The 57,262-nt window shown below is 71.2% G+C and carries 48 protein-coding genes and 1 pseudogene; 29 read left to right on the plus strand and 20 right to left on the minus strand.

Annotated features, from left to right (window positions below; translation table 11 throughout):
• Both AOK17_RS52290 and AOK17_RS18790 read right to left on the minus strand, forming a co-directional pair.
• Positions 1-248, minus strand: a 248-nt coding sequence (locus tag AOK17_RS52290) for an SDR family NAD(P)-dependent oxidoreductase (protein WP_245697223.1), incomplete at its 3' end; no start/stop codon positions are given.
• A gap of 215 nt (positions 249-463) precedes the next feature.
• Positions 464-1,339 carry a helix-turn-helix transcriptional regulator gene (locus AOK17_RS18790; RefSeq protein ID WP_055613654.1) on the minus strand — a complete coding sequence of 292 codons (876 nt, stop codon included), beginning with the start codon at positions 1,337-1,339 and terminating at the stop codon, positions 464-466.
• A 176-nt stretch (positions 1,340-1,515) separates the two neighbouring features.
• Between AOK17_RS18790 and AOK17_RS18795 the strand changes: the two genes are divergently transcribed.
• Both AOK17_RS18795 and AOK17_RS51665 read left to right on the plus strand, forming a co-directional pair.
• Complete coding sequence (locus AOK17_RS18795) at positions 1,516-2,436, plus strand: helix-turn-helix transcriptional regulator (RefSeq protein WP_079053120.1); 921 nt, start codon at positions 1,516-1,518, stop codon at positions 2,434-2,436.
• Positions 2,437-2,446: 10 nt separating this feature from the next.
• Positions 2,447-2,659 carry a hypothetical protein gene (locus AOK17_RS51665; protein ID WP_055613655.1) on the plus strand — a complete coding sequence of 71 codons (213 nt, stop codon included), beginning with the start codon at positions 2,447-2,449 and terminating at the stop codon, positions 2,657-2,659.
• Here the strand turns inward: AOK17_RS51665 and AOK17_RS18805 are convergent.
• On the minus strand, positions 2,652-3,563 hold the full coding sequence (locus AOK17_RS18805; RefSeq protein WP_055613656.1) for an oxygenase MpaB family protein: 912 nt from the start codon (positions 3,561-3,563) through the stop codon (positions 2,652-2,654). The genes AOK17_RS51665 and AOK17_RS18805 overlap by 8 nt on opposite strands.
• 278 nt (positions 3,564-3,841) lie before the next feature.
• Here AOK17_RS18805 and AOK17_RS18810 point away from each other — a divergent pair, with 278 nt between their 5' ends.
• The 3 genes from AOK17_RS18810 to AOK17_RS18820 all read left to right on the plus strand — a co-directional run bounded on the left by AOK17_RS18810 (position 3,842) and on the right by AOK17_RS18820 (position 6,568).
• Complete coding sequence (locus AOK17_RS18810; protein ID WP_055613657.1) at positions 3,842-4,099, plus strand: hypothetical protein; 258 nt, start codon at positions 3,842-3,844, stop codon at positions 4,097-4,099.
• A 248-nt stretch (positions 4,100-4,347) separates the two neighbouring features.
• Entirely contained in the window at positions 4,348-5,277 is a 930-nt protein-coding gene (locus AOK17_RS18815; protein WP_055613658.1) for a LysR family transcriptional regulator, read from the plus strand.
• A 130-nt stretch (positions 5,278-5,407) separates the two neighbouring features.
• Positions 5,408-6,568 (plus strand): NAD-dependent formate dehydrogenase, encoded by a 1,161-nt coding sequence (locus tag AOK17_RS18820; protein ID WP_055613659.1) that lies wholly within the window; start codon positions 5,408-5,410, stop codon positions 6,566-6,568.
• Positions 6,569-6,694: 126 nt separating this feature from the next.
• Here the strand turns inward: AOK17_RS18820 and AOK17_RS18825 are convergent, their stop codons facing one another.
• From AOK17_RS18825 to AOK17_RS18840, 4 genes are all read right to left on the minus strand, one after another.
• Positions 6,695-7,087 carry a TOBE domain-containing protein gene (locus tag AOK17_RS18825; RefSeq protein WP_055613660.1) on the minus strand — a complete coding sequence of 131 codons (393 nt, stop codon included), beginning with the start codon at positions 7,085-7,087 and terminating at the stop codon, positions 6,695-6,697.
• A gap of 18 nt (positions 7,088-7,105) precedes the next feature.
• Positions 7,106-9,502: an ATP-binding cassette domain-containing protein gene (locus AOK17_RS18830; RefSeq protein WP_055613661.1), complete on the minus strand. Its 2,397-nt coding sequence runs from the start codon at positions 9,500-9,502 to the stop codon at positions 7,106-7,108.
• 187 nt (positions 9,503-9,689) lie between these two features.
• A complete protein-coding gene (locus tag AOK17_RS18835; protein WP_055613699.1) occupies positions 9,690-10,205 on the minus strand; it encodes a pyridoxamine 5'-phosphate oxidase family protein in 516 nt (171 codons plus the stop codon).
• 208 nt (positions 10,206-10,413) lie between these two features.
• Positions 10,414-11,466 (minus strand): LacI family DNA-binding transcriptional regulator, encoded by a 1,053-nt coding sequence (locus tag AOK17_RS18840; RefSeq protein WP_055613662.1) that lies wholly within the window; start codon positions 11,464-11,466, stop codon positions 10,414-10,416.
• 246 nt (positions 11,467-11,712) lie between these two features.
• Here AOK17_RS18840 and AOK17_RS18845 point away from each other — a divergent pair, with 246 nt between their 5' ends.
• Entirely contained in the window at positions 11,713-12,495 is a 783-nt protein-coding gene (locus AOK17_RS18845; protein WP_055613663.1) for a TIM barrel protein, read from the plus strand.
• A 100-nt stretch (positions 12,496-12,595) separates the two neighbouring features.
• Positions 12,596-13,633 carry a Gfo/Idh/MocA family oxidoreductase gene (locus AOK17_RS18850; protein WP_055613664.1) on the plus strand — a complete coding sequence of 346 codons (1,038 nt, stop codon included), beginning with the start codon at positions 12,596-12,598 and terminating at the stop codon, positions 13,631-13,633.
• A 30-nt stretch (positions 13,634-13,663) separates the two neighbouring features.
• Here the strand turns inward: AOK17_RS18850 and AOK17_RS18855 are convergent, their stop codons facing one another.
• Positions 13,664-14,035, minus strand: a complete 372-nt coding sequence (locus AOK17_RS18855; protein ID WP_055613665.1) for a DUF952 domain-containing protein — start codon at positions 14,033-14,035, stop codon at positions 13,664-13,666.
• A gap of 235 nt (positions 14,036-14,270) precedes the next feature.
• On the opposite strand from AOK17_RS18855, the gene AOK17_RS18860 reads away from it, so the two are divergent.
• Both AOK17_RS18860 and AOK17_RS18865 read left to right on the plus strand, forming a co-directional pair.
• Positions 14,271-14,693, plus strand: coding sequence for a PPOX class F420-dependent oxidoreductase (locus AOK17_RS18860; RefSeq protein WP_055613666.1), 423 nt, complete (start codon positions 14,271-14,273; stop codon positions 14,691-14,693).
• Between the two features lie 52 nt (positions 14,694-14,745).
• On the plus strand, positions 14,746-15,579 hold the full coding sequence (locus tag AOK17_RS18865) for a DUF429 domain-containing protein (RefSeq protein WP_055613667.1): 834 nt from the start codon (positions 14,746-14,748) through the stop codon (positions 15,577-15,579).
• A gap of 57 nt (positions 15,580-15,636) precedes the next feature.
• Here the strand turns inward: AOK17_RS18865 and AOK17_RS18870 are convergent, their stop codons facing one another.
• Complete coding sequence (locus tag AOK17_RS18870) at positions 15,637-16,923, minus strand: vanadium-dependent haloperoxidase (RefSeq protein WP_063997252.1); 1,287 nt, start codon at positions 16,921-16,923, stop codon at positions 15,637-15,639.
• 752 nt (positions 16,924-17,675) lie between these two features.
• On the opposite strand from AOK17_RS18870, the gene fusA reads away from it, so the two are divergent.
• Positions 17,676-19,817: an elongation factor G gene (fusA, locus tag AOK17_RS18875; RefSeq protein ID WP_055613669.1), complete on the plus strand. Its 2,142-nt coding sequence runs from the start codon at positions 17,676-17,678 to the stop codon at positions 19,815-19,817.
• 64 nt (positions 19,818-19,881) lie between these two features.
• On the opposite strand, the gene AOK17_RS18880 is transcribed toward fusA, so the two are convergent.
• The gene (locus AOK17_RS18880; protein ID WP_055613670.1) at positions 19,882-22,665 is read right to left on the minus strand and encodes a DUF7824 domain-containing protein; all 2,784 of its coding nucleotides are present in this window, start codon (positions 22,663-22,665) and stop codon (positions 19,882-19,884) included.
• Entirely contained in the window at positions 22,662-24,053 is a 1,392-nt protein-coding gene (locus AOK17_RS18885) for an SWIM zinc finger family protein (protein WP_063997253.1), read from the minus strand. The genes AOK17_RS18880 and AOK17_RS18885 overlap by 4 nt, the downstream gene beginning before the upstream one ends.
• Before the next feature lie 540 nt (positions 24,054-24,593).
• Here AOK17_RS18885 and AOK17_RS18890 point away from each other — a divergent pair.
• Together AOK17_RS18890 and AOK17_RS18895 are read left to right on the plus strand one after the other, a co-directional pair.
• Complete coding sequence (locus AOK17_RS18890; protein ID WP_055613671.1) at positions 24,594-26,672, plus strand: bifunctional polysaccharide deacetylase/glycosyltransferase family 2 protein; 2,079 nt, start codon at positions 24,594-24,596, stop codon at positions 26,670-26,672.
• A 29-nt stretch (positions 26,673-26,701) separates the two neighbouring features.
• Positions 26,702-27,913 (plus strand): LCP family protein, encoded by a 1,212-nt coding sequence (locus tag AOK17_RS18895; protein ID WP_055613672.1) that lies wholly within the window; start codon positions 26,702-26,704, stop codon positions 27,911-27,913.
• Between the two features lie 36 nt (positions 27,914-27,949).
• Here AOK17_RS18895 and AOK17_RS18900 read toward each other — a convergent pair whose 3' ends face one another.
• Complete coding sequence (locus AOK17_RS18900; protein WP_055613673.1) at positions 27,950-29,146, minus strand: N(5)-(carboxyethyl)ornithine synthase; 1,197 nt, start codon at positions 29,144-29,146, stop codon at positions 27,950-27,952.
• A gap of 120 nt (positions 29,147-29,266) precedes the next feature.
• Positions 29,267-29,539, minus strand: coding sequence for a hypothetical protein (locus AOK17_RS18905; protein ID WP_055613674.1), 273 nt, complete (start codon positions 29,537-29,539; stop codon positions 29,267-29,269).
• A 488-nt stretch (positions 29,540-30,027) separates the two neighbouring features.
• On the opposite strand from AOK17_RS18905, the gene AOK17_RS18910 reads away from it, so the two are divergent.
• Positions 30,028-30,231, plus strand: coding sequence for a cold-shock protein (locus AOK17_RS18910; RefSeq protein WP_055613675.1), 204 nt, complete (start codon positions 30,028-30,030; stop codon positions 30,229-30,231).
• Between the two features lie 165 nt (positions 30,232-30,396).
• Positions 30,397-31,497 (plus strand): fatty acid desaturase family protein, encoded by a 1,101-nt coding sequence (locus tag AOK17_RS18915; RefSeq protein ID WP_079053123.1) that lies wholly within the window; start codon positions 30,397-30,399, stop codon positions 31,495-31,497.
• Between the two features lie 28 nt (positions 31,498-31,525).
• On the opposite strand, the gene AOK17_RS18920 is transcribed toward AOK17_RS18915, so the two are convergent.
• Positions 31,526-32,104 (minus strand): TetR/AcrR family transcriptional regulator, encoded by a 579-nt coding sequence (locus tag AOK17_RS18920; protein WP_055613676.1) that lies wholly within the window; start codon positions 32,102-32,104, stop codon positions 31,526-31,528.
• Between the two features lie 393 nt (positions 32,105-32,497).
• Here AOK17_RS18920 and AOK17_RS18925 point away from each other — a divergent pair, with 393 nt between their 5' ends.
• The gene (locus tag AOK17_RS18925) at positions 32,498-33,958 is read left to right on the plus strand and encodes an MFS transporter (RefSeq protein ID WP_107102440.1); all 1,461 of its coding nucleotides are present in this window, start codon (positions 32,498-32,500) and stop codon (positions 33,956-33,958) included.
• A 64-nt stretch (positions 33,959-34,022) separates the two neighbouring features.
• Here AOK17_RS18925 and AOK17_RS18930 read toward each other — a convergent pair whose 3' ends face one another.
• Positions 34,023-34,934 carry a helix-turn-helix domain-containing protein gene (locus AOK17_RS18930; protein ID WP_055613702.1) on the minus strand — a complete coding sequence of 304 codons (912 nt, stop codon included), beginning with the start codon at positions 34,932-34,934 and terminating at the stop codon, positions 34,023-34,025.
• A 241-nt stretch (positions 34,935-35,175) separates the two neighbouring features.
• On the opposite strand from AOK17_RS18930, the gene AOK17_RS18935 reads away from it, so the two are divergent.
• Complete coding sequence (locus tag AOK17_RS18935) at positions 35,176-36,054, plus strand: oxidoreductase (RefSeq protein ID WP_055613677.1); 879 nt, start codon at positions 35,176-35,178, stop codon at positions 36,052-36,054.
• Between the two features lie 131 nt (positions 36,055-36,185).
• Here the strand turns inward: AOK17_RS18935 and AOK17_RS18940 are convergent, their stop codons facing one another.
• Entirely contained in the window at positions 36,186-36,971 is a 786-nt protein-coding gene (locus AOK17_RS18940; RefSeq protein ID WP_055613678.1) for a CDP-alcohol phosphatidyltransferase family protein, read from the minus strand.
• 144 nt (positions 36,972-37,115) lie between these two features.
• Here AOK17_RS18940 and AOK17_RS18945 point away from each other — a divergent pair, with 144 nt between their 5' ends.
• The 5 genes and pseudogenes from AOK17_RS18945 to AOK17_RS52295 all read left to right on the plus strand — a co-directional run.
• A complete protein-coding gene (locus AOK17_RS18945; RefSeq protein WP_055613679.1) occupies positions 37,116-38,138 on the plus strand; it encodes a zinc-dependent alcohol dehydrogenase in 1,023 nt (340 codons plus the stop codon).
• Between the two features lie 171 nt (positions 38,139-38,309).
• Positions 38,310-38,708, plus strand: a complete 399-nt coding sequence (locus tag AOK17_RS18950; RefSeq protein WP_055613680.1) for a 6-pyruvoyl trahydropterin synthase family protein — start codon at positions 38,310-38,312, stop codon at positions 38,706-38,708.
• A gap of 23 nt (positions 38,709-38,731) precedes the next feature.
• Complete coding sequence (locus tag AOK17_RS18955; RefSeq protein ID WP_079053126.1) at positions 38,732-39,832, plus strand: glycosyltransferase family 4 protein; 1,101 nt, start codon at positions 38,732-38,734, stop codon at positions 39,830-39,832.
• Positions 39,829-40,911, plus strand: coding sequence for a class I SAM-dependent methyltransferase (locus AOK17_RS18960; protein ID WP_107102441.1), 1,083 nt, complete (start codon positions 39,829-39,831; stop codon positions 40,909-40,911). Before AOK17_RS18955 ends, AOK17_RS18960 begins: the two co-directional genes overlap by 4 nt.
• A 14-nt stretch (positions 40,912-40,925) precedes the next feature.
• Positions 40,926-41,966 (plus strand): annotated as a pseudogene (locus AOK17_RS52295) (lysylphosphatidylglycerol synthase transmembrane domain-containing protein); the annotation flags it as partial.
• Positions 41,967-42,172: 206 nt separating this feature from the next.
• Here AOK17_RS52295 and AOK17_RS48570 read toward each other — a convergent pair.
• Positions 42,173-42,964 (minus strand): creatininase family protein, encoded by a 792-nt coding sequence (locus AOK17_RS48570; protein ID WP_107102442.1) that lies wholly within the window; start codon positions 42,962-42,964, stop codon positions 42,173-42,175.
• A gap of 39 nt (positions 42,965-43,003) precedes the next feature.
• On the opposite strand from AOK17_RS48570, the gene ribA reads away from it, so the two are divergent.
• The 6 genes from ribA to AOK17_RS19000 all read left to right on the plus strand — a co-directional run bounded on the left by ribA (position 43,004) and on the right by AOK17_RS19000 (position 50,367).
• The gene (ribA, locus tag AOK17_RS18975) at positions 43,004-43,663 is read left to right on the plus strand and encodes a GTP cyclohydrolase II (RefSeq protein ID WP_055613684.1); all 660 of its coding nucleotides are present in this window, start codon (positions 43,004-43,006) and stop codon (positions 43,661-43,663) included.
• A 146-nt stretch (positions 43,664-43,809) separates the two neighbouring features.
• Positions 43,810-44,787 carry an ornithine cyclodeaminase family protein gene (locus AOK17_RS18980; protein WP_055613685.1) on the plus strand — a complete coding sequence of 326 codons (978 nt, stop codon included), beginning with the start codon at positions 43,810-43,812 and terminating at the stop codon, positions 44,785-44,787.
• Positions 44,784-45,938 carry an NAD(P)/FAD-dependent oxidoreductase gene (locus tag AOK17_RS18985; protein WP_055613686.1) on the plus strand — a complete coding sequence of 385 codons (1,155 nt, stop codon included), beginning with the start codon at positions 44,784-44,786 and terminating at the stop codon, positions 45,936-45,938. Before AOK17_RS18980 ends, AOK17_RS18985 begins: the two co-directional genes overlap by 4 nt.
• Positions 45,935-46,996: a saccharopine dehydrogenase gene (locus AOK17_RS18990; protein WP_055613687.1), complete on the plus strand. Its 1,062-nt coding sequence runs from the start codon at positions 45,935-45,937 to the stop codon at positions 46,994-46,996. The genes AOK17_RS18985 and AOK17_RS18990 overlap by 4 nt, the downstream gene beginning before the upstream one ends.
• Positions 46,989-48,167 carry a saccharopine dehydrogenase family protein gene (locus AOK17_RS18995; RefSeq protein ID WP_055613688.1) on the plus strand — a complete coding sequence of 393 codons (1,179 nt, stop codon included), beginning with the start codon at positions 46,989-46,991 and terminating at the stop codon, positions 48,165-48,167. The genes AOK17_RS18990 and AOK17_RS18995 overlap by 8 nt, the downstream gene beginning before the upstream one ends.
• 76 nt (positions 48,168-48,243) lie before the next feature.
• Positions 48,244-50,367: a tetratricopeptide repeat protein gene (locus tag AOK17_RS19000; RefSeq protein WP_055613689.1), complete on the plus strand. Its 2,124-nt coding sequence runs from the start codon at positions 48,244-48,246 to the stop codon at positions 50,365-50,367.
• A gap of 1 nt (position 50,368) precedes the next feature.
• On the opposite strand, the gene AOK17_RS19005 is transcribed toward AOK17_RS19000, so the two are convergent.
• Both AOK17_RS19005 and AOK17_RS19010 read right to left on the minus strand, forming a co-directional pair.
• Positions 50,369-51,700 carry a hypothetical protein gene (locus tag AOK17_RS19005; RefSeq protein WP_107102443.1) on the minus strand — a complete coding sequence of 444 codons (1,332 nt, stop codon included), beginning with the start codon at positions 51,698-51,700 and terminating at the stop codon, positions 50,369-50,371.
• Positions 51,701-52,192: 492 nt separating this feature from the next.
• Positions 52,193-53,413, minus strand: coding sequence for a serine hydrolase domain-containing protein (locus AOK17_RS19010; protein WP_055613690.1), 1,221 nt, complete (start codon positions 53,411-53,413; stop codon positions 52,193-52,195).
• A gap of 510 nt (positions 53,414-53,923) precedes the next feature.
• Here AOK17_RS19010 and tgmA point away from each other — a divergent pair.
• Both tgmA and tgmB read left to right on the plus strand, forming a co-directional pair.
• Positions 53,924-54,115: a putative ATP-grasp-modified RiPP gene (gene tgmA / locus AOK17_RS19015; protein WP_033325990.1), complete on the plus strand. Its 192-nt coding sequence runs from the start codon at positions 53,924-53,926 to the stop codon at positions 54,113-54,115.
• Between the two features lie 15 nt (positions 54,116-54,130).
• Positions 54,131-55,120, plus strand: coding sequence for an ATP-grasp ribosomal peptide maturase (tgmB, locus tag AOK17_RS19020; protein ID WP_055613691.1), 990 nt, complete (start codon positions 54,131-54,133; stop codon positions 55,118-55,120).
• A gap of 113 nt (positions 55,121-55,233) precedes the next feature.
• Here tgmB and AOK17_RS19025 read toward each other — a convergent pair whose 3' ends face one another.
• Positions 55,234-57,150, minus strand: coding sequence for a phosphatase PAP2 family protein (locus AOK17_RS19025; protein ID WP_055613692.1), 1,917 nt, complete (start codon positions 57,148-57,150; stop codon positions 55,234-55,236).
• Positions 57,151-57,262: the final 112 nt, after the last annotated feature.

Genomic DNA, 57,262 nt, shown 5'->3' on the forward strand with positions numbered 1-57,262 from the left:
CCGGCGTTGTTCACCAGGACGTCGATGCCGCCGAACCGCTCCACCGCGGCGTCGACCGCCTGCGGGATGCTGTCGTTGTCCGTGACGTCCAGGGCGACCGCGAATACACGGTCGGAATCCTTCAGATCGGCGGGCACACGCTCCGGGTTCCGTACGGCGACCACGACATTGTTACCGCCCGCCAGGGCGGCCCGAGCGATTTCAGCACCGATTCCGCGGGAAGCGCCGGTGACAAACCACGTAGCCATGGGAGAAACCTCTTTCGTCGTTTCCCCTTTTCGGGGATTTCCTGTTGACGTATTCGAGTCTGCCCGTGGGTCATGGCGCGATGAAGGCCGTGCTTTTCCTGGGAGTCCCATACCTAGGAAGACGAGGCGAACGTCCGCGCGAAGCACCGAAGGCCACGCAACGTGCTGCGTGGCCTTCGGTACTTGGCGATGTCGTCGAGAGCCATGCACCCGGCTCAGGTGCCGTGTGCGGGATCCTGCTGGTGAGGTACTTCGGGCGCGCTGATGGAACCCAGCAGGGACAGGCGGTCCGCGGAGGGAGAACCCGGCTCCGCCTGCAGGATGACCAGCTGCTGTCCCGGCGCGCTGCGGATGCTGAGGGCCTCATGCCTCAATTCCAGCTCTCCCACGCCGGAGTGGTACATCTGCTTGACCTCGTACGGCGGGACCCGCGTGTACTCGCGTGCCCACAGGGAGCGGAACTCGCCGCTGCGCACGGACAGTTCACCGACGAGCTCCAGGATGCGGGGATCCTCGGGGGTGCTCGCGGCGGTCTGCTGAAGGTCGGCGACCGCACGGTTCTTGGCCCGTTCCGCGTTCCGGTAGAAGGTCTTCGCCGCGGGGTCCAGGAAGAGCATGCGCAGTACGTTGTCGTGCTGCGCGAAGTCGCCGTAGAGGGCGTCGGCCAGCGCGTTGGTGGCCAGCAGGTCCTGGGCGTGGCCGATGATGAAGGCCGGTGTCCCGGTCCAGCCTTCGATGAGTTGCCGCATGTGCGGGCGGACACGCTCGACGCGGAACGGGGACTTCGTGCGCCGGGTCGTCGGCCGGCCCAGCCGGAAGAGTTCCTTCTTGTCCTCTTCCCCGAGGTGCAATACGCGGGCCATGGCTTCCAGAACCCGCGGCGAGGGGCTGAGTTCACGGCCCTGCTCCAGCCGGCTGTAGTAGCTCAGGCTGACTCCCGCGAGCGCCGCGACCTCGTCGCGCCGCAGTCCGGGCACCCTTCGCCGGCCGGCGCCGGGCAGCCCCGCGTCCGCGGGGGTGAGACGTTCCCGGTGGGAGCGGAGAAACCGACCCAGCCCTTCAACCAGGTCGGGGCGCGTGTCGTTGTCCATGCTTTCGAGGCTAGGCGGAGAACGCCCGGAAATGGTGTGCGGACGGTGGGTGCGTTACACCCAGGATTGCGGGTGCGCTCCACTCTGTGGCTACTCTGCGTGTACGTTCCTGTCGCCCGGCGTCATATTGCGCACTCGGGACTTCTGACCGGCCGGAAACCATCTAGGCTTGCCGCATGAGCAATGGAACACCTTTGGGTGATTTCCTCAGAGCCCGTCGAGAGGCACTCAAGCCGCACGATGTCGGTCTTCCCGAATACGGGCGGCGTCGGGTGCCGGGACTGCGCAGAGAGGAAGTCGCGCTCCTTGCGGGAGTCAGCTCCGACTACTACATCAGGCTGGAACAGGGCCGTGAAAGCAGCCCTTCGGCGCAGGTGGTCGAGGCCGTGGCACTCGCCCTGAAACTGGACGCGGAAGCCGCCGACCACCTCAACCGCCTCTGCCTCACCGCCTCGCAGCGCCCGCGCCACTGGGGCGAGGCGGAGGTCAGCCGGCAACTGTTGCAACTGATGGACGGGTGGGAGCACACCCTGGCCTTCGTGGTCGGCCCGGCCCTCGACATCATGGCGGGCAACTCCCTCGCCACGGCTCTCCACAGCGGGTTCGACCGGTTCGACAACCTCGCCCGCATGGTGTTCGTCGACCCGGCGGGGCGCGAGTTCTACCAGGAATGGGAGCGAGCCGCGCACTCCTGTGTCGCCGAGATCAGGGCCGCCTACGGCCACGATCCCGAATCGGCCCGTATCGCCGAGGTCGTCGCGGAACTGTCGGCCCAGAGCGAGGAGTTCGCCGCGCTCTGGAAGATGCACGAGGTCAAGAGCAAGTCCCAGGAGGGCAAGCACCTCAAGCATCCTGAGGTCGGAGACCTGAACATCAAGTTCGCCGCCTTCACGGTCAATGGGGCCCCGCATCAGCAACTGGTCGTCTACCAGGCCGAACCGGCCAGCCCGACGGCGACCGCCTTCGAGACGCTGAGGGCCATGGCGGTCGAGCCGAAGCAGGCACGGGCCGCCGAGCCGCAACAGGCTCAGGCAGCCGCCCCGAAACACGCCCCCGCAGCCGCCCCCGTGGCCGACCTCGCCGGCAAGGAGCAGTAGCAGCGGGACCTTGAGCCCCACCCTCTGGACCAGGTTCACCGACTCATCGAACCCGGTCCCGACGGCGGACATGGCCGCCACCGTGGTACCCGTCAGGGCGTGGACCGACCCCTCACAGCCCCAACCTTGGCTGTTCCACCACCGCGGAGACGGAACCTTCACCCTGGACGGGCCGACCATCGATCTGAAGGACCGCATGACCAAGTGGCAGTACCTCATGTAGCGCGGGCGGTCCGGTACGGCTCAAGTTCCTTGAGCTGTGCGTTGGTTCGCCGGTTCCGGCGGAGGCGTATCGGAAGCGGTGTGCGGGAGTCCGGCAACAGGCGCTGGGCGCGGAACGCGGATTTCAGGAAGACGCGGACGAGACGCTCGCGGCGGGGGCTGATCCAGCCGACGCGATGGAGCCGGCAGACCCGCTCGCCCGCGAGGTAGCGGGTCAGGTCGCTGCCGAACGACCGTAAGGGGGCGGGGAACCAGCGTTCGGCGAAGAAGTCCATCATTGCGGTCGCCACGCGATGGCCGGACTCCGTCGGCTCGTACGGCCTGGACTCGAACTCGGCGGCGAACGCGGTCATCGCGTCCCAGTTCTCGGGAAACGCCTCGTCGGACAGTGGGCCGGACTCGCGTTCCAGGAGGTGGAAGAGGGCCTGCGCCCATCGGTGCCAGGCGGTCTTCATGGGTTCGCTCGTGCCGGACAGACCCAGCGAGGTCTGGAGGCGGTCGCCGAACGTGGCCAGCAGCACCAGCGGATAGACGAAGTCGTCGGGGTCGTCGAAGTTGCCGGGTAAGTGCGGGGTTCTTCGGGCGACGGCCCGGTGGATGCGGTTCAGCCGTGCGGCGGCCTCGCGGCCCGCCGTACTGGACAGGCCGTCCACCATCCAGGCCATCAGGAAGTCGTTGCCGTCCTGGAAACGCCGGTGGGGTCTCTTCTCCAGCTTCGAGGTGTGGGCCAGCGTGGCGGACCCGAACCCCGGCTGCATCATGCGCATGGTGCCCGGATAGACCATCATCGCCAGGGCGAACTCCGGGACGCGGTGGCCGACATAGAGCGAGACCATCCGCTCCCAGTCGGTCTCCGGGTCCATCCGGGACAACTCGCGGTCCACCCACTTGTATCCGCGGCGCAACGTCGGTTCCCCCTGTCTCCGACCATGCGCTGTGGCGTCCTTGCCGCACGTCCGTCGGCATGGCCCGCAGGACGGCGCATGATCCCCGTGGGGGAGAGGACGCTCCTGCAACTCCCCTCGATACCGCGGTCCGTTGTGACTTGCGCCATACCGCCGACGCCCCGCGAAGCAACCCTTCCAGGTACGCGGTCGTCTTACCCGGCGTCGTGTTCGGAGGATCAGGGTCAGGTTCAGCCTCTGTCCACGTGTACCGGCAACCGACTGAAAGGGCGCAGCCCATGGAGCTCGATCCCAACCTCTGCCTGGACGTTCCGGAGGGGTTCGACGACTCGGATGCCGAGAGCCAGGTGCATCCCATGGCCAGGAAACTGTTCCCCGCCACAACCGCCGCGGAAGCCTTCGGGAAAGCCCAGGAGTGGGTGGGGGAGAACCAGGTCTTCCTGATCGATGTCTCATGGGACTTCGCGTACGACGAGGACGAGCCCTACACCCTGAGCATCTACTTCACCTTCGAGCTGGAACCCGAAGACGCCTGACACTGACGGCAGTCGGCTCAGGAGTGAGCCAGTCCCTCGCAACTGCCCGTACAGCCGCCGGTCCCGCCTTCGACCCCGCCCGCCGGTCATGCTCGCGCGACACACGACACCAGCCGGTACGTGACACCGGCCGGCATGTGACAGCAGCCGACGCAGGGTCGGCTTCCCCGGAGGCTCGCCGCTCGGCCCATGCTGTACGTCGGCACACCGGCACCCGGTCCCGGGGCCCCCTCGCGCGGAGGTCACGCATGCAACTGCGTCAGCTGGAATACCTGGTCGCCCTCGCCCGCGAGCGCCACTTCGCCCGCGCGGCGGCTGCCTGCTACGTCTCCCAGCCCTCGCTGTCCGCCGCGATCCGCCGCCTCGAACACGAACTGCACGTCCCGATCGTGCGGCGGGGGAGACGGTACGAGGGCCTCACCCCGGAGGGCGAGGTGGTCCTGGCCTGGGCGCACCGCATGCTCGCCGAACGCGACGCACTCCGCCAGGAGTTGTCCGCCCTCGGCGACGGCCTCACGGGCACGCTCCGGCTCGGGGTGGTCCCCACGGCGCTGCCCGCCGCCTCCCTGCTGACCACCCCCTTCTGCGACCGTCACCCGCGCGCCCGCGTCAGCATCGAGTCCCTGTCCTCGGTCGACATCACCCACGGACTCGCCGAGTTCGAGCTGGACGCGGCGATGACGTACCTCGACGACGACTCGCTGCGCCGACTGCCGCTGTACGAGGAGCGGTACGTCCTGCTCACCCCCACCGACGGCCCGCTCGGCACCGCCTCCACGGCCCGCTGGGCCCAGGCCGCCGCCCTCCCGCTGTGTCTGCTCGGCCCGCGCATGCGCAACCGCCGCATCATCGACGAGTGCTTCGCGGCCGACGGCGCGAAGGCCGCCCCCGCGATCGAGTCCGACAGCGTGGCAGGGCTGTACGCGCACCTCCCCGGAGGCCGCTGGTCCAGCGTGATCTCGCACGCGTGGCTGCACATGTTCGGCGTACCGGAGGGGATGCGGGTGGTACCGCTGGAGGGGCCCGCCCATGGACCGAGGGTGGGACTGGTGACCGGCCCGGACGACCCTCCCTCCGTACTGGCCGCGGCGCTGGTGGCGGTGGCACGGGAGGCGGGCGTACGCGAGGCGCTGGACGAACGGCTGCGGACGTACCTGGAAACCGCGGATCCGGGCTGATAGCCGTCGGCTATACGGGCATAGCCAAGTTCGCTTTGACCAGCGCATTCGACCCGGAGGATCGTGAATTCCACCTTCCCGCACGGGAGTTGAGTCGAACTCCCGGACCCCGGAGTCGAGGAGCTGCGACATGGCCAAGGTGCTCTGCGTCCTGTACGACGACCCCACCGACGGATACCCGACCTCGTACGCCCGTGACGACCTCCCCGCGATCGACCACTACCCCGGCGGGCAGACCACCCCGACCCCGTCCGAGGTCGACTTCACGCCGGGCCACCTCCTCGGCAGCGTCTCCGGCGAACTCGGCCTGCGCCGCTTCCTGGAGGCCGCCGGGCACACCCTGGTCGTCACCTCCGACAAGGACGGCGACGGCTCGGTCTTCGACCGTGAACTGCCCGACGCGGACGTGGTGATCTCCCAGCCGTTCTGGCCGGCGTACCTGACCCCGGAACGCGTCGCCGCCGCGAAGAACCTCAAGCTGGCGGTCACCGCCGGCATCGGCTCCGACCACGTCGACCTCGACGCGGCCATCGCCCACGGGGTGACGGTCGCGGAGGTGACGTACTGCAACAGCATCAGCGTCGCCGAACACGTGGTGATGATGACGCTGTCCCTCGTCCGCAACTATCTGCCGTCCCACCAGGTGGTGCTCGACGGTGGCTGGAACATCGCCGACTGCGTGGCCCGTTCGTACGACCTGGAGGGCATGCACGTCGGCACGGTGGCCGCCGGGCGCATCGGGCTCGCGGTGCTGCGCCGCCTCGCGCCCTTCGATGTGAAGCTGCACTACACCGACCGTCACCGTCTGCCCGAGGACATCGAGCGGGAGCTGGGCCTGACCTTCCACGAGACGGCCGCCGACATGGTGCCGCACTGCGACGTCGTCACGATCAACGCGCCGCTGCACCCCGAGACGGAAGGGCTGTTCGGCGACAAGCTTCTTGGCCAGATGAAGCGCGGCGCGTATCTCATCAACACCGCGCGGGCGAAGATCACCGACCAGGACGCGGTCGACCGGGCGCTGCGCAGCGGCCAGTTGGCGGGCTACGCGGGCGACGTCTGGTACCCGCAGCCGGCCCCGCCCGACCACCCCTGGCGGACCATGCCGCACCACGGCATGACCCCGCACATCTCCGGCTCGTCCCTCTCCGCCCAGGCCCGCTACGCGGCGGAAACCCGGGAGATCCTGGAGGCCTTCTTCGCCGGCCGCCCGATCCGCGACGAGTACCTGATCGTCGACGGCGGCGCACTGGCGGGAACGGGCGCGCACTCGTACTCGGTCACCAAGTGACCGCGCGCCGGTACTCGGTCACCAAGTGACCGGTCTCCAGGGCGGGATGTGACCGGCCTCCGGGCCGAGTTGTGATCGGCGGAGGCCACCCCCGCTCCCCTCAGGAGCAAAAGTCCCTCGCTCCCTTCAGGCGCGGTCGATGTGCACGTTCGTCGACTTCACCCGGGCGGTGGCCTCCACCCCGACCTCAAGACCCAGCTCCTCCACGGCCTCCCGGGTCAGCAGCGACACCAGCCGGTGCGGACCGGCCTGGATCTCCACCTGGGCCGCGACGTCGCCGAGCTTCACGGCGGTGACGATGCCAGGAAAGGCGTTGCGGACGGAGGTGTACGAGACGTCCTCCTCGCTGCCGCTCTTCGCCAGCTCGACGGAGAAGGCGGCCAGGTCCCGCCCGTCGACGAGGCGCCGCCCGCCCTCGTCCCGGTGCGTGGCCACCCGGCCCGCGTCCGCCCACCGCCGGGCGGTGTCCGGACTGACTCCGAGCAGCCGCGCTGCCTGGCCGATCGTGTAGGACTGCATACGCGTCAAGATAGGCGATCAAGCGCCGACGTACGCCGCCAGGTGTTCGCCGGTGAGGGTGGACCGGGCGGCGACGAGGTCGGCGGGGGTCCCCTCGAACACGATCTTGCCGCCGTCGTGGCCTGCGCCGGGACCGAGGTCGATGATCCAGTCCGCGTGCGCCATGACCGCCTGGTGGTGCTCGATGACGATGACCGACTTTCCGGATTCGACGAGCCGGTCGAGCAGGCCCAGCAGCTGCTCGACGTCGGCGAGGTGGAGGCCGGTGGTCGGTTCGTCCAGGACGTAGACACCGCCCTTGTCGCCCATGTGAGTCGCCAACTTGAGCCGCTGCCGCTCGCCGCCGGACAGCGTGGTGAGCGGCTGGCCGATGGTGAGATAGCCGAGCCCGACGTCGGCGAGCCGCTGCAGGATCCGGTGCGCGGCCGGCGTGGCCGCCTCGCCGCTGCCGAAGAACTCCTCGGCTTCGGTGACCGGCATGGCGAGCACTTCGCTGATGTCGCGCCCGCCGAGGCGGTACTCGAGGACCGACGCGTCGAACCGCTTCCCGCCGCAGTCCTCGCAGGTGGTGGCGGTGCCGGCCATGATCCCCAGGTCGCTGTAGATGACGCCGGCGCCGTTGCAGCTCGGGCAGGCGCCCTCGGAGTTGGCACTGAACAGCGCGGGCTTCACGTCGTTGGCCTTGGCGAACGCCTTGCGGATCGGGTCGAGCAGTCCGGTGTACGTCGCCGGATTGCTGCGCCGCGAGCCGCGGATCGGGCTCTGGTCGACGGACACCACACCTTCCTCGGTGGGGATCGACCCGTGCACGAGCGAGCTCTTGCCGGAGCCCGCGACGCCGGTGATGACGCTGAGCACCCCGAGCGGGATGTCGACGTCGACGCCTTGCAGGTTGTTCGCCGTCGCGCCGCGGATCTCCAGCGCACCGGTGGACTTGCGGACCTCTTCCTTGAGGGAGGCCCGGTCGTCGAGGTGCCGGCCGGTGATGGTGTCGCCGGCCTTCAGCCCTTCGACGGTGCCTTCGAAGCAGACCGTGCCGCCCGCCGTGCCGGCGCCGGGGCCGAGGTCGACGACATGGTCGGCGATCGCGATCACCTCCGGCTTGTGCTCGACGACGAGCACGGTGTTGCCCTTGTCCCGCAGCTGCAGCAGCAGGTTGTTCATCCGCTGGATGTCGTGCGGGTGCAGGCCCGCGGTGGGCTCGTCGAAGACGTACGTGACATCGGTGAGCGAGGAGCCGAGGTGGCGGATCATCTTCACGCGCTGCGCCTCACCGCCGGACAGCGTGCCCGACGCCCGGTCGAGCGAGAGATAGCCGAGACCGATCTGCACGAACGAGTCGAGGGTCTGCTGGAGCGCGGTGAGCAGCGGCGCCACCGACGGCTCCTTGACGCCCCGTACCCACTCGGCCAGGTCCCTGATCTCCATCGCGCAGGCGTCGGCGATGCTCTTCCGGTTGATCTTCGACGACCGGGCCCCCTCGGTCAGCCGCGTGCCGTCGCACTCGGGACAGGTGGCGAAGGTGACCGCCCGCTCCACGAACGCCCGGATGTGGGGCTGCATCGCTTCCTTGTCCTTGGACAGGAACGACTTCTGGATCTTGGGGATCAGGCCCTCGTAGGTGAGGTTGACGCCGTTGACCTTCACCTTGGTCGGCTCGCCGTAGAGGAAGGCCTGCATCTCCTTCTTGGTGAAGCTGCGGATCGGCTTGTCCGGGTCGACGAAGCCGGACTGGGCGTAGACCTGCACGGTCCACTGGCTGTCCGACTTCCAGCCGGGGATGGTGAACGCGCCCTCGGCGAGCGACTTGGAGTCGTCGTAGAGCTGGGTGAGGTCGATGTCGGAGACCTTGCCCCGGCCCTCGCAGCGCGTGCACATGCCGCCGGTGCGGTTGAAGGTCGCCTTCACGGTCTTGGTCTTCTCGGCACCGCGCTCGACGGTGATCCCGCCGCTCGCCCGGACCGAGGCCGTGTTGAAGGAGTACGCGCTGGGCGGCCCGATGTGCGGCTTGCCCAGCCGGCTGAAGAGGATGCGCAGCATCGCGTTGGCGTCGGTGGCGGTGCCGACCGTGGAGCGGGGGTCGCCGCCCATCCGCTGCTGGTCGACGGTGATCGCGGTCGTCAGCCCGTCGAGTACGTCCACCTCCGGCCGCGCCATCGTCGGCATGAAGCCCTGCAGGAAGGCGCTGTACGTCTCGTTGATCAGCCGTTTCGACTCCGCGGCGATCGTGTCGAACACCAGGGAGCTCTTGCCCGAGCCGGAGACACCGGTGAACACCGTCAGCCGCCGCTTGGGGATCTCGATGCTGACGTCCTTGAGATTGTTCTCGCGCGCGCCGTGCACGCGGATCATGTCGTGGCTGTCGGCATCGTGCGTCGCAGGCGACTGCGCGTCCGTCCTCGTGGTCCTGCTCATGGTGTCTCCCTCCGTGGGACGGGCCCGCTCCCGCGGTTCTCCGTCGGCGTCGCCTGGCTCGATCGGTCCGACCGGCTTCGAGCAGCATGTCTGGTTCTACGTTGTCCGCGCCGGTCGCGGCAACGGGACGCCGTCATTCCTGATCGGCGGTGTCGGCCGAGGTGCCCCGGCCCTCGCCCGGCCGAGGTCAGACCGACCAGCGGCCGTCGCGCATCAGCTCACGGTCGTCCAGTTCGTTCACTTCGCGCCAGGCCTGGATGCGGCGCGGAGAGACACGGAACCAGCGGTACGGCGTGGCCAGTGTCCGCGGATCGAATTCGGTGTGCGCGGCGAACCGGTCACCCCGCTCCTTCGGCAGCTCGTCGATCTCCAGGACCTCGACCTCGCCATCGATCATGACCACGTCCCGGGTCGGGCCAAGACCCAGCCGTACGGTCCGGGTGGCGGCCAGGTTCCTGCCGGTGGGGCTCTTCGTGGGCGTGGCCACCAGCAGCGTCTCGCCGTCCCACTCGAAGGACAGCGGTACGAGGTAGGGCGTACCGTCCGCCGAAGCACTCGCCACCCACAGATCGACGTCGTGGGTGAGCCGGTGCTCGGTGTCGCGACGACGCCGGTCGCGGGAGCGGGGGGCGGCGGTCGTCCCGGTCGGCTCCGTCTCGGTGTCCGGCACGGTCGTGACTCCCTGTGCGGCAGAGCCGGTCATGGTCTCTCCTGAGGCGTCCGAGGACGCGTCCGTGTTGTTGCGCGGGGGGAAGCCCGGTTGGGTGGTGAAGCACATGCCCGTCACGCTAGCCGCGGCTCGCGGGCGACGCTTCTCGATTCCTGACCGATGCGTTCACGCACTTCACCGGGCACGACCGGCTCGGTTGCTTCACCTGGTACCTGGTACCTGGTGCGACCGACACGGCCTCTCAGTCACGTACGACCGGCTTGATGCCCTCCGGTGGTGCCGCCGTGGTGCCGCGGGTCACGAGGTGCGGGGCGATGACGGTCTCCGTGCCGGACCGCTTCTCGCCCTCCAGCCGCGCGACGGCCCGGCCGACGGCGAGTTCGGCGAGGCGGGAGGCGTCCTGGCCGACGGTGGTGAGGTCGATGTGGGCGAGGCGGGCGAGGTGGCTGTTGTCGAAGCCGACCACGGAGATCTCGTCGGGAACGGGCACCCGGGCGCGGAGGAACGCGTCGAGTACGCCCGTGGCGCAGCGGTCGTTGAAGGCGAGCACGGCGGTGGGCCGTGGCCGGGCGTCGAGGAGAGCGCGGGCGGCCGTGGCACCGTCCTCCTCGGTCAGGCCGCCGGGCAGGACGCGCGCACGGCCGGCGAGACCGTGGCGGTTCATGGCGGTGCGGTAGCCACGGCGCCGGTCGGCGGCGCCGGGTGCCTTTCCGCCGTCGACATGTGCGATGTCGCGATGCCCGAGGGCCACCAGATGGTCGACGGCCTGGCGCGCACCCTCGTCGTCCGCGGTGCGTACGACGTCCACACCGGCGGCGGGCGGGCGCAGCCGCCGCACCACGGAGACCACCGGCAGCTGCGCCGACAGCTCGGCCAGCCGTGCGGCGGGGGCCTGCGGACCGAGCAGGATCAGGGCCTCGCAGCGGTCGCCGAGCAGTGTCTCCACCGCCTGCCGCTCACTGCGGCTGGGCGCGACGGCGCTGAGGGCGACCTGATAGCCGGCGGATTCGGCCGCCGCGTAGATGCCCTCCACGAGGTCGGTGTGGAAGGGATGCTGGAGACCGAACTGCACCCCGAGCAGACGCGAGCGGTTGCTGCGCAGCAACCGGGCCCGGGAGTCCGGCCGGTAGCCGATCTCCCGTGCCGCCTCCAGCACCCGCTCGCGGGTGGCCGCGCTGGCGCCCTTGGCCTCGCGCATCACGATGGAGACCAGCGCCGTGGACACACCGGCCAGGGCCGCCACGTCGGCGAGGGTCGGCCGCTTTCCGTCCGGGACCGCGGGGGTCGCTGGCACCGCCGGCCTCCCTGGTCGAGGTGTGTGACTCGGTCGAGGGGCGTGCCCCGCCGAGGTGTCTGCTTCCGCCGACGATCGTAGACCAAGGGCGAACGCACTGGTCGGAGAGAACTGCAACGTTCTAGATCCGAGTCGTCCCGGAGCTTGACACGGCGCCTCGGTGGCTGGCGTACTGCTACTCCCGGCCGATTCTAGAACGTTCTAGTCAGTCGTGTCCCCGTGGCGAACGAGAGAGGGCGAACAGCGATGTTCACGTTGGCGGTCTGTGCCGAGATGGTCTTCCGGGACCTGCCGATGCCCGAGCGGGCACGGCGCGTTCACGACGCCGGATTCCAGGTCGAGATCTGGGACTGGACCCGGCACGATCTCGACGCCCTGGCCCGGACCCCGGCCGAGTTCTCCTCGATGACCGGCTACATCCGCGGCAGCCTCACCGACGAGGACGGGGCCGCCGAACTCCTGCGTACCGCCGAGGAGTCGGTCCGGGCGGCCGAGCGGCTGGTCTGCCCCCGGCTGAACCTCCACGGCACCGGCCTGGACGGTGAAGGGCTGCCCGTGGTGCCGGTGACCGGCGAGCCCACCGGGGAGATGTGGATCGCCGCCCACCGCACGCTCACCCGTCTCGCCGAGCTGGGCGAGAGCGCCGGGATCACCTTCACCCTGGAGAACCTCAACACCGCCGTGGACCACCCCGGGGTGCCGTTCGCCAAGGCCGCCGACACCCTGGCACTGGTCGCGGCCGTGGACCGCCCCGGGCTGCGGATGAACCTCGACCTCTACCACGCGCAGATAGGCGAGGGGAACCTCGTCGAACTGGTCCGCCGGGCCCACGGCCTGGGCCTGATCGGCGAGATCCAGGTCGCCGACGTCCCCGGCCGCTGCGAGCCGGGGACGGGGGAGATCAACTACCCGGCCGTCGCGAGCGCCCTGGTGGACCTCGGCTACGAGGGCACCGTCGCCATGGAGGCATGGGCCTCCACCGACAGCGACCTCGCCATGGAGCGGTTCCGCTCGGCCTTCACTCCCTGACGGCGCCGCCTCCACGCGGCACCGCAATTCCACGGCGCCGCATTCCACACGTACCCCTTCCCGCCGGCGACGCCCGCCCGCAGACGTACGGAGAACCCGGATGACCACACCCCAGCCCCTCGCCGTCGGCCTCATCGGTGCCGGACGGATGGGCTCCTTCCACGCCGAGACGCTCGCCCGCCGCCTCCCCGGTGTACGCCTCGCCGCGGTCGCCGACCCGGCGCCGGGCGCCGCGAACCAGCTGGCGGACCGGCTCGCGGACCACGTCGGCTCTCCCACGGCGTACACGGAGATCGGCGAGCTCCTCGCCGACCCGGGGGTCGAGGCGGTGGTGATCTCCACTCCGGCCCGCACCCACGCCGACCTGGTCGTGGCCGCGGCCCGGGCGGGCAAGGCGGTCTACTGCGAGAAGCCCATGGCCGTCACGCTCGCGGAGGCCGACCGGGCCATCGCCGCGGCCCGTGACGCGGGCGTGCCGCTCCAGGTCGGCTTCAACCGCCGCTACGACCCCGGCTTCCGCGCCGCCCACGACAAGATCACCGCCGGCGACATCGGTACGCCCCAACTTCTGCGCTCGCTCACCCGGGACCCCAAGCTGAACGACCCGTCCCGCATCCCGCCGTGGACGATCTTCCTTGAGACCCTCATCCACGACTTCGACACCCTGCGCTTCCTCAACCCGGGCGCCGAACCGGTCGAGGTCTTCGCCTGGGCCGACGCCCTCGTCCGCCCCGACTTCAAGGACAGCGGCCTGCTCGACACCGCCGTGGTCACGATCCGCTTCGACAACGGCGCCCTCGCCACCGCCGAGGCCAACTTCCAGGCCGTGTACGGCTATGACGTGCGCGGCGAGGTGTTCGGCTCCGCAGGAATGCTCACCATGGGCGACATCCGCCGCACCCATCTCACCTCGTACGGCCCGGACGGCGCCGCGGCCGACTGCGTCACCTACGACCAGGACCTGTTCCACGACGCGTACGTAGCCGAACTGGCCGACTTCACCGACAGTGTCCGTACCGGGCGCACCCCCTCGGCCACCGGTGAGGACGCCCGGGCCGCACTGTCGATCGCGCTCGCGGCCGTCCGGTCGGTCACCACCGGCGTGCCCGTCGGCATCGCGGAACTCAAGGGCGAGTAGGGCCGGGTGAGGGCTCGGTGAGCCGACAGTTCACGTCCCTCGGTTCAGGTCCTTCAGGCCCGTCGCCCGGCCCTCCTCGTCCCACTGGATCTCCAGGACGCGTTCGACGGCGTCGCGGTCGAGGGTGCCGAACACGTGAGGGAACAGGACGCCTTCGTCGACCCCCGGCGGCGGAGTGGGATCCGCCGCCTCCCATACGCACCTCGCGGTGAGCCGGCCCTCGTCGAGGAGCAGCGCCAGCAGGGGCCTCGGCGCGTCCCGGTAGAAGGCGTTGACCACGGCGAGGGTGGTCGTCTCGTCGGGGGAGCAGTGGACGAAACCCTCCTCCGCGAGGGAGGCGGGGGCGTACGGCTGGTCGGGACGGGCGGTCCAGTCACCGAGTGTCACGGCGTGGTAGATCATGGGCCGGTTATACAACGACGGGCGGGCGTACGGGCATATCGGAGGCCCCTCCCGACCCGGTTCCGCCACGTGTGCCCCGGGAGGCGTCGGGGGTTCGGCTCCGGGATGTGGCAGCGTGGGTGTGCGCCCCGTGGATCAACCGACGTGCTTCAGGGCCCGGACGCAGTGGCTGGGAGCACGGGGCCGGACACACGGGGCCGTGCAGAACGTGAACCCCCGATGCAGAGGAGAGTCCGTGTCGAAGCCGCCGCTTCCCGAGGCCGTGGTCGCCATGCTGAGGAAGCCCAACCCCGCCGTCATCGCCACCCTCCGCTCCGACGGACAGCCGGTGTCCGCGGCCACCTGGTACCTCTGGGACGACGGACGGGTGCTGGTCAACATGGACGAGGGCCGCAAGCGGCTCGACCACATCCGCAACGACCCGCGGGTCACCCTGACGGTGCTGGACGAGTCCGGCTGGTACACCCATGTGACCCTCATCGGCCGGGTCGCCGAGCTGCGTGACGACGAGGGCCTGGCCGACATCGACCGGCTGTCCACGCAGTACCTGGGCCACGCGTACACGAGCCGGAAACGCCGCCGGGTCAGCGCGTGGATCGAGATCGACCGCTGGCACGGCTGGGGCAGCCACCGGGACAGCAACCAGGCGATGGGCTAGCAGGGGACTGCCGCCCTACGCGACGGGGTCCGATGTCTGGTACCACCGACGCATGGGGATGGAGCGGTTCATCGGCATCGACCTCGCCTGGGGGCACGGCGGCGCGCGCGCCAGGCCCAACGAGACCGGCGTGGCCGCCATCGACGGTCGCGGCAGGGTGATCGACTGCGGCTGGACGCGTGGGGTCGAGGAGACGACGGAGTGGCTTGCGAGGACGGCCGTCGACGGATCGACGCTGGTCTTCGTCGACGCGCCGCTGGTCGTCGACAATCCGGCCGGCCAGCGGCCGTGCGAGCGTGACGTCGGCCGACGGTACGGGCGTTGGAAGGTGAGCGCGAACAGCACCAACCAGGGCTCTCGCCACCAGGCCGGCGTCCTGCTGCGGGAACGGCTGGAGGCGTCGGGCTGGGTCTACGACGACGGCAGGGGCGGGCCCCCGGCCGACGGGCTGGTCATGTCCGAGTGCTATCCGTACACGACCCTGGTCGGCGCCGCGGAGCTGGGCTACGACCAGGAACGCCCCAGGTACAAGCGGCCGGGACGGAAGCCGCCGCAGGGGTGGCGGGCGACGCGGGCGGACACGTGCGACGAGCTGATCGTCCGTCTCTCGGGCCTGGCCGAGGCCGACCCGCCGCTGCTCCTCGCCTCCCACCCGGTCTCCCACCAACTCATGACCGAGCCCTCACCGGAGCGGGACGCCCTCTACAAGCACCGCGAAGACCTCATCGACGCACTCCTCTGCGCCTGGACGGCCGCACTGTGGTCCCGCCACGGCCTGACACGCTGCCAAGTACTGGGATCGGACAGCCCCGCACCGCCCGGCCAGGCGCCCACCATCATCGCGCCGGCCCGCGCGGAACAGCGGCGGGGCGACGGGGCGAACTGACCGGCGAGAAGGGTGGGTTGCTCGCTTGTGCGGGGCGACGACGAGGTCCTCGTATGGTCACCGGCCGACGGGCTGGAAGTAGCGCCCCACCGCCCAACTGGTCACCGCGCGGCCCAGTTGGTTGCCGTCGGACATCGCCTTGCGGAAGTGGAAGCCCAGCCAGATCCGGGCGCTCATCGTCTCCTGGTTCAGCGCCTTCGCGGTGGTGTAGTGCCGGGTCGTGCCGGTGACGGCCGAGTTCACCGTCAGGTCGATGTGCCGCGCCCCGAACAGGTGGCTGAGGCCGGCCGTCGTGGGGCCGGTGAGGCAGGCGTGTCCGCTCGGGTACTCGGGATAGGGCGGGGTCGCGACCAGCGGGCTCCACGCCGGGTCGGGCGTGGTGGCCGGGTTGCCGTCTGTGCCGGCGAGTTGGATCGCCGTGATGGGACGCCAGTAGGCATGGTCGTACTTGCCCCGCCAGCAGGCGATGGCCGTGTCCGCTGCGGTCGCGTTGAGGAGGGCGAACATCCGCGCGCTGTCGTCCAGGTCGAGATGGCGCCGGGTGGCCAGGTCGCGGAACGCGGTCTGGTACTGGCGGGGCACGTTGTCGTTCCAGAACAGGGCGGTCTCGGTCTGCGCGGGCGTGCGTGCACTGCCGGAGGCCGCGCCCATCGCCTTGACCTCGGCGACGTCCTGCGCGTACGCCTTGCTGTTCAGGGCGTCGGGGCCGGGGAGCCGGATCTGGGTCGGCGACTTGAGCAGCAGCGGCCGTACGAATCCGAGCCAGGGCACGGCCATCGGCGCGAACGCCGGCGGCGTCGGACGCCACACTCCGGGCGCGGGAGTCACGTTCAGCGTGACGTCGGCGTTGCGGCCGTCGCCCGTACGCAGCCGTACGAGGGTGGCGGCGGCCGTCTTCCCTGCCCGGATGCCGTATGTCTTGCCGACACCTTCGGGGATCTTCGCGAGCGACGCGGCGTAGTCGGAGCCGAGCGCCTGCGCGGACGCCGGGAAGTAGTGGGTGAGGACCTCGTACGCGGCCGTCGCCGCGGCGGCCTGCGGAGAGGCGTGGCGGTGGGCGCGCGGCTGCTGCGCGTACGGTGCGTATGTGCCGTCGACGGCCGATACCGCGTCGTGCACAGCGATCGAGACGAAGCCCAGGTACAGCTGCCCTACCGGCGGCGGCTGCTGAGCCTCCGCGAAGATCGTCCGCACCGCGACGGCGTTCCACTCCGTGATCACCGCCGGATCCGCGGCGGCCGGGCGTGGAGCCGCCTGCGCGGTGCCCACCAGCGCGGTCGAGGTCGCGACCGCCATCGACGTGGCGAATCCGACGGCCAATCGAAAGAGCGTTCTGGCAGCCATGATGCCCCCAACCGGAGCCGGTCGGCGGGGCCTTGAGGTGGATCTGCCGCTACGCCATCGGCTCCGTCACGCCAATCTCCTCGCGTCACCGACCCGCGTCAAGGTTCCTTACCGACCGGCGACGGACAGACCCACGACGGTCGAGGAGGCCGTCGGGGACCGGTTCGGTGCGGACGGGCGGTACTTACTGGTCCGGCGCGTCCGGTACCTCCAAGCTTGGTCCCGACACGGGACCTGGATCGAAGGAGCGTGCATGACCAGGTCGGAAAGTGCTCACGGTGCGTCCTGGGTCAGGCCTGCTTCCGGCGTCCGGATCCTGGACCGCGGGGCACGGCGCGAGGCGGAAGGAACGAGGTCGAAAAACCCGATGCCCCGCGCCACCCCGTTCCCTAGACTCGCCCCACAACGCGCGCCGCACACCACCGCGGTGCGCCCCGTGACCATTGAGGGGAGCCCAGCCATGCGTTACCGCACCGCTGTTGTTGTTCCCCCGTCGCGGTACGAGGTGATCCTCGTGTCTTCGGGTGTCCGGTGTCGGCTGCGCGGCCGGGACCGGATTGCCCTGACGAACGCCTGACTTCCGCACGCTCCTCGCCCCGACTCGCCCCGCATGCGCATCCGTTCGCGGTTGCGGCTGCGCGGGTTCGGGCGTGCCCGTAGGGCATGGGTCGTAGGACATGGCCGTGGGTCATGGTCCGTTCGTCCGGGAATTGCGCCGACCCCTTCTGGAACATCCCGAAAGGCCATGGGCCGTGCGTACCGAACCCCACCGAAATCCCGTCAACCCACTCACCGCCGTCCGCAATCTGGGCATCCTCGCCCACGTGGACGCCGGGAAGACCACCGTCACCGAGCGGATCCTGTATGTCACCGGGACCACGCACAAGCGGGGCGAGGTCCACGACGGCACGACCGTCACGGACTTCGACTCGCAGGAGCGGGACCGGGGGATCACCATCTTTGCCGCGGCCGTGAGTTGTGGCTGGGACGGGCATCGGATCAACCTCATCGACACTCCGGGACACGTCGACTTCTCCGACGAGGTCGCGCGTTCGCTGCGGGTGCTCGACGGCGCGATCGCGGTGTTCGACGCCGTCGCGGGGGTCGAGCCGCAGAGCGAGTCCGTGTGGCGGCAGGCCGACCGGTACGGGGTTCCGCGCATCGCCTTCGTCAACAAGCTGGACCGGGCCGGTGCCGACCTCTACGCGGCCGTCGAGTCGATCCGGCAGCGGCTGCATCCGGCCCCGCTGGTCGTGCAGTTGCCGATCGGTGCCGAGGACGGGTTCTGCGGGGTCGTCGATCTGCTGCGTATGCGGGCGTTGGTCTGGGCCGACGGCCTTGACTCGGTCGAGGAGAGGCCCGTACCCGATGCGCTGGTGGACGAGGCCCGTCGGCGGCGTCGGGTGCTGGAGGAGGCTGTCGCCGAACTCCATCCCGGCGCGCTGGAGGAGTTCTGCGCGGAGTCGGTCGTCTCCGCGCGGACCCTCGAAGGCGCCCTGCGCGACCTGACCCGTACCGGTGACGGAGTGGTCGTGCTGTGCGGCTCGGCCTATCGCAACCGGGGCATCGAGCCGCTGCTGGACGCCGTGGTGGCCTACCTGCCCTCGCCGTTGGACGTACCCGCCGTGCGCGGTGTCCGTGACCAGGACGGCGGGGAGGAGGAGCGGGCCGCCGACCCCGCGGCGCCGTTCGCTGCGCTGGCGTTCAAGGTGAACGCCACCGCCACCGGGCGGCTGACCTACCTGCGTGTGTACTCGGGAACGATCCGGAAGGGAGAGGCTGTGACCGTGTGGGACGCCGGCGCGCCGCGCACCGAGCGGATCGGGCGGATCCTGCGGGTCCAGGCCGACCGGCACGACCGGTTGGACCTGGCGGTCGCCGGGGACATCGTCGCGGTGGTCGGGCTGAAGACCGCCCGCGCCGGTGCGACCGTGTGCGCGCCCGGGGCTCCGCTGGTCCTCGAACCGCCGACCACCGCCGAACCGGTCGTCTCGGTGGCGGTCGAGGCCCGTGCCCGCACGGACACGGACCGCCTGGTGTCGGCGTTGACACGGCTGGTCGAGGAGGACCCCTCGCTGGTCGTCCGGACCGACCCCGAGACCGGGCAGACACTGCTGTCCGGCATGGGCGAACTGCATCTGGAGGTGGCGGTGGAGAAGATCCGGCGCGCCCACGGACTGGACGTCCGGGTCGGCCGGCCGAGGGTGGCGTACCGGGAGACGGTCGTACGCGGGGTCACCGGGCACGTTCACCGGCACGTCAAACAGGACGGTGGCGCGGGGCAGTTCGCGCATGTCGTCCTCGACGTGGAGCCGCTGCCGGACTCCTCCCGCATGGCCGGTGACAGTGCGACGGGCTTCGAGTTCCGCTCGGTCGTCGTCGGCGGACGCGTACCGCAGGAGTACGTGCGGTCGGTGGAGGCCGGCTGCCGGGACGCGCTGGGTGAAGGGCCGGTCGGCGGTCATCCGGTGACCGGGCTGCGGGTCGTCCTCACGGATGGCGCGACCCATTCGAAGGACTCTTCGGAGATGGCGTTCCGGACGGCCGGACGGCAGGCGCTCCGGGAGGCACTGCGCGCCTGCGCGATGGTCCTCCTGGAACCGGTGGTCGAGGTCACCGTCACCGTGCCCGAGGACTCCGTGGGCGGAGTGCTCGGCGACCTGGCCGCGCGGCGCGGACGGGTCACCGACTCGACCACGCGCGGGGGAACGGGAGGGGGAGCGGGCACGGCGGTCATCACCGCCACCGTGCCCCTGGCCGAGCTGTTCGGCTACGCGACCCGGCTGCGCAGCCGGACGCAGGGCCGGGGAGTCTTCACCACCCGGCCCACCGGCTACGCCCCGGCTCCGGCCTCGGTGTCCAGCCTGGCGTCCGGCGGGACACAGGCCCGGTAGCCGGAGCTGAGGTCCCGCCCGCAGTGACGGTCCCGCCCGTACGCGGGCGGGACCGTCGTCCCCCTCAGCGCAACGCGTCGCGCAGCAACCTGGCGTTCTTCACCGTCTGGCTCGATCCCTTGCGGTCGGCCACCGCCGTGACCTCGGGGATCTCTCCCTTGGCCCCGCAGCGCGAAGCGCACTCGACGGCGAGGTCGAGCATGGCCGCCGCGCCCCGGACCGGGGTCTCGCCCAGCAGGCCGGGCAGGGCGACTCGGAGTACGGACCACACGGTGGCGTACGCACCTGTCTCGGCGGCGGTCCGCAGGGAGCCGCTCGCCTTGTCCGCGTAGGCCCACCCGTGGTTCAGCAGCGCCTCCAGCTGCCGTCCGAGCAGGTCCGTGTCCAGCTGCTTCCGGGCGGCGAGCACCAGCACGGCGTCCACCACCGCGTCGGTCTCCGTCTGCCAGATCAGTCCGAACGCGAGGGCGAGGTGCACCGAGTAACCCGCCGGGCCGCCGGACTCCACGACGAACGGCAGGTTGCGGGGCCACCCTCGCTGGGACATGCGCGGCTCGAAGTAGTCGCGAGCAATCAACTCCTCGCGGTGATGCGGTAGTTGGGCCACCCAGAAGGGCGCCATCGGGTTGGCCAGCCCCGAGTTGCCGACGTACGGCCCGATCAGGGCCGCGGCGACCTGCGGGAGCGGGGGATCCATGACGACCCCGGGGCGTGCGGGTGTCCACCACCCCTGCGACGCGGGCTTCGGCGGCTTGCAGTGGGGCCACCCCTTCGGCTCCGAGTCCTGGTGTGCCGGGCCGCCCTCGCGCAGCCAGCGCGCCAGCCGCTGTCCGGCGTCGGAGGCGAGCTTCTCCGCCGCGTTCAGCACCTGTTGGTCCGGCGTCGGAGTGACCCGCAGCAGAGCCTGTGCCAGGTCGACGGGCGCGGGGGTGACGCCGAGTTCGTCGAGCGCCGAGATCCGCTCCACCAGTACGGCGGCGTCCAGCGCGCCGGTGGAGAGGGTCGGCACGGCCAGCAGGAACGGCTGGGTGCCGGACTCGATGACGTCCATCGCCTCGGCCAGACGTGACGCGAGCATCGAGCCGGCCAGGGAGCAACTACGGCTCGGGGTGGTCCGGTTGATGTGGACGGCCCGGTGCATCAGGACAGCCCGTCCTCTCGGCTCGTCGCCCCGCACGGCGCGCGCCACGTCGTAGAGGTCGGACTGCACCCAGTCGACGGTGTTCTTCGGCTCCCTGCGCATGACCGGCTTCAGCGCCTCGGCCAGCGCGGTCCGGTCGAGGTGGGCGTGCCGGACCAGCCCGTCCAGCGCGCGCTCGAACGCCACCACGTCCTGATCGTTCGCGACGACCGCCGCGACCTCCTGCGCCACCTCGGCGGCCGTCGCGATGGGGCCCGGCACCGGGCGGGGCTCGGGCACCGCGGGCAGTACGTCGGCATACGGCTGTACGTCGGCGTGCGGCTGCTCGGTGCCGGTGTCCTCGGATGTGCCGAACAGGTTGGCCGCGCCGAGAGGTTCGACCGTGCCGAGCGGTCCGGCCGTGCCGAGCGGTCCGGCCGTGCCGAGCAGTTCGGCCGTGCCGAGCAGTTCGGCGGCTCGCGCGGAGAGCCCCGGGCTGAGTTGTCCGGCCGCCGCCCGCAGCTCCGGCAGCACCGAGTCGTCGGCGGCCTTGAGATGCTTCGCGACCAGCTTGAGCGCCTGCTCCTGGAGCGTCATCTCCCGGTGGCCGAACGTCGTCGCCGCGTCGACCATGGCCCGGCCCGCCCGTGCCGGATCCCGCCGCGCCACCCGGCCGAGCCAACCGAGTTGGGCGCGCACCAGTTTCTTCTCCGGCCGGAGCAGGACCCGTTCGCACGCTTCGCTGAGCAACTCGGGCTCCAGCAGCCCCGCTTCGTCCAGCCCGGTCAGCACTTCCTGGGCGTACGTGGCGACAGGCAACGACCGGTCGAGCAGCGCCAGGTAATCCCTCGCCACGAGCGCCTTCTCGGCCGGTGTGGAGGCCAGGGCCCCCAGGAACACCAGGAAGGGCGCGATCTCCATGCGCGTACCGTCTTCGAGGAGACGCCCGAGAAGATGGTCGACCACGGCGGCGCGTTCGCGGGCCACCCCGGCGTGTTCCGCGGGGGTGAGCGCGAGTGCTTCCAGCGCGACCACCGCCTGCTTTCCGTGCGGCGGATCGCCGACCATGTCCGCGAAGATGTTGTGGATCAGCTCGCCACGGTCCACGACGCCTTGGGCAGCGAGGCCGATGAGCGCTTCCAGTGGCCGTTCCGACGTGTGCCAAGCGAAGACGAGGCGCCCCGGTCGGGCCACGGCAAGCGGGAGGAGCTTCGGAGTGAAGTCGTCCGCGCGCAGCCGCTCCAGGAAGTCGGCACCCGGTGCTCCGCCCAGCACCCGCGGGCGCCGCTCCCAGCCGTCGGCGCGGTCGTACAGCCACGCCAGGACGAACTCGTGCGAGGCCGGCAGCGGACAGCCGGTGTCGCGGACGAGGTGCTCGGTGACCGCGAACACCGCGCCGGCGTTCGTCGCCCGTTCGCCGAGGTGCGCGGCCAACTCGGCTCGCCATGCGACGGGGTACAGGTTCAGGAGGTCCACCGTCCAGGCGTCCATCGTGAAGTACGCGTGCGACCGGATCCAGACCGCCATGGCCTCAGGGGTGACCTGACACCCCAGTCGGGCGGCGCACAGGGCGATCCTCTCCTCCTCCGTGTTCTCACGCCGGGCGATGACCTCGAAGAGGGTTGTCAACTCGGCCGCGCACGCCGCCCGCTGATCAGGCGTCAGCACGCCCAGTTCCCGCACCACTCCGGCGACGTCGCCGGCTTCCACAAGCTCGACCAGCTTCATCGTGCCGCCTTCGTCGTCGTGTCCCTGACCATGCTCACCGCGAGGGTGTGCCTGCACGGGCCGCGTCCGCCCCGGTACTTCGCCCACCACAGGCAGGTGCAGCTCAGTCGTCCCGTGTCGTCGGCGCGGACCACGTGGACGTGATCGCCCTTCCCGACCCGTGCCAGGGAGCCGTCGAGGCGGACCGCTCCCTCCGCGACCAGCGCCCGCGCCCCGCGCAGCCGGGGATTGCGTGCCTCCGCACCGCCCGCCGAGAACGGCAGGTGCCGGTGGAAGTGGGCCTCCTCCGCGAGGTCGTAGCCGATCTGTCCGGAGGTCCCCAGCACCGTCAGCGCGGCGCGCACCCGCTCGGCGGGCAGACCGGCCTGCCTGGACAGCTCGGCCACGTCGATCCTCGGCTCCCAGGCCAGCAGCGCCGAGACCAGGTCCGCATCGTCCGCCGTCGCTCCCGTGGCGAGATCGTGCAGTACGCCGCCCTCGCCGGAGAAGCCCCGAGAGGCGTTCTGGGAGAGCATCAACGTCAGCCGCATTCCAGGTAGTTGGACCTCCCAGACGACGGCGGCCGCATTGGACTCCGCGCCGGACTCCGCGCGGACCGGGGCGTACACCCGCACGGTCGTCGCGTGTCGCAGCACCTGCTGGAGCGCCGGCAGCCGTTCGGGGCCGGGCAGACACACGGCATCCGGCGACGGCCTGCTGGTCGGACGCAGGGTACGGCCGCCCACGGGTACCACCCAGCGCGTCGTACGTGCACTGGACCGGAGAGTGGGGTGTGGCAGTGTCCGCAGGAAGGCGGACGCCTCAGGCGCCGGGATCTCCGCGCGCAGGGTGAAGCCCGCCGCGAGCACCTGGGCCTCGGCGAAGCCGCGTAACCAGCGCTCGGGTAAGGGGACTTGCTTCTCCACGAACCGTCCGTCGAAGGTCGTGACCTCCAACTCATCCGGCCCGACCGTCAGTTGAAGGGGGTCGAGTCCGCCGATTCTGGCGAGGGCCCTGCGGAGCGGGGAGTTGATGTCGACGTTGGTGGTGCCGTGGCCGACGTCGTCACCGTCGAGGCCGGGTGCGAGGACATCGAGGCGCGCGTACACACCGCAGCAGCCGGAGAAGGACTCCATCCGCAGGCGGTCCCCGTCGGCCGTCACCACCGGGTCCAGCGAGGCGGACGCCGCCGGCTGGTAGTAGCGGGTGGCCGCGACGTCGGCGACCGTCAGCAACGCCGCCGCGGCGGCCGCCGGCGCGGTCAGGAACCCGTGGAAGAACCGCGGGTTGGCCATCTCGCCGGCCGGGGTCGCGCCGCCCGAGGTCTCCAGCGCGAGGGTGCGTCCGCCCGCGGACTCGCTCACGGCCGAGGGCTGTAAATAGGTGTACGAATGTATGAGAGATGTCACGCGGCCACGCTAGGGCCGGCCTCTGACAAGGGCGGTCGCGCCACCGCGGAGCACCGGACGGTCACCTCGGCCGCGGGCCGGGGCCTGCCACATCTCACCCGGCTGCCCCTCCCGCGTCTGTTCGACTGTTCGACTCGTGCGGCACACCCTAGAGGGGAAGATCCGACGCCTCGGCGCCTCCCGAAAACGCTTGCCCGCCCGTCCACGAACGCTTGCCCCGCTTGTCCATCGACGAGGACCGGGTGTCGCGCACTCACGGTCGTGACAGGATTCGCCGCTTTTCTGTGAGGCTCGCTGTTGCGGCCGTGCAGTCGCAAAGCAGTGACTAGACTCGCGCCCCATGCGTAGCGCCAGCCCCATCCGGCAGTGGAAGACGACATCCCCTCGCGCATCGCGCGCCGACGTTCACGGCTGGAGAAGAACGACTCGGCACATGGATCCCCGAGGCGGCCGGACGCGTCTCGACCTGCCCGGGGAACACGCCGAACACGCCACGCGCGAGCCGTATTTCATAGCCGCCGAGAGGGGGGACGACGGCCCGTGAAGGCTCGGCACAAGCAGTCCCGCGACCCGCGCGCACACTGGCTGTTACTGATTCTCGTCCTGCCCGCGATGTTCGCGGCCCTGCTCTTCGAGGGCTGGACCAACCACGAGGTGGACGCCGCGACGACGCGGTCCGCCTGCACCTCACCGGCACCCGACGCCGTGGCCGGCGGCGGTCCCGTGGTGGGGATCAACGGCAACGGGATCCAGACCGCCTCGATGCCCGCCCGCACCGTCGCGCTCACCTTCGACGGCGGCCCCGACCCGGTGTGGACCCCGCGCCTGCTCGACCTGCTGAAACAGCACCGGGCGCGCGCCACCTTCTTCCTCTTCGGCTCCCAGGCCGCCCGCCATCCGGACCTGGTGCGGCGCATCCGCGCCGAGGGGCACGAGATCGGCTCCAACACCTACACAGGGGGTGCCCTCGGTGAGGCGTCGTCCGTCCGTTTCTCCGCCGAACTGGACCTGACCCAGGCCGCGTTGGCGGGCACCACCGGCATCCGCGCCAATCTGCTGCGGATGCCGAGGACCACCTCGCCGGACACGCTCTGTGGCCGCGAGTGGAAGGCCGCGCGGCGCGCCGCCGCCCAGGGATACGTCCTCGTCGCCGCCGACAAGGGGTCCCGGAAACCGGCTCAGGGCCTGGTCCGGCAGCTCAGCCAGACCGCGACCGCGTATCGGGAGACGGAGAAGCTGCTCAAGAACCCCGGCGTCGACCGCTTCACCACCGTCTCGGCCGGCCTCCGGCTGACCCCGTACGAGCCGGTCTCGGCCGTCGAGCGATGGCGGGGCACCGCCCTCGTCTGGGCCACCACCCTGGGGCGCGCGTTCTCGAACGCGATGACCTGGACGCTCGGTATCGCGGGGGCTCTGGGGGTGCTGCGACTGGTGCTGCTCGTCTTCTTCGCCCGGGCGCACGTCCGTCGGCTCGAACGCTCCCGGCCCGGTGCGCCCTGGCTGAAGGAGGTCGCGGAACCGGTGACGGTGCTCGTGCCCGCCTACAACGAGGAGGCCGGGATCGAGTCCACCGTCCGGTCCCTGCTCGCCTCCGACTACCCCGAGCTGCAGATCGTCGTCGTCGACGACGGCTCGACGGACCGTACGGCGGAGATCGCCGAGGACATCGGGGATCCGCGCGTGCTGGTGGTCCGCAAGCCCAACGGAGGCAAGGCCGCGGCCCTCAACACCGGTCTGGGACACGCGAGTCACGACATCCTCGTCATGGTCGACGCCGACACCGTCTTCGAAACGGACGCCATCCACCACCTGGTCCAGCCGCTCGCGCACCCCGCCGTCGGCGCGGTCAGCGGCAACACCAAGGTCGGCAACCGGCGGGGCCTGCTCGCCAAGTGGCAGCACCTGGAGTACTGCTTCGGCTTCAACCTGGACCGCCGGATGTTCGAGGTGCTGGAGTGCATGACCACCGTCCCCGGCGCCATCGGGGCGTTCCGCCGGGACGCGCTCATCGGTGTCGGCGGGGTCAGCGACGACACCCTCGCGGAGGACACCGACCTCACCATGGCCCTGTGGCGGGCGGGCTGGCGGGTGCTCTACGAGGAGTCCGCGGTCGCCTGGACCGAAGTACCCACCTCGCTGCGGCAGTTGTGGCGTCAGCGCTACCGCTGGTGCTTCGGCACCATCCAGTCGATGTGGAAACACCGCGGTGCCGTCCTGGAGATGGGCGTCGCGGGACGCTTCGGCCGGCGCGGACTCACCTACCTCGCGCTCTTCCAGGTCGCCCTGCCGCTGCTCGCGCCGGTCATCGACGTATTCGCCCTGTACGGCGTGCTGTTCCTCGACCCGCTCACGTCGGCCGGGGTGTGGTTCGGCTTCATGGCCGTCCAACTGGTCTGCGCCGGTTACGCGTTGAAGCTCGACGGGGAGCGCGTACGGACCCTGTGGTGGATGCCCTTCCAACTCGTCGTCTACCGGCAGCTGATGTACCTGGTCGTCATCCAGTCCGTGGTCGCCGTGCTCCTCGGCAGCCGGCTGAAGTGGCAGCGCATGAAGCGTTCGGGCACGGCCGCTGAACAGATCGAGGGTCCGACGCCGTATAAGAGCGTGCCGACGAGATGACCCCATGTGATGAGGGACTGGACAGGCCGATGAGCGAAGGGACCGACCTGCCGGTGGGCTATGACCGGAGCGGTGGTGCGGCTCAGCCGCCCAGTGGCGTCACGGGCCGGGTGGCACGCGGGAACGCGTCCTCGCCCTCGACGCGCACGGCACCACTGCCGGGCATGCCCTCACCCGCCACCCCCGGCCGCACCGGGCACGGCCGCCGGCCACCGGGGGACGCGGGAAGCGGCAGGTCTCCCAAGCCGCCCCCCAGCCGTCGCCGCAAGGTCACGCGGCTCGCGATCCTCCTGGTCGTCGCGCTGGTGGCCTCCGCCGCCGGGACGTACGTGTGGGCCGACACCAAGCTCGACCAGGAGGTCGACCTCGGCGCGCTGCCGGACCGGCCGGCGGAGGGGGAGGGCACCAACTACCTGATCGTGGGCTCCGACAGCCGCGCCGGTCTCTCCGAGCAGGCCAGGAAAAGTCTGCGCACCGGCTCGGCCGAGGGCCGCCGCACCGACTCGATGATCCTGCTGCACACCGGCGCGAACGGCACCACGATGATGAGCCTGCCCCGCGACTCGTGGGTGACGGTCCCGCCGTACGTACGCCCCGACACCGGCAAGAGCTTCTCCGCCGAGCCGAACAAACTGAACGCCGCGTTCTCGCTGGGCGGCCCCGACCTGCTCGTACGGGCCGTGGAACGCAACACCGGGCTGCACATCGACCACTACGCGGAGATCGGCTTCGCGGGCTTCGTCGGGGTGGTGGACGCGGTCGGCGGCGTGGACATGTGCCTGGAGCGCGCCGTCAAGGACGAGAAGTCCGGCGCGGACCTGCGCCAGGGCTGCCAGACCCTCGACGGCGCCGAGGCGCTGGCGTTCGTCCGGCAGCGCAAGCAGGAGGCCGAGGGCGACCTGGGCCGCACCCGCAATCAGCAGAAGTTCCTGACGGCGCTCGCCAAGAAGGCGGTCACCCCGGGCACGCTCCTCAACCCGGCCAGGTCCTTCCCGACACTCGGCGCGGGCCTCGACACGCTCGTGGTCGACAAGGACACGGGCCTACGGGACCTGATGTCGCTGTTCCAGGCGATGCAGAGCGTCTCGGCGGGCAACGGCAGGCAGATCAACGTGCCCGTCTCCGACCCCGGTTTCGCCACCTCCAAGGGCAGCGCCGTGAAGTGGGACGACCGCCGGGCGCAGCAGCTCTTCGCGGAACTGCGGGACGACCGGCCGGTGACGCTCCCGCCCGGGAAGTGACCCTGCCGGGCCGGAGCGCGTCGGACCTCAGGTGTGTCAGACCGGCTGCGCGGAGGAGTGCAGCGCCGCCGGGGTGAGAACCGGGTCCGGCGTCTCGCGGGTGTGCGGGAAGCCGGCCGCCCGGTGCTGGAACGACAGGATCTTCGGGTTCATCACGACGCCGTCGCGGATCTCGATGGCGTTGCTGATCGTGGCGTCCGCGTCCCATTCCGCGGGGCCGCTCATCACCTTGCGCAGATAGGGGAGGAGCGCCTCACTGATCTCCCAGGTGGCCGAGTTCCACAGGTGGGACGGGCTGTGGTCCACCCCGTAGTAGTGGCAGCCGGGACCGACCGTGGGCATCGGGTCGCCGAAGGTGGTCGGGCAGGCCCAGGTGAAGCCCATTCCCTCGTCGCAGGCGACGTCGACGAAGAAGGTCCCCGGCTTGAACAGGGCGAGCTCCTCGTCGGTGACGAACGTCAGCGGCGCGTCGGTGTCCTGCCGGATGCAGTTGACGATGATGTCGAACCCGGCCAGGTACTCCGCGAGCGGTACGGGACCGAGCCCGGTGAGTGCCTGCAGACGCGTGGGATCGTCCGGCCGCTCCTCGAAGTGGCCCATCACGACGGACGGCATCGGCGAGGCCACCGCCGCCGCGGCGCGCTGGGTGAGCACCGTGACGTCGGAGATCCCCATGGCGCCCAGACCCGTGACCGCTCCGCGTGCTGTGGCGCCGAAGCTGATGACCACAGCGCGCATCCGCCGCCCGTAGCTGCCGGTCAGCCCGCCGAGCTGCAGGGCGTGCAGCACCGAGCAGTAGCCCGCGAGCTCGTTGTTCTTGTGGAACACATGGACACTGAAGGCGCCCGTGGACGTCCAGTGGTTCATGGCCTCCCAGGCGATGAGAGTCAGCTGACGGTCGATGCCGAGCTGGGTCATCTTCTCGTCCTGCACGCAGTGCGGCCATCCCCACAGCACCTGGCCCTGGCGCAGTGCGGCGACGTCCTCGTGCATGGGCTTGGGCAGCAGCAGCACATCGCACTCGTCGAGGAGCTGCTCGCGGGAGCGCAGGCCCGCCACCTGCGGCCGCAGCGCATCGTCCGCGACGCCGAACCGTTCGCCGTAGCCCTGTTCGAGGAAGATCTTCTCGCGTACGTCGGGTGCGATCCGGCCGAGGTGGGCCGGGTGCAGGGGAAGGCGGAACTCGTTTTCCTTGCGGGAGGAGGCGAGTACTCCGAGACTCAGCAGGCTCATGCGCTTCCTCATCATCATTTCGTTCGTGTCATGGCGTTCGCGCCAGGTCGTTCTTGTGGTTCTCGTCGTGCTGCGTGCTGCGTGCTGCGTGCCGCGTGCGGCCGTCCGGTCTCCGGTCGGTCAGGAGGCGCCGGGCCGGTGCGCGCGGACGCGCTCGGTCAGCGGGAGCGGTGTCTCGTTCAGACCGTTCACCGACCCGCACGCCATGCGTGCGCACGTCCCGTGGCAGGCGAGCAACTGCTTGTCGTCGCGGTGGGAGACCACCACGGCCTCGGGGTCGGGCGCGTTGCGGTAGTCCGTACCGCAGATCAGGCAGGCCAGCCCGGCGAGCATCTCGGCGGTCGGCTCGGGACGGCCGCGGCGGTGGCCGGAGATCGAGTCCTGTGAATACATGTGTCCGCATCCTCTTGATCGGTTCAGAGCCGTGCGCGGGATGCCGGAATGCGACGGAGGCATCCCGGTGGGCAGGAACTTCGCTACCGCGCTGCGCGGGAACGGATACGGAAGGCGGCGAGACGGTACGAGCCAGAAGGCATGTGCGGCCCATTTCCGGCCGGATCCGAGGTGCGCCGGCCTGTGCCGTTCCCCGAGGGCGACGCCGAAACGGATGACGGCATGCGAGGTGCGCTCGGTGCTGCCAACCGTACTCCCCTCCGGACCCGCCACGTGCCGCATCGCACAGCCCGGGAACGTTGCCGACATCCCGGACGTTGTAGGGGACGGTTGTAGTTGAAGTTTGCGAACGTGGAAGCGCCCGCGGAGTTCCGACAGCGGGCGTTTCGTCGTTTCGGGGGTTTTCTTCGACGGCTGACGACCAACAGCCCGGGATCGCGCGAGCGCGCGACTTCCTGACCGGCTCGTCATCTCGAAGGAGACATCACATGGCTCAAGGCACCGTGAAGTGGTTCAACGCGGAGAAGGGTTTCGGCTTCATCACCTCCGATGAGGGCGGCACCGACGTCTTCGTGCACCACTCGGCGATCGACACCGAGGGTTTCCGCTCCCTGGCGGAGAACCAGCGGGTGGAGTTCACCGCAAGCCAGGGCCCCAAGGGCATGCAGGCCGACCAGGTCCGCGCCCTCTGAGGACATCTCGTCAGGACAGGCCCGCACCGCGGGCCTGTCCCGTGCTGCATCCGTCCACACCCGTGTGCATCGTTCCGCGTCCATCAGCTTCCGTACGGGCTTTCCGCGTTCGGCGCCCTGCCCCCGCGTCGGTGGTATCGGCCCGCGCATCCCGAGAGGAAAGCCGTGAGCACTGATTTCATCAACCGGGGCACCGATCCCACGGCCCAGCACGCCGAGACGACGAAACCCCCGCCCGGCACCCGGGGCAGCGACTACGCCGCGCTGTCCCGCGAGGTGAAGCAGCGCGGGCTGCTGAAGCGACGCCGTGGCTACTACAGCGCAAAGGTGAGCGGAAACCTGCTTCTGCTGGCCGCCGGCTGGACCGCGTTCGCCCTGATCGGGCCGTCGTGGTGGCAGTTGCTGACCGCCGCGTTCCTCGCGGTGATGTTCACCCAGACCGGGTTCATCGGGCACGACGCCGGACACCACCAGATCGCGTCCTCCAAGCGCGTCAACACGCTGCTCGGCCGCGTCCACGTCGATCTGCTGATCGGCCTCAGCTACGGCTGGTGGATCGCCAAGCACAACCGGCACCACTCCCACCCCAACCACGTCGGCCGCGACCCGGACATCGCCGAGGGCGCGATCGCCTTCACCGAGGACCACGCCCGCGTCCGCAGCGGGGCGTACGCATGGCTCGCCCGTCACCAGGCCTGGCTGTTCTTCCCGATGCTGCTCCTGGAAGGGTTCGCCCTGCACGTGGCGGGCGTACAGGCGCTGTTCGACCGCACCGGCAGCGGGACCCCGCGCAAGACCAGGCTCGCCGAGGCCGGCCTGCTGACGGCGCATCTCGGCGGCTATCTCGCCGCCCTGTTCCTGGTCCTCACCCCGCTCCAGGCCGTGGTCTTCCTCCTTGTGCACCAAGGGCTGTTCGGGCTCTACATGGGGTGCTCGTTCGCCCCGAACCACAAGGGCATGCCCATGTTCGCCAAGGACGACAAAATCGACTTCCTGCGCCGGCAGGTGCTGACCTCACGGAACATCCGTGGTCGCCGGTTCACGGACTTCGCGCTCGGCGGGCTCAACTACCAGATCGAGCACCACCTGTTCCCGTCCATGCCGCGCCCCAGCCTGCGCCACGCCCAGGAACTCGTACGCACGTACTGCGCCCGGCACGGCATCGCGTACCACGAGACCGGGCTTCTCGACTCCTACGGTCAGGTGCTGCGGCACCTCCACGACGTCGCCGGGCCGCTGCGCCTGCGCCCCGAGCTGGAGTACTGACCGGGGTCAGCTGGAGCACTGACCAGGGTCAGCGGGATGCGCGTACGCCGTCCAGTGCGACGGACAGGACCCGGTCGCGCTGGGCGTCGTCGTCGAAGGCCGTCGCGGTGATGCCCGCGACCATGCGCAGCAGGTCGACGAAGTCCATGTCCGTGCGTGCCGCGCCGGCTCGCTGGGCCCGGTCGAACAGCGGGCCGCCGGCCGCGTACATCGACTCGCGGCAGGCGGTGAAGATCTCCGACTCGTCGTTGAGCGCCTCCCGGACGGCCCGCTTGGTCACCATGTAGTCGGCGAACCGGTCGAGCCACGTCGTCAGCGCCTCCCACGGCTCCAGCTCGGCGACCTCCTCCGCGACCCGGCACAGGGTGTTGACCTCGTCCGCGTAGACGCTCTCGAAGAGATGCCTGCGGGTGGGGAAGTTCCGGTACAGCGTGCCGATGCCGACGCCCGCGCGACGGGCGACGTCCTCCAGTGAGGCCTCCGCGCCGTGCTCCGTGAAGGCATCTCGGGCGGCCGTGAGCAGGGCGTCGTAGTTGCGCGCCGCGTCCTTCCGGTGCGGTCGCCGGGACGCGACGATCTCGCTGACGGGGAACGACTGGGCGGTCACTGCTGCCTCCCGGGGCGGGACGAGGTTGAAGCGGAGGTATGCCTCCGCTACAGTGGAGGGGTACCTCCACTTTAGCAGTGCGGGGTGCGTACGGCGTGGACGCGTGCGGCCGCACGCATCGACGACGCGACGCCACCCGCATCGGGCGGGCCCCCGGGCCACTCCCGCATACGGACGGGCCCCGGGCCCGTACCCGTGCGGGTCCCGCGCCTGAGCGCATCGCCCGTCCCTGACACTTTCCGCGACCTTCCCCCGGCTCTCGGCCGAGCCCGAAACCGGGGGGACCGCCACCCCGCGACCGTCGCCGTGCCCTGTGCTGCCCCCGGGCGGGCACCGGGCCCGTACGGCCGCGGTCCGAGGCTCTCGGCCGCAACCAGTTCGGAGAGGCTCTTCATGCCCCGCAAGTCCACTCGCCTCACCTTCGCGGTCCTCGCGACCGGTGCGGGCGTGTTCTCCATGCTCCAGTCGCTGATCGCGCCGGCCCTGCCGACCGTTCAGCACGCACTGGACACCTCCCAGTCCACCGCGACCTGGGTGATGACGGCGTACCTGCTGTCCGCCTCGGTCTTCACGCCGATCCTCGGCCGGGTCGGTGACCTGATCGGCAAGAAACGCACCCTCGTCGCCGTCCTGGTGGCCGTGCTGCTCGGGTGTCTGCTCGCCGCGCTCGCCCCGACCATCGGCGTACTGATCGTCGCCCGGGTCGTCCAGGGCATCGGCGGCGCGCTGTTCCCGCTGTCCTTCGGCATCATCCGGGACGAGTTCGCCGCGAACCGGGTGAGCCCCAGCATCAGCAACCTGTCCGCCGTGATCGCCGCGGGCGGCGGTGTCGGCATGGTCGCCGCCGGTCCCGTCGTGAGCGCGCTCGGCTACCGCTGGCTCTTCTGGCTCCCCGTCGGCATCGTCGCGGTCACCGCGCTGATCGCCCTCCGGTACGTCCCGGAGTCGCCCAGCCGTGCCGTGGGCCGTGTCAACTGGCTCGGCGCCGTCCTGCTGTCGGCATGGCTGGTGGCGCTGCTGCTGCCGCTCAGCCAGGCGGGCCAGTGGGGCTGGGGCTCCGCCCGGGTGATCGGACTGTTCGCCGCCGCCGTGGTGCTCTTCGCGCTGTGGCTGCTGGCCGAGTCGCGGTCCCGCTCCCCGCTGATCGACCTGCGTGTCATGCGGCTGCCCGCCGTGTGGACCACCAACACCGCCGCGCTGCTGTTCGGCGCCGGCATGTACTCGATCTGGTCCTTCCTGCCCGGCTTCGTCCAGACGCCCGGCTCCGCGGGGTACGGATTCGGCGCGAGCGTCACCGCGTCCGGACTGCTCATGCTGCCGATGCTGATCGCGATGTTCGTCTCGGGCATCCTGAGCGGCCGTTTGGAGCCGGTCCTCGGAGCGAAGAAGCTGCTCACCACCGGTGCCGCACTCGGCGCGGTCGCCTGCGGGTTCCTCGCCCTCTGGCACGACGAGCAGTGGCAGATCGCCTTCGTGTCGGGCGTCTTCGGCCTCGGCATAGGTCTGGCCTTCGCCTCTATGGCCAACCTGATCGTGGGCAGCGTCCCGGCCGAGCAGACCGGCGCCGCGACCGGCATGAACGCCAACATCCGCACCATCGGCGGATCCATCGGTGCCGCCGTGACCAGCGTCCTGGTGACCGGCCATCTGCAGCCCTCGGGCCTGCCGTACGAGTCCGGCTACACCCACGGATTCACCCTGCTCGCCCTGCTCTGCCTCGCCGCGGCCCTGGCCGCACTCCTCGTCCCGGTCCAGCGGGCGAACCGTATGTCCCGCGTGCCCCGGGCCGCCGCCGACGACCACGAGGTGTCGCGCACGGATCAGGAGACCGTCGCACCGGGCGTGCGCGGCTGACGTGATCGCGGAGCGACGCACCGGCCGTCGCCCAGTCCCTCACCAGAGGTCCGGGCGGCGGCCGTCACTGCTCGTCGACGGCCCGGTGCTCGTCCGAGCCGGTCAGCTTCCGGCCGTCGCCGGAGGAGGTCGCCGTCAGACTCCCGAGTATGGCGAGCAGTTCGGCGTCCCGGCTGCCCGGTTCGGCGTGGAAGACCTTGAGGATCAGGCCGTCCGTGCCGTTGATGGCCAGCTTGTTGGACTGCAGGTCGAGGTCGCCGACCTTCGGATGGTGCAGCCGCATGACGCGCGCGTGCTTGGGCCGCACGTCGTGACGGCCCCACAGACGACGGAAACGCTCACTGCGTACGGACAGTTCGCCCACGAGTTCCACCAGGCGGGGATCGTCGACATCGGGTCCGACGTTGGCCCGCAGGGCGGCGACCCCCGCCTCGGTCAGTTCCTCCCAGTCCCGGCGCAGTTCCCGTTCGGACTCGTCGAGAAGGATGGCCCTGATGAGATTGATGCCCGGGGAGTGGCTCGGGGACAGGGCCATCGCCAGTGGGTTGGCCGCGAGCACGTCGGTGAACCTGTTCTCGACGTACGCGGGATTGCTCGGCCACCCGTCGATGAGCTGGAGGATGCCGGGCGGCACGGGCTCGGGCTTCTGCGCGGCGCGTCCACGGTCGCCGGAGCGGTCCGAACGACGGGCCTGGGACGGGCGCGCCTGCGTCAGGCCGATCAGGTGCGCGGTGGCGGGCGCGTCCAGGTCCAGCACGTCGGCCAGGGCTTCGAGGACCTGGAGCGACGGGTTGCGGTCGCGGCCCTGCTCAAGGCGCAGGTAGTAGTCGGCGCTGATCCCGGCCAGCATCGCGACCTCCTCGCGGCGCAGCCCCGGTACGCGCCGCAGGCCGCCGTGGCGGATCCCGGCGTCCTCGGGCCGTATCAGCGCGCGACGGGCCCGCAGGAACTCTCCGAGGGCGTTCGTTGCGTCCATGACTCAACCGTAGGTCCGTCCCGGCGCCGGTGACTGTCCCTGTCACTACCAGGAACAGCGGGGTACTGCCGACCGCCGTCGACCGGGCGCAGAGTCGGCATCGGCGGAGGACGACTCGTCCACGTACATCAGGACGCCCTCCCATGCACATCAGGACGAACCCGTCCACGCGCATCGGGACGAACCCGTCCACGCGCATACAGACACAGAACAGCCATGGATACGCAGCGAGAGGCACACCATGACGGACGCAACCGGCACCGTTTCCGGCGGAACCCTGACCCTGGCCGACGATCTGACGATCACCCGCATGGGATACGGAGCCATGCAGTTGGCGGGTCCCAACGTCTTCGGGCCGCCCAAGGACCGGGACGAGGCCGTCGCGGTACTGCGGGAGGCCGTCGAGCGGGGCATCACCCACATCGACACCAGCGACTTCTACGGGCCCGTCGTCGTCAACGAGATCATCAAGGAGGCCCTGTACCCCTACCCCGCGGACCTGCGCATCGTCACCAAGGTCGGCGCCCGCCGCGGCGACGACGGCAGCTGGCTCCTGTCGCGGGACCCCGAGGACCTCAAGGCCCAGGTCCACGAGAACCTCCAGCACCTCGGCGTGGACGCCCTCGACGTGGTGAACCTGCGCGTCGGCTCCAACGACGGAGGGACGGACGAGGAGCCGCTCAGCGACCAGTTCGGCGCCCTGGCCGAACTGCGCAGAGAGGGCCTGATCCGCCACCTCGGCGTCAGTGCCGTCTCCGACGCGCAGCTCACTGAAGCCCAGGCCATCGCCCCGGTCGTCACGGTGCAGAACCTCTACAACCTGGCCAACCGCCAGGACGACGCCCTCGTCGAGCGGTGCGCGGCGGAGAACATCGCGTTCGCCGCGTTCTTCCCGCTCGGCGGCTTCAGTCCACTGCAGTCGCAGACGCTGACCGACGTGGCCGCCCGCCTGGACGCCTCGCCCCAGCAGGTGGCCCTGGCCTGGCTGCTCCAGCGCTCCACGACCACGGTCCTGATCCCCGGCACGTCTTCGCGGGCCCACCTGCGCGACAACATCGCGGCGGCGGAGTTGGTCCTGCCGGACCGTGAGATCGCGGAACTGGACAGGATCGGCCGCTGATTCACCACCTAAGGGGCGCGGGGAACTGCGCGACCAGCCACAGACCACCCGCAGTGAGAGTCGTACCTCAGCTGCGGGTCGGTGGGGGCTGGGCGCGCAGTTCCCCGCGCCCCTTACGGGGCACAGCCCCTTTACGGGACGCCCACACCCGCGGTCTCCCGGTGGAGGTGCTCGACCTCGACCGGCGTGACCCCCCGCTCGGCGGAGCCCCTCGTCCGCCACAGCCAAGCGATGTCACGGCCGAACGACCACGTCAGCAGGCCGAGGGCGAGGGCGACGACGCCGAACGTCGGGGCGTACGGGAGGATTCCCGAGCCCGCGAGCAGCAGCAGGACGCCCTGGAGGGCGGCCACCGTCTTGCGGCCCGTGCTCGGCGGGAGGGCGTTGTTCAGCCACGGCAGGAACCGGGCTGCCGCCACGAAGGCGTAGCGCATGCCGCCGATCAGCAGGGCCCAGGCGCCCACGGTCGTGGAGACGTACACGCTGAGCACCAGGATGAGGAACGCGTCGACCTCCATGTCGAACCGCGCGCCCAGCGCGGAGGAGGAACCCGTCCGGCGGGCGACCTTGCCGTCGACCGCGTCGAGAATCAGGGCGACCGCGGTGAGGGCGACGAGGACCGTCACCGGCGGCGGGCTCTGGAAGGAGTCCGCGACGAGCGCGGTCACTCCGCCGACAAGGGTGGCCCGGCCCAGGGTCACGCGGTTCGCGGGTCCGAAGGAACGGGGCCGCGTGCGGTGCAGGGCGCGTGAGAGCACCGCCCACGTCGCGAGCGCGAACGCCAGTCCCGTCAGCCAGCCCGCGGGCCCCATGCCGAGCGCCGTGCCGAGCACGGTGAGCAACAGAAGCTGCACACCCGCTCCCACGGCCGTCTCCTGCTGCAAGAGCCTCGCGTCGTACGTGTTGTTCAGGGCCACCGCACATCCTCCGGCCAGGTGACAGAGTCGATCAATGCCGCGTACCTTGTGCGCGGCTTCGCAAAGGTCGGTACGTGGCTCGCCGCCCGATCGTTCAGCTGATTTGCTCAGCCCATTCACATGGACCACCCAGGAGGATGCCGAATGGACCGCTCCGCCCGCGCCTTCTGGCTCCGCTCTCCCGGCCTCGGTGAGATCCGGGACGCCCAACTGCCCGAACCCGCCGAGGGCGAGGTCGTGGTCCGAACACTTTTCTCGGGGGTGAGCCGTGGAACCGAGACGCTCGTCTTCCGGGGAGGCGTGCCGGAGAGCCAGCACGCCTCCATGCGGGCGCCCTTCCAGGAGGGCGACTTCCCCGGCCCGGTCAAGTACGGCTACCTGAACGTAGGAGTGGTGGAGGCGGGACCGACGGACCTCCTCGGGCGGACCGTCTTCTCCCTCTACCCTCACCAGACCCGGTTCGTCGTCCCCGCGAGCGCCGTCACCCCGGTGCCCGAGACCGTGCCCGCCTCGCGCGCCGTGCTCGCCGGAACCGTGGAGACCGCGGTCAACGCCCTCTGGGACGCGGCACCGTTGATCGGCGACCGGATCACCGTGGTCGGCGCCGGCATGGTCGGCGCGAGTGTCGCCGCGCTCCTGGCCCGGTTTCCCGCGGCCCGGGTCCAACTCGTCGACGCCAACCCGGCGCGCGCCGGCATCGCACAGGCCCTCGGCGTCGACTTCGCGCTCCCGGCGGACGCGGCAGGCGACCGCGACCTGGTCGTCCACGCCAGCGCCACCGAGGCCGGACTCGCCCGATCCCTCGAACTCCTCACCCCGGAGGGCACCGTCCTCGAACTGAGCTGGTACGGCGACCGGAAGGTGAGCCTGCCGCTCGGCGAGGCGTTCCACTCACGCCGCCTGGTGATACGCAGCAGCCAGGTCGGAACCGTCTCCCCGGCCAGGAGCGCCCGCCGCACCTACGCCGACCGCCTCGCCATCGCCCTCGACCTGCTCGCCGACCCGGCCTTCGACGCCCTGATCACCGGCGAGTCCTCCTTCGAGGAGCTGCCGGAGACGATGACCGGGCTCGCTGCGGCAGAATCGACGGAGATGTGCCACCTGGTCCGCTACGACGCCACCGTGCCCCTCAGGGGCGCGGGGAACGGCGCGACGAGCCCCGACTGACCCGCAGTCACCAACTCACCTCCACCCACACCGAACCCAACCGCCCCACCCCGCGGAGCGCACTGTCCGAAACTCCGAGCCGAACCCCCTGAACACGGAGAACGGACCGGCCGTACTACACGGCACGCCCCGGCAGAGGGGTCAGACGCACCGCACCTGGAGGGTCGTCCGTTGTTCAGCATCACCGTCCGCGATCACCTGATGATCGCCCACAGCTTCCGCGGAGAGGTCTTCGGACCCGCGCAGCGCCTGCACGGGGCGACGTTCCTCGTGGACGCCACGTTCCGCCGCACCGAGCTGGACGACGACAACATCGTCGTCGACATCGGACTGGCCACCAGGGAACTCGGGGAGGTGGTGGCCGAGATGAACTACCGGAACCTCGACAACGAGCCGGTGTTCGCCGACACCAACACCTCGACGGAGTTCCTGGCCAAGGTCGTTGCCGACCGCCTCGCCGAGCGCGTGGAGAAGGGCCTGCTGGGCGAGGGCGCCCGCGGCCTGGCCGGCATCACCGTCACCCTGCACGAGTCGCACATCGCCTGGGCGAGTTACGAGCGTGCCCTGTGAGCCACAACGCCGACATCATCCCCATGTCCCTGCGCGCCATGCACTTCGTGATGCCCGGCGGAGTGGACGACCCGACCATGCCGAGCGGCGGCAACGTCTACGACGCCCGGGTCAGCCTCGACCTTCCCGGCTTCGGCTGGCAGGTCCACAAGCACGCCATCGGCGGCAGCTGGCCCCAGCCCGAGGCCCCGGCCCGCGCCGAACTGGCCCGCACCCTCGCGGAACTGGCCGACGACACCGTCGTACTCCTCGACGGCATCGTCGCCTGCGCGGTCCCCGAGATCGTCATCCCGGAGGCCGAACGGCTGCGGCTCGTCGTTCTCGTGCACCTGCCGCTCGGCGACGAGACGGGGCTCACGCCCGCGCTGGCCGCGGACCTGGACGCCCGGGAACGCCGCACACTGCGATCCGTGCCCGCCGTCGTCGCCACCAGCGAGTGGGCGGCCCGCAGGCTCGTCGCCCACCACGGCCTCGCGCCCGACCGGGTCCATGTCGCCGCGCCCGGCGCCGACATCGCACCGCTGGCCTCCGGTACCGACGGCGTCTCGCGGCTGCTGTGCGTCGCCTCGGTCACCCCGCGCAAGGGACAGCACCGACTGGTCGAGGCCCTCGCCGCGGTCACCGACCTGCCCTGGACCTGCGTCCTGGTCGGCGGCCTCGACCACGACCCCGAGTACGTGGCCCGGCTGCGGGCGCTGATCGACCAGCACGGCCTCGGCGACCGGCTCCAGCTGGCCGGCCCGAAGTCCGGCGCCGCGCTCGACGCGAGCTACGCCTCCGCCGACCTCATGGTCCTCACCTCGTACGCCGAGACGTACGGCATGGCCGTCACCGAGGCGCTCGCCCGCGGTATCCCCGTGCTGGCCACGGACGTCGGCGGGCTCCCCGAGGCGGTCGGGCGCGCGCCCGACGGCGGGGTACCCGGGCTGCTCGTGCCGCCGGAGAACCCCGCGGCCCTCGCGGCCGAACTGCGCGGCTGGTTCGGCGAGGCCGACGTACGCCGTCGCCTGAAGGCCGCCGCGCGCGCCCGCCGGGCCTCCCTCGGAGGCTGGGCCGCCACGGCCCGGAGTCTGTCCGGTGTCCTGGGGCGACTGAAGAGCGAGGCAAGGATCGGGGCGGCATGAGCAGTACGAGCACGACGCCGGCCGGGACTCCGGGGCACGGCACGACGACGGCCGAACCGGGCCTCGACGAGGAGACGAGCACCGCCTCGCTGGGACGTGGTGAGGGGACGCACACGGCAGGGCGGGGACGCGACGAGATGACGACGACGACCGAGACCGAGGCCGTGGTTCCGGGCCAGGGGCGGGACAGCCAGGGACGGGACACAGGAACGATTCGGCTCGGCGACCGCACCCGCGGCGAGGCCACCGACGACACGACCCGCTACGCCCCCGAGTGGCTGGAACTGCGCGAGCCCGTGGACGCGGCGGCCCGGGCGGCCGAGCTCCTCGACCCGCTGCGGATCCGGCTGGCGAACCTGCCGGGGCGTGGCGGACTCGTCATCCACGACCTGGGCTGCGGCACCGGCTCCATGGGCCGCTGGCTCGCGCCCCGGCTCGACGGGCCCCAGCACTGGGTGCTGCACGACCGCGACCCGTATCTGCTGCACTTCGCCGCCGTCGGGTCGCCCCGGTCGGCCGCCGACGGCAGCCGCGTCACCGTGGAGACACAGCGCGGCGACGTCGCCCGGCTGACCGCGGACGCCCTGGCCGGCGCCTCACTGGTGACGGCCTCCGCGCTGCTGGACGTCCTGACCCCGGACGAGATCGAGGCGCTGGCCGCGGCCTGCGCCGGAGCCGGCTGCCCCGCGCTCCTGACGCTCTCCGTGGTCGGCCGCGTCGAACTCACCCCGGCCCACCCGCTGGACGACGAGATCACCGCCGCGTTCAACGACCACCAGCGGCGCGGCGATCTGCTCGGCCCGGAATCGATCAACGCGGCCTGCGACGCCTTCGCCCGGCACGGCGCGACGGTCCGGGTGCACCCGAGCGCCTGGCGCCTCGGCCCGGACGAGTCCGCGCTGACCGCGGAGTGGCTGCGCGGCTGGGTCGGCGCGGCCGTCGAGCAGCGCCCGGAACTGGCCGCGCGCGCCGACGCCTACCTCAAGGAGCGCCTCGCGGCCTGCGAGGCCGGCGAGTTGAACGTGGTGGTCCACCACAGCGACCTGCTCGCACTGGCCCGCCCGACAGGGGGAGCCTGATGAGCACGCCGGCGATGGCGGACGAGGCACAGTCACTGGCCGCCCTGGACGACGAACTGTCGTCGGCGGTCCGTGACGGCGGTGCGGAGGAACAGGAGACCGGACGAGTACGCCTCGACGGTGAGGGCGCCGGGGACGGCGAGACCGGACCGGCCCGCGCCGACGCGGCGGCGGACACGCCCACCGCGGGTCCGCGCAAGGTCCTGGCCCGCTTCGCGGGTCCCGTCCTGGCGCGTCTCAATTCCCGCGTCCTGCGCACCCACTTCGGCACCATCGCCGGCGTCGTCATCCTCACCGTGCTCACCTGGCGGCTCGGCACCGGGGTCTTCCTGGACGGCCTGCGCCGGATCGACGGCCCCACGCTCCTCGCGGCGCTCGGCATCGGCCTGCTGACCACCGTGTTCAGCGCCTGGCGCTGGTGCGTGGTGGCCCGCGGGATGAGGCTCAGGCTGCCGCTGGGCCCGGCGATCGCGGACTACTACCGCGCGCTGTTCCTTAACGCGGCCCTGCCGGGCGGCGTACTGGGCGACGTGCACCGCGCGGTACGGCACGGACAGAGCGCCGGTGACGTCGGCCGCGGAGTGCGCGCGGTCGTCCTCGAACGGGTCGCGGGACAGGCGGTCCTGGCCGCCGTCGGCGTGACCGTGCTGCTCACCCAGCCCTCGCCGGTACTGACCGAGACCCGGCACCTCGCCGTGCTGCTGGTCGCCGTCTCGCTGTGCGGGGTCGTCACCGTGGGCGCGGTCCGCAGCAGGGGCCGGGCGCCGCGCGCGTCCCGCCGCTACCGGGCCGTGCGAGCCGCCCTCACCGAGGCGCGCGGGGCGCTGCTGGCCCGCGGGAGCTGGCCGGGCGTCCTGATCTCGTCGGTCGTGGTGCTCGCGGGACACGTCCTGATGTTCCTGCTCGCGGCCCGGGCGGCAGGCTCGACCGCGTCCGCCGCCGAGCTGGTGCCCCTGGCGCTGCTCGCCCTGATCGCCATGGGGCTGCCGCTGAACGTCGGCGGCTGGGGACCCAGGGAAGGCGTCACCGCCTGGGCGTTCGGCGCGGCGGGCCTGGGCGCCACCCAGGGCCTGACCGTGGCCGTGGTCTACGGCGTGCTCAGCTTCGCCGCGAGCCTGCCCGGTGTCGCCGTACTGGTGGCGCGTTGGTACGCGGGGCTGCGGCGCCCGCAGGAGAGCGTGGCCGCCGAGCCGGGCCCGGACTCGCACCTGGAGTCACCGGCGCCCCGGATCCCGGCCCGCGCGGAAGGAAACGGGGACACTCAGTGCCGATCGACGACCGCAGGAAGCCCGGCCTCCGATGTCAGCAGCGAGAAGTACGCTCCGAAGGAGCCGGCCAGCGAGGCGAGGAGTTCCTTCCCCTTCTCGGCGGACGCCCTCGAAGGGCGGCCGATGACACCGGACTTGGTATAGGCCGACATGCCCAGCGTGAGCAGTTGCCGGCGGTCGTCCGCCTCGAAGTCGGAGGTCTCGTAACCCGGCCTGACCAATTCGGGATGCCTGTGCAGCAGAATGGAGGTCTCAATTTCCCCCGCGTGCATATCAGTGAGCAGCGAGGTCTCTATCCCGGCCTGCTCCCGCGCCGTCTCCCAGTCCTCCGCGGCCGGGAAAAGAGCCATCCGGGCGCCGGCGGCGGTGGATTCCTGCACGACATTGCCCAATACGTAATTTCCGCCATGTCCATTGACCACCACGAGGGTGTCCACACCCGACCGACGCAGCGAGTCGGCGATGTCCCGCACCACCGCATGGAGCGTCACGGAGGAAATGCTCACCGTTCCCGGCCAGGCCGCGTGTTCGTGCGAGCAGGAGATCGTCACCGGAGGAAGGAGGTGAACGGGGAATGCGGCAGCCACTTCCTGGGCTATCGCGCAGGCGACGAGCGTGTCCGTCGACAGCGGAAGATACGCACCGTGCTGCTCGAAGCTGCCCACGGGAAGCACGGCGACCTGCCGGGCAGCGCCGGCACCTCGTGCGCGTACGTCTTCCGTGGTGTCTGTCGGCAACTGTCCTGACACCGTGAGTCGTATTTCCGAACCGCCCGAATTGCCCATGTTCTCGCGACCTTTCGTCTCTGCTTAGGAACCAGAATCATGACAGAAATAGATGGCGTACTCGCCGGGAAAGCCCACTCCGCCGGTGTCGAGCGGGTCGTGAATGCCCCGCTGCCCACGGTGTACGGCGATTTCCAGGCCGTCGGCTACCTGGACCGTACCCGCGGAGACGAACAAGTGGCTCTGGTCTACGGTGACATCCAGAAAGACGGAATGCTCACCCGGCTGCACTCCGAGTGCCTCACCGGTGACGCGTTCGGATCTCGGCACTGCGAGTGCGGTCCCCAACTCTCCACCGCACTGCGGGAGATCGTGGCCGAGGGGCGCGGCATCCTGATCTATCTGCGGGGCCACGAGGGCCGCGGTATCGGTCTGCTCGCCAAACTCCAGGCGATGAAGCTCCAGGCGGAGGGCCTCGACACCGTCGAGGCGAACCTCGCGCTCGGGCTGCCCGTGGACGCCCGCGACTACGGAGTGGCCGCGGAGATCCTGCACGACCTCGACGTCCGTTCCGTGAGACTGCTGTCCAACAACCCGCGCAAGCGCGAGGCGTTGCTCCGCAACGGCATCAAGGTCGACGCGCAGGTCCCGCTGCTGATCCCGCCCTGCGAGGACAACATCACCTATCTGCGCACCAAGCGGGAGCGCCTGGACCACGACCTGCCGCACCTGGACGCCGTGGTGGGCCACCGCGTCTGACCCGGCCGCCCCGGCCCGCAGCCGGCCCCGCGCCCCGCGCGTCCCCAGTGGCGCGCGGCGGCCGGGGCAGAGGTGTGATCAGGACGAGTGTCACCCGGACGCCCCGGCCGCGGTGACATCGGCGCGGACAGGGGAAGGGAAGAGGGATGACCGACGACGTCCTCCACCTCTCCCGCGACCAGGTGGCCGCCCTGCTCGACACCGACACCGCGATCCGGTCCCAGCGGGCCGCCTTCACGGCGCTGGGCGACGGCACGGCCGAACTGCCCGGCAAGATCATGCACCCGAGCGGGTTCGACGACAGTGTCGTGTTCGCGTACCTCGCGCGGCTGTCCGCGGACACCGGGCCCGTCGCCAAGATCGGCAGTGTCAACCCGGGCAACGCCGCCGCCGGGCTGCCGACGATCCACGCCGTGATCAACGCGCTCGACCCGGTCACCGGGCAACTCGTCGCCGTCATGGACGGCACGGCGGTGACCACCCTGCGCACCGCCGCGGCCAGTGCCGTGGCCCTCGACGCACTCGCCACCCCCGACAGCACCGAACTCGGCCTGATCGGCTCCGGCACCCAGGCCCTCGCGCACGCACGCTGCGTCGCCCGGGTACGTGATTTGAGGGCCGTACGGATCTGGAGCCCGAACCCGGAGCGCAGAGCACGGGCGGCGCGCCTCCTCGCGGCCGAACTCGGCATCCCCGTCAAGGCCGTCGACTCGGCGGAGGAAGCCGTGGCCGGACTGCCCATGGTCGCCGCCTGCACGCTCAGCAGCACGCCCGTCGTCCGGGGCGAGTGGCTTGCGCCGGGCTGCACGGTCGTCAGCGTCGGATCCTTCGAGCCCAGCCGCAGCGAGGTCGACACCGAGGTCGTACGCCGGGCCGCCTTCGTCGTCGTGGACGACCCCGAGACCGCGGCGGAACACGCCGGGCCGGTCGTGGACGCGCTGCGCGCCGGAACGCTCACCCGCCAGGACCTGATCCCGCTCGGCGAGGTACTCACCGGCCGCCGCGAGGGACGTACGACCGAGCGGGACATCGTCTACTACAACAGCGTCGGCGTCGGTGTCCAGGACGCAGCCGCGGCCTGGGCGGTCATCGACGCCGCTCGCGACCAGGGGGTGGGTTCATGACCGGGGTGCCCGGACGTGCGGGGGTCGTCGTCATCGGCGGCGGGGTGATGGGCACGAGCATCGCCTACCACCTGGCGCGCGCCGGAGTGCCGGACGTGGTGCTCGTCGAGCGGGACGAACTCGCGTCCGGGTCCACCTCGCGGGCCGCGGGCGGAGTGCGCGCGCAGTTCTCCGACGAGCTCAACATCCAGCTGGGCGCGCGCAGCCTGGAGGCGTTCGCCCGCTTCGGCGAGGAGACGGGCCACGACATCGGACTGCACCGCGTCGGCTATCTCTTTCTGCTGTCGACACCGGAGGAGGTCGAGGCGTTCGAGGCCGGGGTGCGGCTGCAGAACGGACTCGGGGTGCCCAGCCGCATGCTGGACCCGGCCGAGGCGCGCCGCCTCTCGCCGCTGATCACCACCGACGGACTGCTGGCCGCCGCCTTCTCCCCGGACGACGGCCACTGCACACCCGAGGCCGTGGTGCACGGATACGCGGCAGCCGCCCGCCGCCACGGAGTCGAGGTCGTACGCCACTGCGAGGTCACCGGCATCGAGACGCGCGGCGACGACATCACGGCCGTCGTCACGGCCCTGGGCCGGATCGACACGTCGGCCGTCGTCTGCGCGGCGGGCGCCTGGTCGCGGGCCGTCGGCGCGATGGCCGGCGTGGACCTCCCGGTGGAGCCGCTGCGCCGCCAGATCGCCGTCACCGAACCGGTCCCGGACCTCCCGCCCGACCTCCCCATGACCATCGACTTCACCAGCAGCCTGTACTTCCACACCGAGGGCCCGGGCCTCCTCGTCGGCATGTCCGACCCGGACGAGACCACCGGCTTCGCCACCGAGACCCACGACCGCTGGATCCCCCGCCTCTGCGAGGCCATGGAACACCGCTCACCCGCCCTGCTCGACCTGCGCAGGACGGGCGGCTGGGCGGGCCTGTACGAGATCACCCCCGACCACAACGCGCTGATCGGCGAGGCGAGTTCGGTCTCCCGCTTCCTGTACGCGACCGGGTTCTCCGGGCACGGCTTCCTCCAGGGGCCCGCCGTGGGCGAGGTCGTCCGCGATCTCTTCCTGGGGCATGATCCCTTCGTCGACATCACCCCGCTGCGTGCCGAACGGTTCGCCGCCGATGCCCTGAGACCGGAGGTCAACTGCGTATGACCGAGCTCCACTTGTGGCTGCGCCACGAGACCCGCACGACCGAGCGACGCACCCCGATCGTGCCGTCCGACGCCCGGCGGCTCGTCCGGGACGGCGTGACGCTCACCGTCGAGGAGTCCCCGCAGCGCGTCTTCTCGACCGGGGCGTACGAGGAGGCGGGCTGCCGAGTCGTCGAGGCGGGCTCCTGGACCGACGCCCCGGCGGACGCTGTGATCGTAGGCCTCAAGGAACTCCCGGACGGGCCACCCGAGTTGACACACCGTCACATCTTCTTCGGGCACGCGTACAAGGCGCAGCCCGGGGCGGAGGCGTTGCTGCGCCGGTTCGCCGCCGGGGGAGGGGCGCTGTTCGACCTGGAGTACCTGGTGGACGACAACGGCCGCAGGCTCGCCGCCTTCGGCTACTGGGCGGGCTATGTGGGCGCGGCCCTCGCGGTACTGCATCACCGGGGCAGGCTGAGCGCCCCACTGCGGCCGACGTCCAAGGAGGAACTGGACGCCGAGCTCCAACCGGCCCCCGGCGACGCCGAGTTCGCCTCGCTGGTGATCGGCGCGCTCGGCCGCTCCGGACGCGGTGCGCGGGTCGCGCTCGCCGAGGCGGGGCTCGACCCCACCTGCTGGGACCTCGCCGAGACCCGCGACCTGGACCGACAGGCCCTGCTGGAGCACGAGTTGATGGTCAACACCGTCCTCACCACCGGGCCGAGCACCCCCTTCCTCACGGACAAGGACCTGGACGAGCCGGGCCGCCGACTGCGCACGGTCTGCGACGTGACCTGCGACGTCGGCTCCCCCTACAACGTTCTGCCGGTCTACGACACCGTCACCGACTGGACCGACCCCGTGCGGCGCCTGCACGAGGAGCCCGCGCTCGACCTCATCGCCATCGACAACCTGCCGTCCCTGCTGCCCAAGGAGGCGAGCACGGACTTCTCGGCGGCACTGACGCCACAGCTCCTGGAGTTCGGGGTGGCCGGGGCGTGGGGCCGCGACCTGGACCGGTACCACGAGGCTTGCCGTGAACTAGGCCTGACACAAGGGGAGTTCCGTGATGCCTGAGACCACCGACCGGCCTGCCGGCGTCCCCGCCTCCGGCACCGTCCACTGGATCGGCGCGGGCCTGTCCACCGGCAGCGGACTCGCCGCGCTGTGCGACGCGGCCGACCGCGTACGCCTGTGGCACCGCACCGAGGAGCGGGCCGCCCGAAGCCTGGAGGCCCGCGGCCTCACCGGCCGCGCCGAGCCCCGCGCGTACACGCTCCCGGCCCTCACCGCCGAACTGGCGCCCGGCGACGTGGTGGTGTCCATGCTCCCGGCGCCCGAACACGCGGGCCTGCTGGCCGCCTGTGTGAGCCGCGGGGCCCACTTCGCCTGCTCCAGCTATGTGTCGGAGGCGGTCCTGGACCAGGTCCCCGCCGCCACGGCCGCCGGGGTCGTCGTCCTCACCGAGTCCGGCCTCGACCCGGGCATCGACCACCTCTTCGCGCACAGCCTCATCGCCAGGGCCCGCGAGGAGATCGGCGCCGACACGACCGCCGAGGTCAGCCTCACTTCCTACTGCGGAGGCATCCCGGCCGTCCCCAACGACTTCAAGTACCGGTTCAGCTGGGCCCCGGCGGGTGTCCTCAACGCCCTGCGCTCGCCCGCCCGTTACATCGAGGCAGGCGCCGAGACCACGGCCCCGCGTCCCTGGGAGGTCACACGCCCCCACGTGGTGGACGGCGAACCGTTCGAGGTCTACCCCAACCGCGACAGCCTCCCCTTCGTCGACCAGTACGGACTGCCCGCGGCCTGGAAGCCCCAGACCTTCGTCCGCGGCACCCTCCGCCTCGACGGCTGGCTCGACGCCTGGCAGCCGGTCTTCGAGGAACTCCGCCAGGGCGACGACCAGCGAATCGCCGCCCTCGCCCAGGAGTTGGCCGCCCGCTACCCGACCACCGACGCCGACCGCGACCGCGTCGTCCTCGCCGTGTCCCTGGACGTACACGCAGGCCCGGACCGCACATGGTCGGGCCGCTACCTGCTCGATCTGGAGGGAGACACGGAGGAGAGCGCGATGGCACGGTGCGTGTCGCGGACGCTGGCGCTGGGGGTACGGCGGATCCTCGGCGACGGCCTGCCACCCGGCCTCAACCGTGCGGCGGAGACGGCCGAGCGGTCCGAGGACTGGCTCGCCGAACTCGCCCGGGACGGCGTCGACTTCACGCTGCGGACGGACGAGCCCTCCTGATGTCCGGGCGACCACTCCTGACAACGGCCTGCCGCTACGGTTGATCCTTCAGGGCGTCGGGAACGGGGGGTGCGGGATGCTGGAGCCCATGTCGGTGGCCGCCGTGGCGGGTGTGCTCGGGGCCGTCGGCTCCGGGATGGCCAACGAGGCCGGGAAGTGGGCCTGGGAGTCGGCCGGCGGGCTCGTGCGGAGGATCGCCGGGCGTGAGGTGGCCGCGCCCGCGAACTCGGCCGAGGTCGAGGCCGTGGCACGGGTCGTGCACGAGGGAGTGCTCGGCGATCCCCGACTCGCCCGCGCCTGGGCCGAGTTCGCGGTCGGAGTGCGACCGCCCGGCGGCACGGTCGGGCGGCCCACGCTGCCCCCGTCCATACGGTCCTTCACCGACCGGCGGGACGCGCTGAAGCGGCTCGACGAGGAGGCCCGGCGCAAGGCCGACGGCCGGCCCCGGCTCGCCCTGCTGTACGGACCGGAGGGCATGGGCGTCACCACACTCGCCACCCACTGGGGCGTACGGGCGGCCGACCGGTTCCCGGACGGCCAGATCCACGTGGACCTGCGCGGCGGCGGCACGGGCACGCCCCTCGACGCGGCACGGGTGATCGCCGAGGTCCTGCGGCAACTGGGCCTGCCGGACGAGGAGTTGCCGCCCGCCTTCACCGAGCGACAGGAGCTCTTCCGCCGGTACGCGGCCGACCGGCGACTGCTGGTCATCCTCGACCACGCGCGGTCCGCCGCCCAGGTCGAGCCGGTGATCGGCTCGGCGCCCGAGGTCTTCACGATCGTCGGTGCCCGGCATTGTCTGACCGGTCTCGACGCCCTGTCGATCCCGGTGGGACCGCTCACCGAGCGGGACTCGGAGCGGCTGCTGGCCGCCCTCGTGGACAAGCCCGCCCTCGCAGCCGCCCGCGCCACGGTGCCCTCCCTGCTGGCCCGGTGCGCCGGTTCGCCGTACGCCATCAAGGCCGCGGTGCCCCGTCTCTCCGCACCCGCGCCGGAGGCCCCTGCCGTGTCCCCCGAGACCGATCCCGTACGCGCCGCCGCCGAGGACTCGTACCGGCTGCTGGCGCCCGGCGCGGCGCGGCTCTACCGGCTGGCCGCGCTGTGCGATCTGCCCGCGCTCGACGCGACGGGAGCCGCACGGGCCGCCGGTCTCCAACAGGCCGAGGCGGACGGGTGGTGGGCGGAACTCGCCGAAGCGATGCTGCTGGAACGGGTGGGCGACGGACGCTACCGCTACCGGGAGGGCGTACGTGCCCACGCCGAGGCCGCCGCGGCGCGCGAGGACGGGATCGTCGCCTGCTCGGCGGCGATGAACCGGACCATTGAGGGCTACCTGCTGTCGGCCGTGAGCGCGGCGCGGGCGGTGCTGCCGGAGAGCTGGCGGATTCCGGAGCTGCCCGCCGGGGCGGCTGCCGTGCCGTACGCCGACCGGGGTGCGGCACTCGACTCGCTGGCCGCCGAGGCGGGCAATCTGGTGCGCGTGCTGGGCCTCGCCGACGAGTTCGGGGACGCGGACACCGTCGTACGGCTCGGCCGGGCACTCTGGCCGCTCCAGCTCAAGGCGGGACACCACGACGTCCTGCTGCCCGCGCTGCGCATCGCCGTACGGGCGGCCGACGAGCGGTTCCCCGGTACGCGCGAGGCAGGGGCGCTGCATGCCCAACTCGCCCACACCCTCACCGAGTTGCGTTTCTGGGACGAGGCGGAGCGCGAGGCCGTCGCCGCCGCACGGGACGAGCGGGCCGCCGGGCATCCGCGCGGGCACGCCTCCGCCGTCGAGTTCCTGGGACTGCTGCGGCTGAGGCAGTGGCGGTTCCAGGAGGCGTACGACTGCTTCGAGGAGTCGTACGGGATCTACGGAGAGATCGGCCCCGAGGACGAGGGTGCCGGTGATCTGCCGCGTGCCCTGGCCCTGTTGGAGCGGCATCGGGGGCGGGCGCTGCGCGGGCTCCAGCGGCGGGCCGAGGCGCGGGAAAGGCTGGAACGGGCGCTGGCGTTCTTCCGGGAGAGCGGCGAGGCCTACAACAGGGCGCGCACCCTCACCGACCTCGCCGAAACCCGCCTGGACGGCGAGGAGTTCGCACAGGCGCTGCCCCTCGTCGACGAGGCGATCGCCGCGCTCACCCCGGAGAAGGCCGAGTATCACCTCGCGTATCTGCGGGTGTTGCGGGAGCGGTGCGTCGCCGTCAGGCCGGAGTGACTCATGCAGAAGTGACCCGTACGGACGTGACCTGTACGGAGTGAACGGCCGCGCCGGTCCGGACGGTCAGGCCCTCCGGTATCAGCTCCTCCACCGACTTGCCCGCCGCGAGCCAGGCGTGCAGAGCGGAGGCGTACACGGCGGGGTCGGCGGTTGGCTCCGCCGACTCAGCCGAGTCGGCGGTGAGGCGCAGGAGTTGACCGTCACGGGTGCGTACCGTGCAGGCGTCGGGGGAAGTCAGGTACGCCACCAGAGCGCTGTGCGGGTAACGAAGGAGGGTCTCGGCCGTCCACCGGTCCGGGGAGCCGAAGCGGGGATCGGCGGCCGAGCCCTCGCGGAACACCACGTCGGCGATGGTGAGTTGGGCCGGGTCCCGGGTGTCCTCGTGCACGGCCAGGTGGACCTCGCCGTCGCCGGGCGGTTCGGAGCGCGGGTCGGCGTACCGCTCCACCGCGACCTCGCCCGAACCCCGCAGCCAGGTCAGCACCCTCAACGGGGCGGTACGGGACGGAGGTTCGTACGGCGGCAGGGGGAGTGGTTCGAGGAGGGCGGGCTCGTCCGGCTCGGGCAGGCCCAGCTGTCCGTAGAAGAGGCGGCGCAGCCGGGCCGCCGACTCGCCGGGGTGCGAGGTGGTGAACTCCGCCGGGCCCGGGCGGGGTTGGTGCTCGGACAGCAGCGTGTCCAGTTGCGGGCGCAGGGGAGCCGTGGGGTCGAGCCGGGGCGCATCCCGCACGAAGTCCGAGATCGGCGCGTCGGGGTCGAGTGCGGCCAGGGGCGCCGCGCCCAGGAGCACGGGCGTGCCGAGCGCGGCGGCGTAGTAGGTGACCGAGCCGTGGTCGCCGATCACCACGTCGGCGGCGAGCAGCGCCTGCCGCCAGCCGTCGAGGGGGGCGACCAGGGTGAGGCCGGCCCGGCGTGCGCGGTCCAGCCAGATTCGGATCTGGCCGGGGCCGTGCCCGTACCAGAGGTTGGGGTGGAGGACGGCCGCGACGCGGTACTCGTCGGCGGGGAGTTCCGAGGTCAGCCGGGGGAGGAGCGCGGGCAGGAGGTCGTCACCGCCGTCGCCGAACAACGACTCCGTGTGCCAGGTGGAGTTGAGGAGCACCAGTCGCTGGCCGGGGTGTGTGCCGAGGGTCCGACGGTAGCGCTCGCGATGCCCGCGCGCCGCCAGGACGCGGTCGAAGCAGGGGTCTCCGGCGAGCACCGCCGTGGGCACCGCCTCGGGACAGGCCGCCCGCAGCCGCTCCAACTGCTCGGGGTGGGACAGCACCAGCGCATCCACGAAAGGCGCCCCGTCCTCGCCGAGCAACCACTCCCGGGACAGCCCGAACACGGGCGCACTGGCGGCTCCCGGCTCCCGGCTCCCGGTGTCGCGAGCTTCTTAGTGTAGCCAACCCCATGGGACAATATGGTCAATTGGCATGAAAGTGCGGCCAGTTGGCCGCCGAAGCTTGCCGAGATCGCCAGCTGCACCGGCAGGCGGACCGCCTGTTCCCACGGCACCACCGGCACATCGACCTTCGCGAACAGCTCCGCGAGGCCCGCGCGGAACGCGGAGGATCCGGGAGTCGTCGCGAGGAGCTGTACCCGGAGGTCGTCGTGGAACAGCGGCAGGACGTCCAGGATGCGCGTCGCCGCGGTGACGTTGTGTACGACGAGCAGCACGGGACGGCTGTCGGCCCGGGTCGCCCAGCGAGCCGCGTCGTCCCCGACCGGCACCCGTATCCAGCCGTCCTGCCCCGCGTCCATCTGGCGCCCTCCCGAAGTCCCAGGCCCCTGGGCCGTGTGGTCGGGCAACGATAGTCAATGACCCGCCGGGCCCTCCTCAGCCGCCGAGCGCCTCGCTCACGAACCCCTTCAGGTCATGGAAGGACAGCATCCCCGCAGGCCGCAGCTGGGTCATGAGCTGGACGGTCAGATCGTTGCGCGGGTCGACCCAGAAGGTCGTACCGCCCGCCCCGCTCCAGCCGTAGGAGCCCTCGCTCTCCGGGGACTCCGTGCGGTCCGCGTCCACCACGACCGAGACGCCGAGGCCGAAGCCGAGGCCCGCGTTGCCCGGCTGGCCGTGGATGGGCTTGCTGCCGAAGGCGTGGAGGTCGGTGGGGAGGTGGCTGGCGGTCATGGTGTCCACGGTCTCGGGGGACAGCAGCCGGACGCCGTCGAGTTCGCCGCGCCGGCGGAGGAACTCCATGAAGCGGTGGTAGTCGCGGGCCGTTCCCACCAGTCCGCCGACGCAGGAGAGCAGGCGCGGGCGCTCGTGCACCGGCGGGCCCGGGATCGGCGCGAACCCGCCGTCCTCGTTCTCCTGGTAGAGGACGGCCAGCCGGTTCGCCTGCTCGTCGGAGACCCAGAAGCCGGTGTCCGTCATCCCGAGGGGCGTGAAGACCCGTTCGGCGAGGAACTCGTCGAGCGGCCGGCCCGTCACCACCTCGATGAGCCGCCCGACCACATTGGTCGCGATCGAGTAGTTCCACTCGGTCCCCGGCTCGAACTGCAGCGGCAGGCCCGCGTACACCTCGCAGGCCTCGGCGAGGTCCGCGTCCTTCGGGGCTGAGACCTCGACTCCGGCCGCCAGGTAGAGGGAGTCCACGGGGTGGGTGCGGTAGGCGCCGATGGTCAGGCCCGCGGTGTGGGTCAGGAGGTGCCGGACCAGGACGGGGCCCTCGGCCGGGCGGGTCCTGATGTCGTCGCCCGTGCCGCTCTCGTAGACCTGAGGGTCGGCGAAGGCCGGCAGGTGGCGGGAGACGGGGTCGTCCAGGTCGAGCAGGCCCTCCTCGTGGAGCATCAGCGCGGCGACGGACGCCACCGGCTTGGTCATCGAGTAGAGCCGCCACACGGTGTCCGCCGTGACCGGGACGTTGGCCTCCCGGTCGCGCAGACCGTACGACGTGAGATGCGCTACACGGCCGTGACGAGCCACCGAAATGAGGTACCCGGGCAGCAGGCCGTCGTCCACGCGACGGGCGTAGAACCGGTCGAGACGGTCCAGCGCCACCGGATCGAGACCGACCTCTACCGGATCCACTTCTTGCTGCAACTGATCCATGGTCTGCCTCCGGTTGACAGTCGGAAAGGGCGGAAACGGGTTGGAAGGGGACTGTGGCAAGAGGTCGACGATGGGGCGGGGAGATCGGAAAGCGCTACGAGAGTAGCCGTGAGGGGGGTGTCCTCCGAATGAAATTAATGGCCACGGCCGGACATGTAAGACGACCTGTGGTCCGGCGCGCCCAGGCGCCGCCGGACCCGGGGCACCTCACGGGCGCGCGAGGCGTTCGAAGGGTGAAGGTGTGCGCCAGTGCGCTGAACTGCGGCTCGACCCCGGATCCGTAACCCCGGGGCGTGCGTCCTAAGAGTCGAATGGCTGCCCCATGCACGCAGGATCGGCCCGGTCGGATCACGTCACGGACCGTACTGGTCCGATGACTACGCTGCGTGAGGCAACCATTCGCCTGTTCGATTCGTATATCTCCGTGGAAGCCCTGCAAACCTGTCAGGCGACGTGACGCCGGAGCGTCACGATCCGCTTCACCGGGTTCGCACCGAGCAAGGAGAACCGATGCGACCGTTCGCGCTCAACTACGCCCGTCCGGCCCAGCAGTTGGAGGTCAGCGTTCCGTATGCCTATGACTCCAGACTGCAGTTGAACGTGCTCCCGGACGGGCGGCTCGCCGCTCATGACTACGCCGTGTTGCGGGAGTTGGGGGCCACCACCTCCACGGCAGGCTCGAAGACCCACTTCGACGACTGAAGCCGGACCCCAACGATGACGGTTCTGATCCTGACGTGCGAACAGGATGTGACCGCGGACATGGTGGTGGCCGAACTCGACGGGACCGGCGTGCCGGTCGTCCGCCTGGACCCCGCGGACCTGCCGGGCCCCGTGGCCCTGTCGGGGGAGTACGTGCACGGCGTCTTCCGCGGACATCTGTCCGTCGGGGGCCGGCTGGTGAGCATGAACGGGTTGCGGTCCGTCTGGGTCCGCAGGCCCGGCGTGCCCGCGAGCCGGGTCGCCGAGCCCTCCGACTGGCTGACCGAGGAGTCCGCCCAGGCGCTCTACGGCATGCTGCGCTCCACCGACGCGCGCTGGATGAACCACCCCGACGCGGCCCGGCGGGCCCGGCACAAGCCCTGGCAGCTCCACCTCGCCCAGCTCAGCCGACTGCCCGTACCCGCCACCCTGATCACCACGTTCCCGCAGGCCGCGCGTGACTTCGCGGCCCGCTTCCCGGACCTGGTGGTCAAGCCCGTCTCGGGCGCGCACCCGCAGGAACCGCCCCGGGCGGTCCCGACCAGCAGGGTCGCGCCCGACGCGGACTTCGCGGCCGTCGCCTACGGCCCGACCCTGCTCCAACGGCGGGTGGCCAAGCGGGCCGACATCAGGCTGACCTGTGTCGGCGACCGGATCCACGCCGCCCGCAAGGCGGTCGACCCGGACGCCGGCCCCGACGAGGTGGACGTACGGTTCGCCACCTCCGACGCCCCCTGGCGCCCCGCCGACGTGCCCTCGCGCATCGCCAACGCCGTGGTGACCTATCTCCGGGAGGCCCAACTGGCCTACGGTGCCTTCGACTTCGCCGAGGACGCCGAGGGCATGTGGTGGTTCCTGGAGTGCAACCAGTCCGGCCAGTTCGGATTCATCCAGATCGACACGGGCCAGCCGATCGCCCGCACGGTCGCCGACTGGCTGTCCGCCCCCGCCCAACCCGCACCTCCGACGAACGGCGGCAGAGCCTGGCTCCTGGAGGGCCACTGAGGCACACCGGCGCCGGGCAACGTCCCGGCGCCGGACACGAACAGCGCCCGCGCTTCCAGCGGATGGATCACCGCGCTCGCAACGGAGTGCCTGTTCGAGCCGCACGGGAGTGCCTAGTCGAGCCGCACGGACAGCCCACGCGACGTGAACACCTGCTCGGCATGGACCCCGTCCACAGTCACGCTCGCGAACCGCCCCTGCAACACCCGGCTCTCGATCACCGGAAGAACCGCACCCCGCCGCGGCCGGTAGGAGCCATCCAGCCGAACGACAAGCCGACTGCCCCGGTCGAGCACCACACGGCCACCCACCTTCAGCGCCGGCACCCGATCCCCGTCGAGCGTCACATCGAGAACCGCGCCGGACGCCTGGGCGTACATCCCCCGGATCCGAAGCGGCGAAGTCGCCCGCAGCGCCCCGCCCTTGACCCGCACGTCACCACGGCCGAGCGCATTCGCCGAACCGGTCGCGAGGACACCCTCCTCGACCGTGCTGCCACCGGAGTACTCGTTGTCGCCGGTGAGCGTCAGTGTGCCGGTGCCGCGCTTGACGAGGGCGCCCCGGCCGCCGATGTCGTTGCGCCAGGTGTCGGCGGCACCGAAACCACCGGCCGCGCCGTCCAGCGTGACGCGCACATCCGTGTCGAAGGCCCCGTACCCGTCGGCGGCGGCGAAGAGGTTCAGCCGGCCCCACTGCTCGAAGCCGTCCAGCAGGACATAGCCGGCGGGCAGAGCGGTCGTCCGCAGTACCTCGCGCCGCTGGGCCGCCGTGAGGTACGGCAGACGCGTCTCCAGCAGGACCTCCGCGCCCTTCGGCACGGTCATGCGGTCGTGCGAGTGCCGCTTGGGCAGGACGTACGTCAACCGGGGTTTGACCGCAGCCCAGTTGACGGACCGGTCCGCGTACGGGTCGGTGTCCCGGCCCGCCGAGTGCGCGTACGCGTACAGGGTGTCCGCGGTCGTGCCCGTCTTCTCCTGGAAGTACGCGGAGGCCTGGGCGTGGGCCGCGGCCTTGAGGCCGGCGTTCTTCGGGTCGGCGAGCGCCGCCGCCGCGAGGGCCGTGGCGAGGACCCGGCCGCCGACCACGTCCACGGTGTTGTGCATGCCCGCCACGATGCGGGTGTGGGCGAGCTCGGAGGCGCGGGCCACCAGCTCCTGGAACCGCTCGGGGACCGCGTACCCCATCGCCAGCGCCGCCAGGTAGAAGGCGTTCGTGTGGCCGCTGGAGAAGCCGCCGTCGTCGGCCGGGTCGCTGCCGCGCTGCCTCAGCAGCTGCGGGACGACCACGACGTCGGACTCGTAGACGGGGTAGCCCAGTTCGTCGGTCCGCCCCGTGTCGACGACCTCGCTGTCCTCGTTCATGCGCCACGGACGCGGGTACTGGTAGGCGAGCTTGGAGGGGTTGCTCGACGCGAACGGGCCGCGCACGGTGTCGACCAGTTCGGCGACCTTGCCCAGCTCCGAGGTGTGGGAACCGGCACCCAGCGCGGAGCCCGCGGGCGCGTCGGCCGGGAGCGTGTCGTTGATCTTGCCCGCCGGGATGCCGTCCGGCGCCGAGGTGATCCCGGTGACGGCCTTCGCCCCGCTCCGGTAGAGGTCCGCGAGCGGGCCCAGACCGGCGATCACCGCGTAACTCTGGTGCTGGCGGTCCTGGATGAACGCCGTCCGGGCCTCGGCGTCCGTGCGGCGCCGGGTGACCTGCACGCTGTACCGCACGTTGGCGCGCAGGACCTCGGGCATCAGCGGGGTGCCGGTGTTCCAGGCCGCGCCCGTCTTCCAGATGCGCGCGAAGCCGTCGAGGATGTGCACGGCCGCGTTGGTCTCCGACGTGAGGTTGCCGATGACGTTCGTGGTGTACGAGTCCACGAAGGCGGCGGACGCGTTCGTGGCCGCCGAGGCCGTGGCGGCGGGCCAGGCCACCACGGCGGGGCCCGCTACCAGTCCGGCCGAGACGCCCACGGAGGTCCGCAGGAACACACGCCGGTCGATACCGGATCTGCCACGAGGGGGACGGGGGTGCGCACCGGGCATGGAAGTGCCTCTCCTTCTGAAGTCACAACGGGAGGAATGAACTCGACCGTCACGAAAGCGAAAGCGACAGACGCGACAGCGAAAGTCGCCGGAGCGACGGCCTCGAAAACGA

Source organism: Streptomyces phaeochromogenes (genome assembly GCF_001418655.1).
In the GTDB taxonomy this organism is placed as follows: domain Bacteria; phylum Actinomycetota; class Actinomycetes; order Streptomycetales; family Streptomycetaceae; genus Streptomyces; species Streptomyces phaeochromogenes.

Bases quoted from the DNA above. Each gene is read 5' to 3' on its own strand.
- AOK17_RS18790 (WP_055613654.1), bottom strand. From the start codon at position 1,339: ATGGACAACGACACGCGCCCCGACCTGGTTGAAGGGCTGGGTCGGTTT.
- AOK17_RS18795 (WP_079053120.1), top strand. From the start codon at position 1,516: ATGAGCAATGGAACACCTTTGGGTGATTTCCTCAGAGCCCGTCGAGAG.
- AOK17_RS18810 (WP_055613657.1), top strand. From the start codon at position 3,842: ATGGAGCTCGATCCCAACCTCTGCCTGGACGTTCCGGAGGGGTTCGAC.
- AOK17_RS18815 (WP_055613658.1), top strand. From the start codon at position 4,348: ATGCAACTGCGTCAGCTGGAATACCTGGTCGCCCTCGCCCGCGAGCGC.
- AOK17_RS18820 (WP_055613659.1), top strand. From the start codon at position 5,408: ATGGCCAAGGTGCTCTGCGTCCTGTACGACGACCCCACCGACGGATAC.
- AOK17_RS18825 (WP_055613660.1), bottom strand. From the start codon at position 7,087: ATGCAGTCCTACACGATCGGCCAGGCAGCGCGGCTGCTCGGAGTCAGT.
- AOK17_RS18830 (WP_055613661.1), bottom strand. From the start codon at position 9,502: ATGAGCAGGACCACGAGGACGGACGCGCAGTCGCCTGCGACGCACGAT.
- AOK17_RS18835 (WP_055613699.1), bottom strand. From the start codon at position 10,205: ATGACCGGCTCTGCCGCACAGGGAGTCACGACCGTGCCGGACACCGAG.
- AOK17_RS18845 (WP_055613663.1), top strand. From the start codon at position 11,713: ATGTTCACGTTGGCGGTCTGTGCCGAGATGGTCTTCCGGGACCTGCCG.
- AOK17_RS18850 (WP_055613664.1), top strand. From the start codon at position 12,596: ATGACCACACCCCAGCCCCTCGCCGTCGGCCTCATCGGTGCCGGACGG.
- AOK17_RS18855 (WP_055613665.1), bottom strand. From the start codon at position 14,035: ATGATCTACCACGCCGTGACACTCGGTGACTGGACCGCCCGTCCCGAC.
- AOK17_RS18865 (WP_055613667.1), top strand. From the start codon at position 14,746: ATGGGGATGGAGCGGTTCATCGGCATCGACCTCGCCTGGGGGCACGGC.
- AOK17_RS18870 (WP_063997252.1), bottom strand. From the start codon at position 16,923: ATGGCTGCCAGAACGCTCTTTCGATTGGCCGTCGGATTCGCCACGTCG.
- AOK17_RS18880 (WP_055613670.1), bottom strand. From the start codon at position 22,665: ATGAAGCTGGTCGAGCTTGTGGAAGCCGGCGACGTCGCCGGAGTGGTG.
- AOK17_RS18895 (WP_055613672.1), top strand. From the start codon at position 26,702: ATGAGCGAAGGGACCGACCTGCCGGTGGGCTATGACCGGAGCGGTGGT.
- AOK17_RS18900 (WP_055613673.1), bottom strand. From the start codon at position 29,146: ATGAGCCTGCTGAGTCTCGGAGTACTCGCCTCCTCCCGCAAGGAAAAC.
- AOK17_RS18905 (WP_055613674.1), bottom strand. From the start codon at position 29,539: ATGTATTCACAGGACTCGATCTCCGGCCACCGCCGCGGCCGTCCCGAG.
- AOK17_RS18910 (WP_055613675.1), top strand. From the start codon at position 30,028: ATGGCTCAAGGCACCGTGAAGTGGTTCAACGCGGAGAAGGGTTTCGGC.
- AOK17_RS18925 (WP_107102440.1), top strand. From the start codon at position 32,498: ATGCCCCGCAAGTCCACTCGCCTCACCTTCGCGGTCCTCGCGACCGGT.
- AOK17_RS18930 (WP_055613702.1), bottom strand. From the start codon at position 34,934: ATGGACGCAACGAACGCCCTCGGAGAGTTCCTGCGGGCCCGTCGCGCG.
- AOK17_RS18935 (WP_055613677.1), top strand. From the start codon at position 35,176: ATGACGGACGCAACCGGCACCGTTTCCGGCGGAACCCTGACCCTGGCC.
- AOK17_RS18945 (WP_055613679.1), top strand. From the start codon at position 37,116: ATGGACCGCTCCGCCCGCGCCTTCTGGCTCCGCTCTCCCGGCCTCGGT.
- AOK17_RS18955 (WP_079053126.1), top strand. From the start codon at position 38,732: ATGTCCCTGCGCGCCATGCACTTCGTGATGCCCGGCGGAGTGGACGAC.
- AOK17_RS18960 (WP_107102441.1), top strand. From the start codon at position 39,829: ATGAGCAGTACGAGCACGACGCCGGCCGGGACTCCGGGGCACGGCACG.
- AOK17_RS48570 (WP_107102442.1), bottom strand. From the start codon at position 42,964: ATGGGCAATTCGGGCGGTTCGGAAATACGACTCACGGTGTCAGGACAG.
- ribA (WP_055613684.1), top strand. From the start codon at position 43,004: ATGACAGAAATAGATGGCGTACTCGCCGGGAAAGCCCACTCCGCCGGT.
- AOK17_RS18980 (WP_055613685.1), top strand. From the start codon at position 43,810: ATGACCGACGACGTCCTCCACCTCTCCCGCGACCAGGTGGCCGCCCTG.
- AOK17_RS18985 (WP_055613686.1), top strand. From the start codon at position 44,784: ATGACCGGGGTGCCCGGACGTGCGGGGGTCGTCGTCATCGGCGGCGGG.
- AOK17_RS18990 (WP_055613687.1), top strand. From the start codon at position 45,935: ATGACCGAGCTCCACTTGTGGCTGCGCCACGAGACCCGCACGACCGAG.
- AOK17_RS18995 (WP_055613688.1), top strand. From the start codon at position 46,989: ATGCCTGAGACCACCGACCGGCCTGCCGGCGTCCCCGCCTCCGGCACC.
- AOK17_RS19000 (WP_055613689.1), top strand. From the start codon at position 48,244: ATGCTGGAGCCCATGTCGGTGGCCGCCGTGGCGGGTGTGCTCGGGGCC.
- AOK17_RS19010 (WP_055613690.1), bottom strand. From the start codon at position 53,413: ATGGATCAGTTGCAGCAAGAAGTGGATCCGGTAGAGGTCGGTCTCGAT.
- tgmA (WP_033325990.1), top strand. From the start codon at position 53,924: ATGCGACCGTTCGCGCTCAACTACGCCCGTCCGGCCCAGCAGTTGGAG.
- tgmB (WP_055613691.1), top strand. From the start codon at position 54,131: ATGACGGTTCTGATCCTGACGTGCGAACAGGATGTGACCGCGGACATG.
- AOK17_RS19025 (WP_055613692.1), bottom strand. From the start codon at position 57,150: ATGCCCGGTGCGCACCCCCGTCCCCCTCGTGGCAGATCCGGTATCGAC.